Source organism: Pseudomonas sp. USHLN015 (genome assembly GCF_037153275.1).
In the GTDB taxonomy this organism is placed as follows: domain Bacteria; phylum Pseudomonadota; class Gammaproteobacteria; order Pseudomonadales; family Pseudomonadaceae; genus Metapseudomonas; species Metapseudomonas tohonis.
Genome location: NZ_JBBCKP010000002.1, coordinates 55,142 through 111,627, shown reverse-complemented (window position 1 = coordinate 111,627; position 56,486 = coordinate 55,142). Strand labels below are relative to the sequence as shown.

Genomic DNA, 56,486 nt, shown 5'->3' with positions numbered 1-56,486 from the left:
TCGGCCTGCTCGCGGTCGAGGTGGCGCAGCAGGCCGGCGGGGAAGGCTTCGGCGAGGCGCGCCTGGCGCTCGGCTTCCTTGGCTTCGAAGGCCAGTTGCAGCACGCCGCAGCCTTGCCAGTCCTGGTCCGGCTGCAGGTGCTGGAGCAGGCGGCGGGTGTGGCCGAAGCCGCTGACGATCAGCCGCGACAGTGCGGTGCCGTGGGCGGAAAGCTTGAGGTAGAGCACTCCCTGGGGGTTGCCGGAGGCTTCTTCGGCGACGCCGGCGTGGCGTTCCAGCAAGGTGACCTGCCAGCCACGTGCGGCCAGGCTGGCGGCACTGGCGCAGCCGGCGAGGCCGGCACCTATCACCAGTGCCTGGCGCTCGCCCACCTGCGGTGCGGGTCGTGCGAACCAGGGTTTGTCGGCGTGCGCGGGCTCGCCGATGAAGTGCCCCTTGCTCATGTGCCATTTGTTGCCGAAGCCTTTGGCGCGGCGAATCTGGAAGCCCGCTTCCTTGAGTGCACGACGCACGAAGCCGGCGCTGGTGAAGGTGGCGAGCGTGGCGCCCGGCGCGCTGAGCCGTGCCAGTTGGGCGAACAGTTCGGGGGACCACATGTGCGGGTTCTTCGCCGGGGCGAAGCCGTCGAGGAACCAGGCGTCGATGCGTGCGTCCAGTTCGGGCAGGCATTGCAGTGCGTCGCCCACCAGCAGCGTCAGCGTCACGCGGCCGCCGGCGAACGACAGGCGCTGGAAACCGGGGTTGATGGCGCGGTACTGGTCCAGCAGTGCGTCGGCGAACGGCGCCAGCTGCGGCCACAGCACCAGGGCGCGGGCCAGGTCGTCGCGGGCCAGGGGGAATTTCTCGACGCTGACGAAGTGCAGCCGCGCATCGGCCGGCGCGTGCGCCTCGAAGAGTTGCCAGGTGCAGAGGAAATTGAGCCCGGTGCCGAAGCCCGTCTCGCCCACCACCAGGCGCCCGTCGGCACCGAGTTCGGCGAAGCGGCGCGGCAGGTCGTTGCCGTCGAGGAACACGTGGCGGGTCTCGTCGATGCCCGAGGTGGGGGAGAAATAGACGTCGTCGAACTCGCGCGACAGCGGCTGGCCCTGCTCATCCCAGTCGAGCAGTGCGTGATGGAAATCGGACATGGAGGACCCCGGCGGAACGAAGCGCGAATAGTAGCCGATCGCGGTGCCGCGGCGCGTGCGACAGGGGGACGCTCGGGGCGGTGGGCGAGGAGTTGGAGGATTCGCGTGTAGTGCCCGATCCTCCGGGGCCGTTGTGGGGGCCGGCGTGGGAGTGCCTCGCGACTCTGTCGAATCTTTCACCCCGCAGCGCTGCGTCTTCCGCTATTTTTTCTCCACCAACCAGGGAGAGTCGCATGTTCGAATCTGCGGAAATCGGTCATTCCATCGACAAGGAAACCTACGACAAGGCCGTGCTGGAATTGCGCGAGGCGCTGCTGGAGGCGCAGTTCGAGCTCAAGCAGCAGGCGCGTTTCCCAGTGATCATCCTGATCAACGGCGTCGAAGGGGCCGGCAAGGGCGAGACGGTTAAGCTGCTCAACGAGTGGATGGACCCGCGCCTGATCCATGTCGAGAGCTTCCTCATGCCCACCGACGAGGAGCTGTCACGTCCGCCGCAGTGGCGCTTCTGGCGCAAGTTGCCGGCCAAGGGGCAGACCGGCATCTTCTTCGGCAACTGGTACAGCCAGATGCTCCATGCGCGCGTCGAGGGGGATATCAAGGACGCGCGCTTCGACCAGGCCATCGAGTCCGCCGAGCGCTTCGAACGCATGCTCTGCGACGAAGGCGCGTTGATCTTCAAGTTCTGGTTCCACCTGTCCAAGAAGCAGCTCAAGCAGCGCCTCAAGGACCTGGACAAGGACCCGCAGCGCAGTTGGAAGCTCAACCCGCTGGACTGGAAGCAGAGCGAGACCTACGACCGCTTCGTGCGTTTCGGTGAGCGCATGCTGCGCCGCACCAGCCGTGACTACGCGCCCTGGTACGTGATCGAGGGCATCGACGAGAACTACCGCAGCCTCAGTGTCGGCCGCATCATCCTCGAAGGCCTGCAAGCCGCGCTCAAGCGCAAGGATCGAGCGATCCCCCAGCCCCACGCGGCGCCGCTGATCTCCAGCCTGGATGACCGCAGCCTGCTCGACAGCCTCGACCTGAGCCTGAAGCTCGGCAAGGACGACTACAAGGAGCAACTGGCCACCGAGCAGGCACGCCTGGCCGGGCTGATGCGTGACAAGCGCTTCCGCGAGCACGCGCTGATGGCGGTGTTCGAGGGCAACGACGCGGCGGGCAAGGGGGGCGCCATCCGCCGCGTCACCGGCGCCCTCGACCCGCGCCAGTACCGCACCGTGCCCATCGCCGCACCCACCGAGGAGGAGCGCGCCCAGCCGTACCTGTGGCGCTTCTGGCGGCACGTTCCGCCGCGCCGGCAGTTCACCATCTTCGACCGCTCCTGGTACGGCCGCGTGCTGGTGGAGCGGGTCGAGGGCTTCTGCTCCGAGGCCGACTGGCTGCGCGCCTACAGCGAGATCAACGACTTCGAGGAACAACTGCACAACTACGGCATCGTCGTGGTGAAGTTCTGGCTGTCGATCGACAAGGACGAGCAGATGGCGCGTTTCAAGGAGCGTGAGGAAACCTCGTTCAAGCGCTACAAGATCACCGAGGAGGATTGGCGCAACCGGGACAAATGGGACCTCTACGTCGATGCGGTGGGCGACATGGTGGATCGCACCAGCACCGAGCTGGCGCCCTGGACCCTGGTCGAGGCCAATGACAAGCGCTTCGCACGGGTGAAGGTGCTGCGCACCATCAACGAGGCGCTGGAGAGGGCGTTCAAGAAGGGCTGAACCGGCGGGCGATGGCCGCGCATACGCAGGATGAATGATCGTCGCCCACGGACATTGGGTGGATTTATCCTCGCGCCATCGTCAATGGACACCCGTCCTCAAACCGACAAGAAGAGGTGCGTCATGCGTGAAGTGGTGATAGTCGACAGCGTTCGGACCGGCCTGGCCAAGTCCTTCCGTGGCAAGTTCAACATGACCCGGCCGGACGACATGGCCGCCCACTGCGTGAACGCCCTCCTGGCGCGCAACGACCTGGACCCGGCGCTGGTGGACGACTGCGTCGTCGGCGCCGGTTCCAACGAAGGCGCCCAGGGCCACAACATCGGCCGCAACGTGGCCGTGCTGTCCGGCCTGGGCATCGGCGTCGCCGGCATGACCCTGAACCGCTACTGCTCCTCGGGCCTCCAGGCCATCGCCATCGCCGCCAACCAGATCGCCTCCGGTTGCAGCGACGTGATGGTCGCCGGCGGCGTCGAGTCCATCACCCTGACGCTGAAAAGCATCAACCAGGACAACTTCGTCAACCCGCGCCTGAAGCTGGAACACCCCGGCATCTACTACCCGATGGGGCAGACCGCCGAGATCGTCGCGCGCCGCTACAACGTCAGCCGCGAGGCGCAGGACCTGTACGCCCTGCAGAGCCAGCAGCGCACCGCCCGCGCCCAGGCCGCCGGCCTGTTCGACGACGAGATCGTGCCGATGAACGTGAAGTACGGCGTCGAGGACAAGGCTACCGGCGAGAAGAAGATCCTCGAGGGCGTGGTCGACCGCGACGACTGCAACCGCGCCGACACCACCCTGGAAGGCCTGGCTTCGCTGAAGCCGGTGTTCTCCGAGGACGGTTCGGTCACCGCCGGCAACTCCTCGCAGCTGTCCGACGGCGCTTCCATGACCCTGCTGATGAGCCTGGACAAGGCCATCGAGCTGGGCCTCAAGCCGCGCGCCTTCTTCCGTGGCTTCACCGTGGCCGGCTGCGAGCCGGACGAGATGGGCATCGGCCCGGTGTACTCGGTGCCCAAGCTGCTCAAGGCACGTGGCCTGTCGGTGGACGACATCGACCTGTGGGAACTGAACGAAGCCTTCGCCTCGCAGTGCCTGTATGCCCGCGACCACCTGGGTATCGACAACGAGAAGTACAACGTCAACGGTGGCTCCATCTCCATCGGCCACCCCTTCGGCATGACCGGTTCGCGCCAGGTCGGCCACCTGGTGCGCGAGCTGCAGCGCCAGGGCAAGCGCTACGGCATCGTCACCATGTGCGTGGGCGGCGGCATGGGCGCCACCGGACTGTTCGAAGCGGTGCGCTGATCCGCATACCGCACGACGCTGGAATGGAAAACCCGCAACGGCCTGGCCGCTGCGGGTTTTCTTTTGGTCGCTGCGCACCCTGGGCGGGGGCGTGCTCTTCGTGGAATGGGGGCGCTGCGCGAAACCCATCGATGTGGCGCTGCGGGCAGCCTCGCCTGGTGGAGGTGAAAAGCGACCTCCACCCTACGCAGCGGTCATGTCCTCGCGCTGGCGCGGCGTTTTTGGGTAGGGGCGACTTCAGTCGCCAAGCGGCGCGCAGCGCTGCCCCCGTGGGAGCGAATTCATTCGCGATGAGCCGGGGCGAGGGCGTGCTTTTCGTGGGATGGGGAGCTGTGCGAAACCCATCGATGTGGCGTCACGCTCAACCTCGTCTGGTGGAGGTGAAAAGCGACCTCCACCCTACGCAACGGTCATCGTCCCAGCGCTGGAGCGGCATTTCCTGTAGGGGCGACTTCAGTCGCCAAGCGGCGCGCAGCGCTGCCCCCGTGGGAGCGAATTCATTCGCGATGAGCTGGGGCGAAGGCGTGCTTTCGTAGGATGGGTAGAGCTGCGCGACACCCATCGATGCGGCGCTGCGGGAAGCCTCGCCTGGTGGAGGTGAAAAGCGACCTCCACCCTGCGCAGCGGTCATGCTCGTGGCGCTCAGAGCCGGCTGGCGATGATGTCGTCGGCCTGCATCATGCGGCGGATGTAGAAGGCGATCTCGCGCTCGGCGTCGGCGCGGGTGAAGTAGGGGCCTTCCAGGGTGCCCTCGCGGGTGGCGAAGAAGTACTGCCCATTCACCGCGCTGACGCGGTCGCTGCGGTAATGGGTGCCGGCTGCGGCGTCCACGGTGCGTTGCCCGAACATGCTGATTACTCCGGGGTGAATGGGTCGGATGATGTTTGAGTCTAATCCGCGTCCCGGTGCCTGCGCGCTCAGGCGATGGACGGTACGAATCGGCGCCTGATCGCGACCGTTCGCGGCATTTACATAAAAATGACGCTGGAAAGCTGACGCGTGGCACCGCTCCGACCGGTACAGTTGAGCGCCGCTCGCGCCGGCAATTGTCGCTGTGTGCGTCGCAGGGCAGGTTCTAGAATGAGCGGCCCGCCGCCTTGCCGGCCGGGTCCCTTCCGCTTCGAGGTCTCCATGCACATTTCTTCCGGCCGTTGGCTCTACGGCCTGTTTCTCGCCCTCGTCACCGCCGTGCTCTGGGGCATCCTGCCGATCAAACTCAAGGAAGTGCTGAAGGTGATGGACCCGGTGACCGTCACCTGGTTTCGCCTGCTGGTTTCCGGCTCGCTGCTGTTCGTCTGGCTCGCCGCTACCCGCCGGCTGCCGCGCTTCAAGCCACTGGGGCGCAAGGGGGGCGCTCTGGTGGCGCTGGCCATCGCCGGGCTGCTGGGCAACTACGTGCTCTACCTGATCGGCCTGAAGATGCTCAGCCCCGGCACCACGCAACTGGTGATCCAGGTGGCGCCGATCCTGTTCCTGATCGGCAGCCTGTTCATCTTCAAGGAGAGCTTCAGCCTCGGCCAGGCGCTCGGGCTGGCGGTGCTGGTGCTGGGCTTCGGGCTGTTCTTCAACCAGCGCCTGGATGAGCTGCTCACCTCCCTCGGCACCTACACCACCGGGGTGCTCATCGTGCTGGCGGCGGCCTTCGTCTGGACCTTCTACGGGCTGGCGCAGAAGCAGCTGCTGACAGTGTGGAATTCCATGCAGGTGATGATGGTGATCTACCTCGGCTGCGCCGCGTTGCTGACGCCCTGGGTGGCGCCGCTGGAGGCGCTGCAGCTGTCGCCGCTGCAGGGCTGGCTGCTGCTGGCCTGCTGCCTGAACACCCTGGTGGCCTATGGCGCCTTCGCCGAGGCCCTGGCCCACTGGGAGGCTTCGCGGGTCAGCGCGACCCTGGCCATCACCCCGCTGGTGACCTTCGCCTCGGTGGCCCTGGCCGCCAGCCTCTGGCCCGACCACGTGGTGCCCGAGCAGCTCAATGGCATCGCCTACGGCGGCGCGCTGCTGGTGGTGCTGGGCTCCGCGCTGACCGCCCTCGCGCCCTCGCTGGTGCGCAGCTGGAAGGCGCGCCAGGCCCGCGCGCTGTAACGGCTCACAGGGGCACATGGGGGCGACCGCAGGGGCGACTTCAGTCGCCCAGCGGCGCTCCGCGTCGCCGCTTTACCGGGCTGTAGCCCGGGCTACGTTTGCATCCTGAAACGCCCATCGTTGGGCCTCGCTGCGCTCGGCGCCAACCTGCGCCGCGCTAGCTGCGGGTCCCCATGGTTTCCGCCTTGCGCAGCCAGGCCTGGCGCTGTTCCTCGGAGGAGGAGCGCACCGGGGCGAATTCGGCCAGGCGGCGGGTCTTGATGCCGCAGAAGCCGAGGATGGTGCGGGTCATCTGCCGGTGCCCGGGGGCGCCGTAGATCCAGCGGAAGTACCAAGGCGGCGTGTCCAGGGTCACCAGCAGGTCGGCGGTGCGGCCTTCCAGCAACTTTTCCCAGGAGCGCACGCCGCGGTAGCGGAAGGCGAAGCCGGGGAGGAACACGCGGTCGAAGAAGCCCTTGAGCAGGGCCGGCACGCCGCCCCACCAGACCGGGTAGACGAACACCAGGTGCTCGGCCCAGTGGATCTGCCGCTGGGCCTCCAGCAGGTCCGGCTCCAGGGCCTGGCTCTGGTCGTAGCCTTGGTGCAGCACCGGGTCGAACGCCATCTCGCCGAGCTTGAGCAGGCGCACCACGTGGCCTTCGCTGCGGGCGCCCTGGGCATAGGCTTCGCCAAGGGCGTTGCACAGGCTGTTGTCCTTGGGCGAGCCGAAGATCATGAGGATGCGCTTGCCGTCGCCTTCCAGGGGCGTGGCGCCGTGCTTGGTGGCTTCAACCATGCTGGCCGGCCTCCAGCATGGTTTCCGGGCGGACCCAGGCGTCGAAGTCCTCGGCGCTGACGAAGCCCAGCGCCAGCGCCGCCTCGCGCAGGGTGGTGCCCTCGCCGTAGGCCTTCTTGGCGATCTGCGCGGCCTTGTCGTAGCCGATGTGGGTGTTGAGTGCGGTGACCAGCATCAGCCCGCGCTCCAGGTGCTCGGCCATGCGCGCCGCGTCGGGCTCCATGCCGGCCACGCAGTGGCGCTGGAAGTTGCGCGAGCCGTCGGCCAGCAGGCGGATGGACTGCAGCAGGTTGTGGGCGATCACCGGCTTGAACACGTTGAGCTGCAGGTGGCCCTGGCTCGCGGCGAGGCTGATGGTGGTGTCGTTGCCGATCACCTGGCAGGCGAGCATCGACAGCGCCTCGCACTGGGTCGGGTTGACCTTGCCGGGCATGATCGAGCTGCCCGGCTCGTTGGCCGGCAGCCTCACTTCCGCCAGGCCGCCACGGGGGCCGGAGCCCAGCAGGCGCAGGTCGTTGGCGATCTTCATCAGCGCCACGGCGAGGGTCTTGAGCGCACCGGAGAGCGCCACCAGCGGCTCGTGCCCGGCGAGGGCGGCGAACTTGTTGGGGGCGGAGACGAAGGGCAGCCCGGCCAGCGCCGCCAGCTCGGCCGCCATGGCCTCGGCGAAACCGTGGGGCGCGTTGAGCCCGGTGCCGACGGCGGTACCGCCCTGGGCCAGTTGGTAGACCGCCGGCAGGGCGTTGCGGATGGCGCGCTCGGCGTAGTCGAGCTGGGCAACGAAGGCGGAGAGCTCCTGGCCGAAGGTGATGGGCGTGGCGTCCATCATGTGGGTGCGCCCGGTCTTCACCAGGTGGGCATGCCGCGCGGCCTGCTCGGCGAGGCCGCCGGTGAGTTCGGCGAGGGCCGGCAGCAGCTCGTCGTTCACCGCCCGGGCCACGGCGATGTGCATGGCGGTGGGGAAGCTGTCGTTGGAGCTCTGCGCGTGGTTGACGTGGTCGTTCGGGTGCACCGGGCTCTTGCCGCCGCGCTGGCCGCCGGCCAGTTCGTTGGCGCGACCGGCGATGACCTCGTTGACGTTCATGTTGCTCTGGGTGCCGCTGCCGGTCTGCCACACCACCAGGGGGAACTGGTCGTCGTGGCGGTGGGCGAGCACTTCGTCAGCCGCCTGTTCGATGAGCCGGGCGATGTCCGGGGAGACGGTGCCGTTGCGGCCGTTGACCCGCGCGGCGGCCTTCTTGATCAGGGCCAGGCCGTGCACCACCGCCAGCGGCATGCGTTCGACGCCGATGGCGAAGTTCTCCAGCGAGCGCTGGGTCTGGGCGCCCCAGTAGGCGTCTTCGGCGACTTCGACTGGCCCCAGGCTGTCTGTTTCGGTACGGCTCATTTGCACATGCTCCAGAAAGGATTTTCCGCAGTTTAGGCCGCGGATGGAGCATGGGGTTCCGCCGTGGCGCTATTACCAGCGTGCGTGGGTGGTGCCGAGCCAGCCCATGGCGTTGTCCACCGGCACGCGTTCGCCGGTGGGGCCGCGCAGCACGCCGTCGAAGCGGCCGAACCACTGGCGGGTGTCGGCGTAGAGCGGCCCGAGGCGGGGGTTGGCCTGGTGCAGCTGGCGCGGGGTGAAGGTGAGCTGCACGCGGTTGCATTCGGTGCCCAGCTGCCAGGGCGCGAGAGGGTTGCTCTGGGCCTGTTCGATGCGCACCGGGCGGTCCAGCTTGGACAGCTCGCCGCCGAACCACAGGGCGTTCTCGGTCAGGCCGCTGGCGTCGGTCCAGCCGGCTCCGAAGTTGCCGGCGATGCCGCCGCTGGTGGCAAAGGCGGCGCGGGTCCACTGGCTGTGCAGGGGCCAGACGCCACGGCCGAAGTCGAGGGCGGCGAAGCTCTGTCCGGCCTGGCAGTCGAAATGGCGGTTGCCCAGTTGCACGCTGCCGCTGGCGGGCAGGCCGAGCTGGCGGCTGCTGGCGTGGAAGCCGCGACCGGGGAAGGGGGCGACGAGGTTCACCGAATCCAGGTGCAGCGGGCGCAGCACGTCGAGCGCGGCCTGCAGCGGCTGGCCACCGATATCGGGCACGGCGACGGTGATGCGTGCCCGTCCGGGGTGCTCATCCACTTTCAGGTGCAGGCGCGGGTGCTGGAATTCGTAGCTCTCCAGGGGCGTGTCGGGCAGGCGGCAGCCTCGGCCGAGCAGGCGCAACTGGGAGTGATTCACCGCGAGGCCGGTTTCCATGTCGAGGAAGTAGGCGCCGCAATAGCCGATGTAGTCGAGGTCGGCGAGCGTCAGCGACAGCACCCACTGCGGGGTGGTGATGCACCAGTGGTTCCAGCGCTTGCGCCGGCCGACGTTGCCGGGCATCGCGCAGTCCAGGCGCGGGCGGTTCGACCAGCCGATGGCGGACGGGTCCAGCCGGCCCTGGGGGTCGCACAGCGTCGCCGACCCGTGCGGCACCAGTGCGGAGATGTGGCTAGTCATCGGACACGTCCATGTAGGGATGCAGCTTCCAATTTCGGGGGCGAGGGAACATTGCGCGCGACAGGTGGCCCAAAGGGGCGATGTGTCGGTGGGCTGACAGCGTTTTATTGACGCGCAAGGATGCCCAGAGGCCGCTAGCATGAGCAAGTGATGGCATTTTGACAATAGACCGTTGGAGTGCACCCATCCACAGTTCGGCCGTGATCCGGCACACGTCCTCGTCGCTTGAGCTCCCCATGGGCTCGGGCGCAGAATGATCCGCCCTCGGGTGACCCCCGTAACCGCTCAGACAAAGGAATACCGATGACCAAGCTTCGCGTACTTTGCACCGCCGTCCTGATCGCCTGCGCCAGTGGCCAGGCGCTGGCCGATGCCGCCAGTCATGCCGCCAACGCTGAGCGCTTCCTCAAGCTCGCCCACGCCGACAAGCTCACCGTGCCGGTCTACGGCCAGGTGCAGCAGATGTTCGCCCAGCGCTTCGAGCAGAGCGGCGCGCCGGCGGACAAGAAAGCCGCGCTGGAGAGCTACCAGGCCAAGGCCAACACCGCCCTCGACAAGGCCGTGGGCTGGGACAAGCTCAAGCCCGAGCTGGTGAAGATCTACACCACCAACTTCACCGAGCCGGAGCTGAAGGACCTGATCGCCTTCTACGAATCGCCCCTGGGCAAGAAGGTGCTGGAAAAGATGCCGACCCTCACCGCGCAGTCCGCCCAACTGACCCAGTCGCGCCTGGAAGCGGCCGTGCCGGAAGTGAACAAGCTGCTGGCCGACATGACCAGCGAACTGGCCCCCAAGGACCAGAAGAAGAAGTAAGCGGAGCCCTGCATGAGCATGCGTGATCGAATCCTCGCCGCGTTCGCGGCCCTCGAGCCCCAGCACCTGGAGGTGCTGGACGAGAGCCACATGCACAGCCGCGGCCTGGAGACCCACTACAAGGCGGTGATCGTCAGCCCGGTGTTCGCCGGGCTCAACGCGGTCAAGCGGCACCAGAAGGCCTATGGCTCGCTGGGTGAGCTGATGGGGCAGTTCCATGCCCTGGCCCTGCACACCTACACCCCCGAGGAGTGGGCCGCGCAAGGCGCCGCGCCGGATTCGCCCACCTGCAAGGGTGGCAGCAAGCACGATCATTGAGGCCGCAGGTGCCCTGATGCTCTTTGTGGGAGCGGTTTCAACCGCGAAGGCCGGCGTCGCGGTCATCGCCAATGAATTCGCTCCCACAGGGGCCTTGGCGCCAGCGCCGCAAGTCGCCTGAGACCTTTTCACGCAGCCGTCCGGTTGCGCTTTTTGCTAGAATCCGCACCCAGCGCCGGCCCAGCCGGCGCTGTCGTTTCTGTCACCCGGTCCGCCCTTTGCGTGGGCGACCACTGGAGGAAGTCCCCATGTCCCGGATCGTCGTCGCGGCGCTCTACAAGTTCGTCTCCCTGAAAGATTACGTCGCCCTGCGCGAACCCCTGCTCAAGACCCTGCTCGAGAACGACATCAAGGGCACCCTGCTGCTGGCGGAGGAGGGCATCAACGGCACCGTCTCCGGCACGCGCGAGGGCATCGATGCACTGCTGGCCTGGCTCAAGGTCGACCCGCGCTTCGCCGACCTCGACCACAAGGAGTCCTACTGCGACGAGCAGCCGTTCTACCGCACCAAGGTCAAGCTGAAGAAGGAGATCGTCACCCTGGGCGTGCCCGGCGTCGATCCCAACCAGCGCGTCGGCACCTATGTCGAGCCGCGGGACTGGAATGCCCTGATCAGCGACCCCGAGGTACTGCTGATCGACACCCGCAACGACTATGAAGTGGCCATCGGCACCTTCGAGGGCGCGGTCGATCCGAAGACCAAGTCCTTCCGTGAGTTCCCCGACTACATCCGCCAGCACTACGACCCGGCTGTGCACAAGAAGGTCGCGATGTTCTGCACCGGCGGCATCCGCTGCGAGAAGGCCTCGGCCTACATGCTGGGTGAAGGCTTCGAGGAGGTCTTCCACCTCAAGGGCGGCATCCTCAAGTACCTGGAAGAGGTGCCCGAGGCCGAGACCCGCTGGCGCGGCGACTGCTTCGTCTTCGACAACCGCGTCACCGTGCGCCACGATCTTTCCGAAGGCGACTTCGACCAGTGCCATGCCTGCCGCAACCCGATCTCGGTCGAGGATCGCCAGTCGCCCCATTACGCCCCCGGCATCAGTTGCCCGCATTGCTGGGACAGCCTGAGCGAGAAGACCCGCGCCGGTGCCCGTGAGCGGCAGAAGCAGATCGAACTGGCCAGGCAGCGCAACCTGCCGCACCCGATCGGTCGCAACCCGCGCCAGCCCATGGAGAGTTGAGAGAAACGATGGCCAGGACCCGCCTGCTCTACGTGATGGACCCGATGTGCTCCTGGTGCTGGGGGTTCGCCCCGGTCGCCGACGCCCTCGCCGAGCAGGCCCGCGCGGCCGGCGTGCCCATGCACCTGGTGGCCGGTGGCCTGCGTACCGGGCAGGGTGCCTCGCTCGATCCCAACACCCGGCGCTACATCCTCGAGCACTGGCACGCGGTGCGTGACGCCACCGGCCAGCCCTTCCGTTTCGACGGGGCGCTGCCGGACGGCTTCGTCTACGACACCGAGCCGGTGTGCCGTGCGCTGGTGGCCGCTCGCAGCCTGCACGAGGAGGCGACCTGGCCGCTGGTCAAGCTGATCCAGCACGCCTTCTACGCCGAGGGCCGCGACGTGACCCAGGCGGCGGTGCTGGTGGCGCTGGCCGAGACGGCCGGCATCCCGCGCATCGAGTTCGCCGAGGCCTTCGATGGCGCCGCCGCGCACCAGGCCACCGCCGAGGACTTCACCTGGGTGCAGGACCTGGGCATCGCCGGCTTCCCCACGCTGCTCGCCGAGCGCGACGGCCAGCTGGCGCTGCTGACCAACGGCTACCAGGGCCTGGAGGAGCTCGCGCCGCTGCTGGCCCGCTGGCTGGAGCGCGCGACCCATGCCTGACCGCCTGAGCTGGGCGGAGATCCGCCGCCTCGCCCTGCGCCATCGCAAGGCCCTGTGGCTGGCCAACCTGGTGGCGGTGCTGGCCACCCTCTGCAGCGTGCCGATCCCTTTGTTGCTGCCGCTCTTGGTGGACGAGGTGCTGCTCAGGCAGGGCGACGCCGCACTGAAGTTCATGGACCACTTCCTGCCCGACGGCTGGCAGGTGGCCGCCGGCTACATCGGCCTGATGCTGGTCACCACCCTGTTGCTGCGCAGCCTGGCGCTGGTGTTCAACGTGCTGCAGGCGCGGCTGTTCGCGCGGCTGTCGAAGGACATCGTCTACCGCCTGCGCATCCGCCTGATCGAACGCCTCAAGCGCATCTCCCTGGGCGAGTACGAGAGCCTGGGCGGCGGCACCGTCTCCGCCCACCTGGTCACCGACCTGGACACCCTCGACAAATTCATCGGCGAGACCCTGAGCCGCTTCCTGGTGGCCATGCTCACCCTCGCCGGCACCGCCGGCATCCTGGTGTGGATGCACTGGAAGCTGGCGCTGCTGATCCTGCTGTTCAACCCGCTGGTCATCTGGTCCACGGTGCAGCTGGGCAAGCGTGTGAAGCACCTGAAGAAGCTGGAGAACGACAGCACCTCGCGCTTCACCCAGGCGCTGACCGAGACCCTGGAAGCCATCCAGGAAGTGCGCGCCGGCAACCGCCAGGGCTTCTTCCTCGGTCGCCTCGGCCTGCGCGCGAAGGAGGTGCGTGACTACGCCGTCGCCTCGCAGTGGAAGAGCGATGCCGCCGGGCGCACCAGCGGCCTGCTGTTCCAGTTCGGCATCGACGTGTTCCGCGCCGCGGCCATGCTCACCGTGCTGTTCTCGGACCTGTCCATCGGCCAGATGCTGGCGGTGTTCAGCTACCTCTGGTTCATGATCGGCCCGGTGGAGCAGCTGCTCGGCCTGCAGTATTCCTACTACGCCGCCGGTGGTGCCCTGGCGCGCATCAACGAGCTGCTGGCGCGTGCCGACGAGCCGCAGTACGCCGGCCGTGTCGACCCCTTCGCCGGGCGCGACACGGTGGGCGTGCAGGTGGAAGGGCTGCGCTTCGGCTATGGCCGCGACGAGCCGGTGCTCGATGGCCTCGACCTGTCCATCGCCCCCGGCGAGAAGGTCGCCATCGTCGGCGCCAGCGGTGGCGGCAAGAGCACCCTGGTGCAACTGCTGCTGGGCCTCTACAGCCCCCAGGCCGGGACCATCCGCTTCGGCGGCGCCAGCCTGGAGGAGATCGGCCTGGAGCGCGTGCGCGAGAACGTCGCGGTGGTGCTGCAGCACCCGGCGCTGTTCAACGACAGCGTGCGCGCCAACCTCACCCTGGGCCGCGAGCGCAGCGACGAGGCCTGCTGGCGAGCGCTGGAGATCGCCCAGCTGGCCGACACCATCCGCGCGCTGCCGCAGGGGCTGGACAGCGTGGTCGGCCGTTCCGGCGTGCGCCTCTCCGGTGGCCAGCGCCAGCGCCTGGCGATCGCGCGCATGGTGCTTGCGGACCCGCGCGTGGTGATCCTCGACGAAGCCACCTCGGCCCTCGACGCCGCCACCGAGTACGCCCTGCACCAGGCCCTGGCGCGCTTCCTCGAGGGGCGCACCACGCTGATCATCGCCCACCGCCTGTCGGCGGTTAAGCAGGCGGACCGGGTGCTGGTGTTCGACGGCGGGCACATCGCCGAGGATGGCGACCACCAGCGCCTGATCGCCGACGGCGGGCTCTACGCCAAGCTCTACGGCCATCTGCAGCACTGAGCCCGGTGCCGCCGCGTCAAGCCGGCGCACCGCGCTGTCAACAATTCATGACGCCAACGCCCGCCGGGCCCGCGCCGGCCGCGGGGGCGCTGCAGGCGTAAGGAAAAGCTTCCGCCGCCCGGCTCGGCCCACACAGTTTCGGCACGCAACTGTGCCTTGTCTCGCGGCGCCCGGGCGGGTGTGATGGCCCCGCCACGCGTGCCGGCCATCGAGCACGCCCATGACAACAACACCCGGAGGTCCTCGATGACCCCAGCCTTGCAACCCGGCGCCCGTGCGCCCGGCCTCCCCGTATCCGCCACCGCCTGTGACCTGCCGGCCCCGGCGTGCATCCCTGTCAACGCGACGCGTCGTGCCCGTCCCCTCCGTTCCCCCGGGGAGGTGCCGCCCGACGCCCGCTGAAAGGTCCACCCGCCTTGCCATTCCGTCGCGCCACAAGCGCTGCGGGTCCGATTTCCGTCACGAAAACAACAAAAGGTGACGCCATGCACGACACGCAATCCCAGGGCACGCTCCAGCGCGGCCTGAAGAATCGCCACATCCAGCTGATCGCCCTCGGGGGCGCCATCGGCACCGGGCTCTTCCTCGGCTCGGCCGGGGTGCTCAAGTCCGCCGGCCCGTCGATGATCCTCGGCTACGCCATCTGCGGCTTCATCGCCTTCCTGATCATGCGCCAGCTCGGCGAGATGATCGTCGCCGAGCCGGTCGCCGGCTCCTTCAGCCATTTCGCCCACACGTACTGGGGCGGCTTCGCCGGCTTCCTCTCGGGCTGGAACTGCTGGGTGCTGTACATCCTGGTCGGCATGTCCGAACTCACCGCCGTGGGCAAGTACATCCACTTCTGGTGGCCCGAGGTGCCCACCTGGGCGACGGCGGCGGCCTTCTTCGTGCTGGTCAACGCCATCAACCTGGCCAACGTGAAGCTGTTCGGCGAGGCCGAGTTCTGGTTCGCCATGATCAAGGTGGTGGCCATCGTCGGCATGATCGTGCTCGGCTGCTGGCTGCTGTTCAGCGGCTCCGGCGGCGAGCAGGCGACCGTGTCCAACCTCTGGGCCCATGGCGGCTTCTTCCCCAACGGCGTCGGCGGGCTGGTGATGGCGATGGCCTTCATCATGTTCTCCTTCGGTGGGCTGGAGATGCTCGGCTTCACCGCCGCCGAGGCCGAGAAGCCCGGCCAGGTGATCCCCAAGGCGATCAACCAGGTGATCTGGCGCATCCTCATCTTCTACGTTGGCGCCCTGGTGGTGCTGCTCTCGCTGAGCCCCTGGGACGCGCTGCTGGCCAGCATCAACAGCGCCGGCGATCCCTACAGCGGCAGCCCGTTCGTGAAGATCTTCGCGCTGATCGGCAGCGACGCCGCCGCCCACCTGCTGAACTTCGTGGTGCTCACCGCGGCGCTCTCGGTCTACAACAGCGGCACCTACTGCAACGGCCGCATGCTGGTCGGCCTGGCGGAGCAGGGCGATGCGCCCAAGTCCCTGGCGCGGGTCGACAAGCGCGGCGTGCCGGTGCGTGCGCTGGTGGTCTCGGCGCTGGTGACCTTCCTCGCCGTGGTGGTGAACTACGTGGTGCCGCACAACGCGCTGGAGCTGTTGATGTCGCTGGTGGTGGCGGCGCTGGTGATCAACTGGGCGATGATCAGCTACTCGCACCTCAAGTTCCGCCAGCACATGGACCGTCAGGGCACCCGCACCGCCTTCCGCGCCCTCTGGTCGCCCTACGGCAACTGGCTGTGCCTGGCCTTCGTGGTCTTCATCCTCGGCGTGATGCTGCTGATCCCCGGTATCCAGGTGTCGGTCTACGCCATTCCGGTGTGGCTGCTGGTGATGGCGGGCTGCTACCGCCTGAAGCTGTCCAGCGCCGCGCGGGCCAAACAGGCCTACGCCGCCGGCTGACCTCGCCACGCATCACCCGGGCCCGGCCTTCGCGCCGGGCCTTTTCATGGGCGGCGCGCACCGGGCGTGGCGCGCTGCCGGGCGATCTGCGAGCATGTCGCGCCGCCTGTCCATGGAGGGTGCATCCGCAATGATCTTCGGCCCAGATCCCACGTTCATCCTGATCTTCGGCATCGCCGTGCTGCTGGCCGTGCTGGCCGTGCTGTCCGTGCCCGGCCTGCTGGGCCTGTCGCTGGCGCTGGCGTTGCCGCGCTCGCGTGGTCACGTCCTGGCACGGCCCTGGCGCTATGGCGTGCTGGGCGTGCTGCTGCTGTGTTTCGCCGCGCTGGGCGTGCTGATTCTCTGGCAGGAGCGGCAGATGGAGGCCGAGATGCAGGCCAGGCACGACGCCCTCAACCCGCGCCTCGTGCAGGACCTGCAACTGGGCGAGCTGCTGTTCCCCGCCGGCAGCCAGGTGCGCCTGGATACCTTCGAGCCCCTGGACTGGCAGGACCAGCCGCAGCCCCACGGCCTGGACAGCCTGATCGAGGCCTGGCTGCCCAGGCCGCAGCGCGTGCTGGGCCTGGAGGTGGACGCCATGGAGCTGCCGCTGCACCACTCGTTCTCGCGCATGCGCCTGGTGCAGGACAGCGTCGTCGAGGGCTGGCCCTGCGCGGGCAACGACTGGGTGGAGTACCGCCGCGAGATCGAGGAGCGTTTGCAGCCGTCGCGCTGGCGCTTCGACCGTTGCCCGCTGGTGCCCGGCAGCCGGCTGTTCGGGTTGGAGTGGCCGCTGGGCAGCCTGGTCTACGGCAACGGTTACGGCTGGACCCTGCGGGTTTCCGACAGCGCCGGGCCGCTGTCGCTGGAGGGCATGAGCCTGCTGGAGCTGAACCTGATGCTCGATGGCGACCGCCACCTGCTGCGCTGGGACGGGCGATTGGCCGCGCCGTACGCGCTGGGCGACTGGGACTACCCCGCCGGCACCCGCGTGCGCCACCTCGACCAGCAGCGCCTGTTGCTCAGCCCGACCCGCGACGCCCCGGCCCACAACCGCGTGAATGGCGAACAGGTTGAGTTCGGACAGTCGCTGGTGCAGGCACGCGATGGGCGTGAGCTGGGGCGTGAAGGCAACGAGCGGATGGGGGTGAACGACGTCTGGGAGTGATGGCCTACGACGATTGCCCCTATGGATGTCGGCGTTCTCCGAATCCCCCCTCGCATCCTGGGCATCCCCTGGCCTTGCCCTGCCGGGGACGGACGTTATGGTTGTCCGTCGCCCCGAGGAGGAAGCCAGAAGGAGTCCCCAGATGAAGCTTGCTCTGCAATTCGACGCATCCGTCGGTATCAACGTCCTGCGCCAGGTTATCCAGGCGGCGGGCGACAACACCACCATCGCCTTCAACGCCGCCCACGGCCTGGACATCGGTGACCTGCTCTCGGTGGTCAGCGCCGCCGGCAGCGACAAGCAACTGGTGCTGGGCTTCGATGGCGCCCGGCTGACCCCGCGCAACCTGCAACAGGCCACCAGCTTCGCTGGCGAGCGCACCGCCATCGAGATCGGCAAGGGCCAGAACGTCAACACCAGCGCACTGCTCGCGGTCATCAACGCCGCCGGCCACGGCAAGCAGGTGAAGGTCAGCTTCAATGGCGCGCAAGCCGATGACGAGGCTCTGCGCCAACTGGTCGACGCCGCCGGGCGGCAGGTCGGCATCGACATCAATGCGGGTCACGCGGTGCCCATCGGACGCCTGCTCGGCATCATCGATGCCGCGTCCCGGGAAGGTGGGCTGGGCGTGGAGTTCAACGGCGCGCAACTGCTGGAAGCGAACGTTCTCCAGGCCGTCGAGCGAGCCGCCGGCAGCACCGCCATCGGCATCAACTCGGCCCAGGCCGTCAAGGACGAAACCCTGCAGGCGGTCATGCAGGCCGCAGGCGATGGCACCCACCTGGCGCTGTCATTCCATGGCGGCCAGCTCGATGACAAGGGCCTGCTCGCCGCCATCGAGGCCGCTGGCACCAATACCCATATCAAGGTCAACACCGCACAGGCGATGGGCGCGGGGGCGTTGCTGCTGAGCATCAACGCGACCGCCAACACCAAGCGTTTCAGCGTCGAGTTCAACGGCGCCGAGCTGCCGTTCGGCAACTTGCAGCAGGCGGTAAATGCGGCCGGGATCAACACCGCCATCAGCGTCAACACCGCCCAGGCCATGGACCCGAAGGCGCTGCACTCGGCCATCGAGGCGGCGGGTGACCTGAAGCGGCTGGACGCCCAGTTCAACGCCATGCAGATGCCCGAGCAAAGCCTCGGCCAGTGGGTCGGTGCCGCCGGCAGTCGCGTGGCCCTGACCATCTCGGCCGCCCAGGCGCTGCCGCTGCCGACGCTGCTGGAGGCGGTGCAGGCCGCCGGTTGAGCCCCGGTGCTGTGCAGCACCATGAAACGACCAGGCCGCCTTCGGGCGGCCTGGTCGTTTTTCGTCTGGGGGCATGCAGCGTAGGTCGGGGACAACTCGACGGCAGGTCGCATCGAGGATCGCGGGTTTCACCCGGCCTATGGTCGCGCGATGGGGGGCGAATGGATTGGCTCTGTCTGCGTTTGCTGTTGTGAGCGTGATGCGGAGCCTCAAGCACGGTGCTTTCCGGGCATTCACGGCTCCCTGGCACACCCACCGCGTGGGTTTCGCTTCGCTCTACGCCAGCCTACGGATGCCGCTGCGCCCCGAGCGTGATGCGCACATCGATGAAGATGCTGGCGCAGAGGTGGGAGCAGCGGCCAAATGCCCCTTCAGTATCAGCAGGGCTCGGCAATCAGCTGGCCTCGGAATCTTCCAGCAACGCAGACCGAGCCACCAAGTTCGCTCCTACGGAGGCGCGCTCACACCTGGAAGCGCGCCACCGAGGACTGCATGGCCTCGGCCACGTTGTCGAGGCGTTGCGCGGCGTCGGCCAGCTCGTGCATCGCCTCGGTGTTCTGCCGCGACATGCGGGCGATGGTCTCCACCCGCTGGGCCACCTCGCTGCTGGCCCGCGATTGCTCGTCGATGGTCTGGGAAATCTCCTCGACCACCTCGGCAGCACGGTGGGCGCCGTTGCGGATCTCGCTGATGGAGGTGCCGGCCTGGGTCGCCAGGGAGACGCCGTCGTTCACCCGCGTCACCCCGGTCTGCATGCTGCTGACTGCCTGTTCGGTGCTTTCGCGGATGCGTTCGATCATGCCGGTGATTTCCTGGGTGGACTGCGCCGTGCGTGCCGCGAGGTTGCGCACTTCGTCGGCCACCACGGCGAAGCCGCGACCCGCCTCGCCGGCCCGCGCGGCTTCGATGGCGGCGTTGAGCGCCAGCAGGTTGGTCTGCTCGGCGATGCTCTTGATCACCTGGATGATGGAGTGGATCTCCTCCGAGGAGCGGCCCAGCGCGGTGATGGTGCTGGATGAGCTGTTCACCGCGTCGGCGATGCGGTTCATGCCGTCGACGACGCCGAGGATCACCTGGCCGCCATTGCTGGCCAGGCCTTCGGAGTGCGCGGAGATGCCCTGGGCGTTGCGCGCGTGCTCGGCGATCTGGGCGATGTTGGCGATCATTTCCTCCATCGCCGCGGCCATGCTGGTGGCGCTGTCGGCCTGCTCGCTGGCGCCGTCGACGATGCCGCGCGAAGTATCGCTGAGGGTGTGCGCCGTGCCCCGCAGTTCCTCGCTCTCCTGGCGGATGTCGGCGATCATCTGGCGCAGGTTGTTCTGCATGTCCGCCAGCGCCTGCTGCAACTGGCCGGCCTCGTCATTGCTGTCGACGCTGATGACGTTGCGCAGGTTGCCCTGCGCGATCGCGCGGGCAGCGGCGACGGTCTTCTCCAGCGGGCGCAGCACGGTGCGCATCAGTTGGCTGGTGGCCAGGCACAACGCCAGGCAGACGACGAGGATGCCGCCGACCAGCCACATGGCCGCCTGGCTCACCGCGGCCTCGCTGGCGTCGCGCGCTTCTTTAGCGTGCCTCTCGATCAGGCTGCTGAGGGCTTCGTTGCGTTCTTCCAGTTCGCCGAAGGTGGTATTGAAGGCCGGCAATTCGGCGCGGGCCGCGGCCGGGTCGCGCAAGGCGTGGTCGATGATCTTCTCGGCGGCGGTGATATAGGACTCCAGCGCCGGCTGCGAATCGCCGATGGCGCGCTTGATGTCCGCACTCAGGGGTAGGCTGGCGTTCTCGCTCATGGCCTTGCGGAACCAGTCGCTGTGCTCCTTGAGGTCCTGGCGCACCTGGTTGGCGGCAGCGCTGTCGCCCGGTTCGGCGACGAAGGCGGCAAGCACGTCGGCACGCAGGGCGTCGTGCATCATGTCGCCCTCCAGGTGGTTGCGCAGCGCGCTGACGCTCAGCTCGTTCTCGGCCAGCGCGTCGGCGAGGCGGGTCTGGCCCAAGAAGCCGATGCCGCCGAGCAGGGCGGCGGCGATGACGCTGATGGCTCCTGAAGCAACCATTTTCTGGCGAATGTTCATGCCGTTCCTCCCTAGGCACAGACTGGCTGCTAAAGCGTAGCCCAGCGGCGCAATAAGGCATCACGGGCATGCGTTGCAGCTCGGCGCCAGGGCAGTTCCAGCTACGATTCCCGCGAGTGATAACGATCCGCTCGTTACCACTCTTCGAGCGGCCGGCGTGTCACCAGAGCGCGATGCTGTAGCTGAGGATCAGGCGGTTTTCGTCCAGGTCATTGCCAAAGTGCGTGGACCTGACCGTTGCATTGCGCCATTTGACGCCGAGATTCTTCAGCGGCCCCTCCTGGAATACGTACGCGATGTCGGTGTCGCGTTCCCATTCGCGGCCCTCCGGCTTGCCGGCGCCCAGATCGATGCCGTCGCCGCTGAGGTAGCGGGTCATGAAGGTCAGGCCCGGAATGCCGAGCGCGGCGAAGTTGAAGTCGTAGCGGGCCTGCCAGGAGGTTTCATCCTTGCTGGCGAAGTCTCCGATCTGCACGAAGTTGACCAGGTACGCATCCGCGCCGTTGATGTAGGCAAACCCGGTATCGCCGCTCATGCGCTGATAGCCGACGCCAACTGCATGACCGCCGATACCGTAGGTGAACAGGGCGCCGAGCGCGCGGTTGTCGATGTTGCTCCCGCCATCGCCCGTGGAGCGGGCGAAGCGGATATCGCTCTTCAACGACTGGCCACCCTCGAGCGCCAGGACATGGTTGAGCGTCACGTAGTGCTGACGATAGATATTGTCCAGGGCGCCGTAGCTGTAGCCGGTGCTCAGGTTGTTGTTCCAGGCGTAAGTGAGGCTGGCGAAGTCGAACGCATCGCTCGTGCCATGGCGCGTGCGAATGCCCTTCACACCGACGGCCGTGGTGACGGCCATGTCTTCATGGTCGCTGGAGTCCCGTTGGTTGACCTGGGTGAGGCGCCCCGTGTCGAGGGTCAGCCCTTCGATCTCGCGCATGTTCAGCTGGCCCCCGCGAAAGGTCTGCGGCAGCAGGCGTGAGTCGTTGGGCATCAATACGGGCAGCTTGGGGGTCAGGGTGCCGATTTTCAGAACGCTCTGGGAGGCGCGCAATTTGGCCGTCAGCCCCAGGTCGGAGTAGGCGTCCTGGGCGCGCCGTGGCGCTTCTCGATCCCGCTGGAGCAGCCCGGTGCCCGCGCGTTCGGGGCTGGAGTCGAGCTTGACCCCGAGCAGGCCGATGGCATCGACCCCGACACCGACGGTGCCGTCGGTGAAACCGGATTCGTAGCGCAGCAGAAAGCCCTGCGCCCACTCTTCGGCCTTCGCTTGGGGGGCGCCTTCCTGGCGGAAGTCGCGGTTGAAGTAGAAGTTGCGCAGTTCCAGGCTGGCCTTGCTCTCTTCGAGGAAGGCGGCATGGGCCGGGGCACCGAGGCTCGTGATGCCCGCGGCCAGCAGCAGGCGAGGCAGTTGGCGTGGTCTGTGATGCATGGTGAAGTCCTTTTGTTTTTATTGGAGGAACGACGGTCCCGCACGCCCGGTGAGGGCCGGGCGCGAGGGGGTTGGTTTTGCTAGCCGCGCTGGACGGCGAGGGCGATGCCCTGGCCACCGCCGACACAGAGCGTGGCCAGGCCTTTGCGCGCGCCACTGCGCTGCATTTCGTGCAGCAGGGTGACCAGGATTCGGCAGCCGGAGGCGCCAATCGGGTGGCCCAGGGCGATGGCGCCGCCATTGACGTTGACCTTGGCGCTGTCCCAGCGCAGCTCGCGGGCAACGGCCAGGGCCTGGGCGGCGAAGGCTTCGTTGGCCTCGATGAGGTCTACGTCCTCGAGCTGCCAGCCGGCCTTTTCCAGCACCTTGCAGGTGGCGAAGACCGGGCCGACCCCCATGATCGCCGGGTCGACACCCGCCCCGGCGGCAGCGACGACACGGGCCATCGTCGGCAGGCCCAGCGCCGCGGCCTTGTCGGCGCTCATCAGCACCACGGCGGCGGCGCCGTCATTGAGCGTCGATGAGTTGCCTGCCGTGACGCTGCCATCGGCTTTGAAGACCGCGCGCAGCTTGCCCAGGCTGGCGTGTGTGGTGCCGTCGCGCGGCTGCTCGTCACGGGCGAAAACGATCGGCTCGCCCTTGGGCTGGGGAACCTGCACCGGGGTGATTTCCGCATCGAAGCGGCCGCTGTCGATGGCCGCGCTCGCACGTCGCTGCGAGGTGGCCGCGAAGATGTCCTGCTCGTCACGGCAGATCCCGTACTGTTCGGCCAGGTTTTCGGCCGTGATACCCATGTGGTAATCGTTGAACGCATCCCACAGGCCATCCTGGATCATCGTGTCGATCACCTGCTGGTGCCCCATGCGCAGCCCGGTACGCGCCTGGGGAATGACGTAGGGCGCCAGGCTCATGCTTTCCTGCCCACCGGCAATGATCACCTCGGCATCACCGCAGGCAATGGCCTGGTAGCCCAGCTGCACCGCCTTGAGGCCCGAGCCGCAGACCTTGTTCAGGGTCATCGCCGGCACGGTGTGCGGCAGGCCGGCCTTGAGCGCGGCCTGTCTCGCGGTGTTCTGCCCCGCACCGGCGGTGAGCACGTGCCCCATGATCACCTCGTCGACCACCTCACCGTCGAGAGCGGCCCGGGCGAGCAGGCTGCGTATGACCGTTGCCCCGAGTTCCACCGCAGGAACCCGTGCCAAGCTGCCCTGGAACGCGCCAATGGCGGTGCGGGTGGCAGCGACAATCACGACATCACGCATAAACACTCCTGTATTGCGATCCACCCTGTGGGCTGGATTGCGAAGAAAAAACGCGGACCCCAGAGGCGAGGCCGCGTAACGCTCAATCGTCAGAACTGGTCGGCGTCGAGGCCGAACAAGGGCTCACTACCGGCACGGATGGTGGCCTCCAGGCTCAGGATCCGTGGCAGCAGGCGGCGGAAATAGAAGTCCGCAGTCGCGAGTTTGGCGCCATAGAAGGCCTCGTCTTCGCCGCGCTTGCTCAGCGCCACCTGGGCCATGCGCGACCACAGCCAGGCATAGGCGACGTAGCCGAACAGGTGCAGGAACTCCACCGAGGCGGCACCGACTTCATTGGGGTTGTCCCTGGCCTGCTGAAGCAGCCAGGCGGCGGTGTCTTCCAGGCGCTGCACCGCATCGAGCAGGGCGTCGCGATGCGGTACGTCGGCCTGGGCGAAGGCGCGGATCTCGCGGGTGAACTGCAGCAGGGCCGCGCCCCCGTTGGCGACGACCTTGCGGCCGAGCAGATCGAGGGCCTGGATGCCGTTGGTGCCTTCGTAGATCTGGGCGATGCGCACGTCGCGTACGAGTTGCTCCTGCCCCCACTCACGGATGTAGCCGTGCCCGCCGAACACCTGCTGGCCGTGTACCGTGCTTTCCAGGCCGCTGTCGGTGAAGAAGGCCTTGGCCACGGGCGTGAGCAGCGCAACCAGGTTCTCGGCGGCCTGCTTCTCGGCCGCGTCGTCGCTGAATTTGCTGAGATCCAGTTGCTGGCCGACGTAGCAGGCGAAGGCGCGGCCGCCCTCGGTCATCGCCTTGATCGAGAGCAGCATGCGGCGCACATCCGGGTGCACGATGATCGGGTCGGCCAGTTTGTCCTGCTGCTGGGGGCCCCCGGGGGCGCGACCCTGGATGCGCTCCCGGGCGTAGCTGACGGCGCTCTGGTACGAAGCCTCCGCGCAACCGATACCCTGGATACCGATCGACAGCCGCTCGTAGTTCATCATGGTGAACATGGCAGCCAGGCCCTTGTTCTCCTCGCCGATCAGGTAGCCTTCGGCACCCTCGAAGTTCATCACGCAGGTGGCCGAGGCCTTGATGCCCATCTTGTGCTCGATGGAGCCGCAGCTCACGGCATTGGCCGCCCCCAGCGAACCGTCGGCGTCGACCTTGATCTTCGGCACGAGGAACAGCGAGATGCCTTTCGGCCCGGCGGGTGCATCCGGCAACTTGGCCAGCACCAGGTGGATGATGTTTTCGGTCAGGTCCTGCTCGCCGCCGGTGATGAAGATCTTGCTCCCGGTGATGGCGTAGCTGCCGTTGGCCTGGGGTTGCGCGCGGGTCCGGATGATGCCCAGGTCGGTGCCGGCATGCGCTTCGGTCAGGCACATGGAGCCTGCCCAGCGGCCTTCGTACATGGGCGGCAGGTAGGTGTTCTTCAGCGTTTCGCTGGCATGGGCGTCGATGGCCAGGCAGGCGCCGGAACTCAACGCCGAATACAGGGCAAAGCTGGAGCCGGCGGCGTAGAGCATTTCCTCGAACTGCACGGCGAGCATCTTGGGCATGCCCATGCCGCCGTACTGCGGGTTGCCCGACAGGCCGACCCAGCCGCCTTCGATGTAGGTGGCATAGGCCTGCTTGAAGCCGGCCGGCGTGCTGACGGCACCGTTGGCCCACTGTGCACCTTCCTCATCGCCGCTGCGGTTGAGCGGGGCGATCAGGCTGCCGGTGACCTTGGCGGCTTCTTCCAGGATGGCATCGGCAGTCTCGCCGTCGACCGTCTCGGCCAGGGCCGGCAGGCGTGCCCACAGGCGTGGGGCGTCGAACACCTCGTGGAGGACGAAGCGCAGGTCGCGCAGGGGGGCGTTGTACTCGGGCATCGGTAACCTCGTTCAGGCGCGGGGTGTAAAAAGGAGCCGCGCGTACGCGGCTCGTAAGGTCGGGTGGCCAACGAGCAACCACCCTCTGGAGTTTTCCTGTTCAGTGGCTGGCGGCGGCAGCGGCCCCCAGACCGGTCTGGGCGCGCACGAACTGGTCATCGAATGCAGCACGCTCACGGGCGGCCCGGGCGCTGCGATCCAGCTTGGAAACCACCACGATGACGAGAAACGCCAGCGGCATGGAGAACAGGGCAGGGTGGTCGTAGGGGTAGATCGCCGTGGCATTGCCCAGTACCGATACCCACACCGCAGGCGACAGGATCACCAGCACCAGGGCGGTCAGCAGCCCCACGAATCCGCCCGCCAAGGCGCCGCGCGTGGTCAGGTCCTTCCAGTACATGGCCATGATCAGGACGGGGAAATTGGTCGAGGCGGCGATACCGAAGGTCAGGCCGACGAGGAACGCGACGTTCTGCTTCTCGAAGAGGATGCCCAGGCCGATTGCGACGATGCCCAGGCAAACGGTCGCGATGCGGGTTACGCGCATCTCTTGCGCTTCCGTTGCGGCGCCTTTCTTCAGCACGGTGGCGTAGAGGTCATGGGAGATGGCCGAGGCGCCTGCCAGGGCGAGGCCCGAGACCACCGCCAGGATGGTGGCGAAGGCCACCGCAGAAAGGAAACCGAGGAACAGGTTGCCGCCTACGGCCTTCGCCAGGTGCATGGCAACCATGTTGCCGCCGCCGATCAGGGCGCCTTTGATATCTCCGCCGACGAAGAACTGCGGGTCGGTGCCGACGATGACGATGGCGCTGTACCCCAGCACCATGACGACCAGGAAGAAGAAGCCGATGAAGCCGGTGGCGTAGAACACCGACTTGCGGGCTTCCTTGGCGTTGGGCACGGTGAAGAAGCGCATCAGGATATGCGGCAGGCCGGCGATGCCGAACACCAGGCCAAGCGACAGGGAGGCCGCGTTGATCGGGTCGGCCAGCATGGAACCTGGCCCCATGATGTTCCAGCCCAGGGCGTGGGCGTCCACCGCTCGGGTGGCCAGGTTCTCCAGGCTGAACCCGAACTCGGACAGCGAAAGCCCGGCCAGGGTCGTGCCCCCGGCAAGCAGCAGGACCGCCTTGATGATCTGTACCCAGGTGGTGGCGATCATGCCGCCGAAGATCACGTAGACCAGCATGAGCACACCGACCACCATCACCGCGGTGGTGTATTCGAGGCCGAACAGCAGCTTGATCAACTGACCCGCGCCGACCATCTGCACCACCAGGTAACAGCACACCACGGTCAGCGAGCCCAGGGCTGCGAACGTTCGGATCCTTGACTGATCGAGGCGATAGGAAACGATGTCGGCGAAGGTGAAGCGACCGAGATTGCGCAGGCGTTCGGCCATGAGGAAGGTGATGATCGGCCATCCGACGAAGAACGCCACGGTATAGACGAAGCCGTCGTACCCCTTGGCGAACACCAGGCTCGACAAGCCCAGCAGCGTAGCGGCGGACATGTAGTCACCCGCGATCGCCAGGCCGTTCTGGAACCCGCTGATGCCGCCTCCTGCGGTGTAGAAGTCCGAGGTCGACCGGGTCTGCCGCGCGGCCCACCAGGTGATCGCCAGCGTGCCCATGACGAACACGAAGAACATGGCGATCGCGTGCAGGTTGATCGGTTGTTTCTCCGCAACCAGGGGGGCGGCGAAAGCGCTGATGGGGGCGAGGAACAGGCACGCCAGGCCAAAGGTGCGCGGCCGCATCATTTCAGCTCCTTCATGAACTCGGCGCTGAGGGCGTCGAACCGGGTGTTGGAGCGGTAGACGTACCAACCGGTGCACAGCCAGGACAGCACGATGATCGCGGTCGCCACGGGGATGCCCACGGTCAGTTGGCGACCTTCGCCCAGGGGGCTATGCAGCGTGGCCGGGTGGAAGGCGACCACCAGCATGAACAGGTAATAGGCACCCAGGACGGCGGCGCTCAGTGACCAGGCCAGGCGCGAGCGACTGCGCACCAGTTGCTGAAATCTCGGGTTCGCGCGAATACGTTCGCAATGCTGCGCATGGGAGGGTTCGGTGGGGGTCATGGTGTGGCTCCTTGTTTTTGTTGTTGCCCGTTTTTCAGGCGCAGGGCGCCAGGGCGACGGAAATCAATCCGTCGCCTTGTCAGAATCGCGAGTGTCTAGAGGGCCTTGGCGATGTCGCGAAGGACGTACTTCTGGATCTTCCCGGTCGAGGTTTTCGGGAGGTCGGTGAAGATCACGGTGCGGGGCACCTTGAAGCCGGCCAGGTGATCACGGCAGAAGCCGATGATGTCGCTCTCGCGCACGTTCGGGTGGGTGGCCTTGAGGGTGACGAACGCACAGGGCGTCTCGCCCCACTTCTCGTCCGGGCGGGCTACCACAGCCGCCTCCAGGACGGCGGGATGGCGGTAGATCACGCCTTCGAGTTCGATGGTGGAGATATTCTCGCCACCGGAAATGATGATGTCCTTCAGGCGATCCTTGATTTCCACATAGCCGTCCGGATGGCAGACGGCGAGGTCGCCGGTATGGAACCAGCCACCCTCGAACGCCTCTGCCGTGGCGCTGGGGTTCTTCAGGTAGCCCTTCATCACCGTGTTGCCACGCATGAATATCTCGCCGATGGTCTGTCCGTCGCGCGGGGTCGGTTCAAGCGTTTTCGGGTCACCGACCATCACCCCCTCGAGGGTCGGGTAGCGGACGCCCTGGCGGGCTTTGATCTCGGCACGCCGCTCCAGCGGCAGGGCGTCCCATTCCGCATGCCAGGCGCACAGCGTCACCGGGCCATACACCTCGGTGAGTCCATAGACGTGGGTGACGCGAATGCCCATTTCCTCCACGGCCCCTATCACTTTGGCCGGTGGCGCGGCCCCGGCGACCATCGCATTGACGGGGTGATCGATAGCGGCCTTGGCTTCGGCCGGCATGTTGACCAGGGCGTTGAGCACGATGGGCGCGCCGCACAGGTGGGTCACCTGCTCGTCACGGATCAGGGTCAGGATCTTCTGCGGGTCGACGCGACGCAGGAAGACGTGAACGCCGGCGAGCGCGGTGATCGTCCACGGGTAGCACCAGCCGTTGCAGTGAAACATCGGCAGCGTCCACAGGTAGACCGGGTGGTTGCCCATGGCCCAGGTCATCTGGTTGCCCAGGGCGTTCAGGTAGGCGCCGCGGTGGTGATAGACCACCCCCTTGGGGTTGCCGGTGGTGCCGGAGGTGTAGTTGAGGCTGATCGCCTGCCATTCGTCTTCCGGCCATTGCCAGGCGAAGTCGGGATCGCCCTCCGCGAGGAAGGCTTCGTAATCCAGGTCGCTCACGGCCTGGCTTTCACCGTACTCCGGGTCGTCGACATCGATGACCAGCGGCGGGTGATCGAGCATGCCGATGGCGGCGTGGATCACGTCGAAGAATTCGCGGTCGGCGATCACCACCTTGGCCTCGCCGTGCTGCAGCATGAAGGCGATGGCCTCCGCATCCAGGCGCACGTTGAGGGTGTTGAGCACCGCGCCAATCATCGGCACCCCGAAGTGCGCCTCGAGCATGGCGGGAATGTTCGGCAGCATCACCGCCACCGTGTCTCCCTTGCCGATACCGCGCCCGGCCAGGGCAGAGGCCAGGCGCCGGCAACGGCTGTAGGTTTCTGCCCATGTACGGCGGATCGAACCGTGGACCACGGCCGGGTAATCGGGATAGACGCTGGCGGTGCGCTCGATGAAGCTGAGCGGCGACAGGGCGATGTGGTTCACGGCAGCAGGGGCGAGACCCTGTTCGAAGATCGACATGCTGGGCATCCGGTGGCTGATTGTTAGCTCTGTTGGTCTGCATCATCCGCCTGTCAGGGGGCGGGCGGCAGATCATTGCCATATTTTATATAACAACTCGAATTGAATATGGAAGTAATACCTGAGTCGTATGGTATATATACTATAAGATTCCGGTTTATAGCCGAGACATCGAGCCTGATCGGGTGATTGGGATATATGCTGTCGCCGTTTTCGCCTGGAGTCCCTGATGAGCCCGAATCCGGTCCGCCTGCATACCTGGTTGCGCCTGCAGCGCGAAGGCGTGCCGTTGGCTGCTAGAGCCGATGCCTTGTGCCGTGCCTTGCGCGGCCGCCCCGAAGTGCAACAGGTCTACTACCTGAGCTGGCTGGAAAAGGTGGGTATCTACGGTCACGAAGGCAGTGGGCAGCACCTGCCTCCCGGCCTGGGCGACCCCATGCAGGCCAGTGACCAGCCACTCTTCGACGCATTGGCCCAGGCCGGCAGGCTGAGCCTGGATGAGGTGCGCGGGCTCGACTGCTGGCTGTCCGGGCGCCTGCGCCGTGCAGCGATCAGCCATGGGCAGGTGTTCGACCTGGCCCTGCAGCCTGGCCAGCCCGGCCTGCTGCTGGTGGAGGCGCGCGAAGGCGTCAGCCTGGATTGGCAGGGCTGGTTGCACGAGCTGCTCTCGACCCTGCTGGCGACCGCCAGCAGCCTGCTGCGGGCTTCGCCGCTGCTGGGGCATGACCCACAGCCGAGTCTGTTGCTGGCCTCCAACGGCGACCCGCTGGAGCTCAATGCGGCCTTGCTGGCGCTGCTGGCCGATCAGCCACCTGGTTCGGTCGTGCGCTTCCTGCCGGTCAACCATGTCTCGCTGGTGCGCGCATGCCTCGAGCAATGCCGAGCCATCGAGGATGTCGAGGCGCAGTTCGACGGGCGCATCCTGATCTGGACCTTCGTGCCGGACCCTCAGGAACAGCGCGTGCTGGCGCGCTGCCGCGAAGCCACGGAGCAGGTGCTGGCCGAGCGGGAAGCCGCCAGGGCAAGGCGCCTGTACCGCCTGATCACCGAGAACACCACCGACGTCATCTCCCGACACACCCCGGATGGCCGATTCCTCGACGCCTCGCCGGCCTCCTGGACATTGCTCGGCTACTGGCCGGAGGAGCTCCGGGGAACGTTCGCTCAAGGCCTGTTCCATGGCCACGATCTGGCCAGGTCGATCCAGCGCGCGCGTGATGCGCTGGAGGCCGATGGCTACCACACGATGACCTACCGTATCCGCCACCGTGACGGCCGTTACCTGTGGTTTGAAACGGCCAGTCGGGCCATCCGCGAGACCTACACCGGAGCGGTCGTGGAGGTGGTCAGCGTCTCGCGCGACATCACCGCGCGGGTGCAGGCCGAGGAGAACAAGCGTCGCCTGGCCGAAGTGGTTGAAGCCAATACGGACCCGGTGCTGTTCATCGACGCGGACGAGCGGGTCACCTACCTCAACCCGGCGGCGCGCCATACGCTGCAGCTGGATGAGCAGCAGCCCATGCCCTTGCTCAGCGAGCTGTTCGCCCCGGACGACCTCCTGCGCTTGCAGGCAGGGCGCGAGAAGGCCGAGCAGACAGGTGTCTGGAGTGCCGACTCCCGCCTGCAGCCGTCATCCGGCGGGGCGTCGGTGCCGGTGTCCCTCGTGCTGCTGGCTCATCGGGTGGCCGGCGGCGAGCGCTACTACTCGCTGGTGGCGCGGGACATGACCGAGCGTGAGCTGCGCGAGGCGCAGCAGCGTCGTCATCAGGACGAACTGGCGCACACGGCGCGGCTGGTCACGTTGGGCGAATTGGCATCCGGTATCGCCCACGAGATCAATCAGCCACTGGCGGCGGTGGTCAATTACGCCAGCGCCAGCCAGCGCTACCTGCATGCCCTGGACAGCAATCCCCAGGCAGCCGACCGGGTGGCGCAGGGGCTGGAGCGCATCACCGAGCATGCCAATCACGCCTCCGAGGTCATCAAGCGCCTTCGCGGCTTCCTCCGTAAGGGGCAGCGGCGCATGCAGGCTCTGGACGTGGCCGAGGTGGCGCGCGAATCCGTGCGCCTGTGCGCCTGGGAGGCCTCTGCCTGCCAGGTGGTGATCGAAGAGCAATTGCCGGACAATCTTCCGCCCGTCTACGCCGATCGAGTCCTGCTCGAACAGGTACTCCTGAATCTCTTGCGCAATGCCATCGATGCCAACCGGGATGCCCATCCGGGCCGTGCCTCGCGGATCGTGCTGCTGGCCGGCCAGGCAGGCGGCGGGGTGGAGGTCTGCGTTCGCGACCAGGGCCCCGGGCTCGGCGAAGACGAGCTGGAGCGCATCTTCACCCCGTTCTACACCAGCAAGCCGGATGGGCTCGGGCTGGGGCTGTCGATGAGCCGCAGCATCGTCGAAGGTTTTGGCGGCGCCCTGGTCGGCGAGCGGTTGGAGGGTGGCGGATTGCTGATGCGTTGCCGGCTACCCCAGCAGTGATAACAACAATGAGGAGCGATGTAATGACAACTGCCACCAAGCAGGTCGTGTATGTGGTGGACGATGATCAGGGGATGCTGGACTCGACCGTCTGGCTGCTGGAGTCGGTGGGCCTGCAGGCGCTGCCGTTCACCAGTGGCCGAGCGTTCCTCGAAGCCTGCGACGCCAGGCTCAATGCCTGTGTGCTGCTGGACGTGCGCATGCCCGGCATGGGGGGGTTGAACGTGCAGGAGGAAATGCGTGCCCGCGGGATCGAGCTGCCCGTCATTTTCGTCAGCGGGCATGCCGATGTGCCCATCGTGGTGAGGGCGTTCAAGGCCGGCGCTCGCGACTTCATCGAAAAGCCCTACAACGAACAACTGCTGCTCGATAGCGTGCAGCAGGCCTTGAGCAGCTCCGAACGCAAGCGCTCGCACGGCGATGGCCAGAGCGAGTTGCAGGAGCGCCTGGCCAGCCTGACGCCACGCGAACGCGATGTCTTCCTGCCGCTGGTCAGGGGCTACACCAATCGGGAGGTCGCCGAACAGCTGGATATCAGCATCAAGACGGTCGACCTCTATCGCGCCCGGGTGATGAAGCGCATGCAGGCTGAGCGTCTTGCTGATCTGGTTGGCATGGCCATCGTGGCCGACCTCGTCGACCCACTCTGCCTGAGGCCATCGTAAAGGTGCGGCCCGGGGCATGCCTTCTGTGGTCGGGGAGCTTTCACCGGGCTGCGGCGCTATCCTGTCGCTCTTTCCGCTATCCGGCCCGTGCCATGTTGCTGATCTCCAACAGCGTCCATCTGCCCGACGATGAAATCGAGCTGACCGCCATCCGCGCCCAGGGCGCCGGCGGGCAGAACGTCAACAAGGTGTCCAGCGCGATGCACCTGCGCTTCGACATCCAGGCCTCGTCGCTGCCGCCGTTCTACAAGGAGCGCCTGCTGGCGCTGCGCGACAGCCGCATCACCGGCGAGGGCGTGATCATCATCAAGGCCCAGCAGTACCGGACCCAGGAGCAGAACCGCGCCGATGCCCTGGAGCGCCTGGCGGAGCTGATCCGCAGCGCCGGCAAGGTGGAGAAGAAGCGCCGCCCGACGCGGCCGACCCTGGGCTCGAAGGCCCGGCGCCTGGATGGCAAGTCCAAGCGCGGGGCGATCAAGGCCGGTCGCGGCAAGGTCGACTACTAGCCGGCTGCGCTGCCGCTGCGGCCTGCCAGCCGCCGATGTCGAAGCCGGGCGATTATCGGCGGATTTCGCGTTCCAGCCGCCGTTCGCCCCGCGCCTTGCCGAGGCCCGCTGGCGGATACTGGCACCCACTCCAATGCCATCCCGCGAGGCCCCCGTTGCTCGACGTCATCACCCTCACCGCGCCCGTCTTCCTGATCATCGGCCTGGGCTACATCGCCTCGCGGGGCGGGCTGGTCAGCCGCGAGCAGGTGCGCGGCATCGGTGTCTTCGTGCTCAACTTCGCGCTGCCGGCGCTGGTGATCAAGGCGCTGGCCGAGCGGCCCATCGGCGAGGTGTTCAACCCCTGGTACCTGCTGGCCTACGGCCTGGGCTCGCTGGGTGTATTCGGCCTGGGGCTGGCGTATTTCCGTTTCGTGCGCGGGCGCGGTCTGGCGGATGCCGCCATCGCCGGGCTGGGCATGTCGGCCTCCAACAGCGGCTTCGTCGGCTACCCGGTGGTGGTGATGGTGGCGGGGCCCACGGCGGTGCTCGGCCTGGCCCTGAACATGGTGGTGGAGAACCTGCTGATGATCCCCTTGGCGCTGGCCCTGGCCGAGTCGGCGCAGCAGCGCGGGGGCGGGCTGTGGAACACCCTGCGCGGCACCCTCGGGCGCCTGGCGCGCAACCCATTGATCCTGGCGATGCTGGTGGGTGTCGGCCTGTCGCTGCTGGGGCTGCGCCTGCCAGCCGTGCCGGCGAAGGTGGTGGACATGCTGGCGATGGCCTCGGCGCCGGCCGCGCTCTTCGTCATCGGCGGCACCCTGCATGGCGTGCGCCTGGGCGGCCTGCTGCCGGACATGGCGGCCATCAGCCTGGGCAAGCTGGCCCTGCACCCGCTGGCGGTGGCGGCGTTGTTCTGGCTGCTGCCGCCGGTGGATCCGCTGCTGAGGGTGACGGGCATCCTGTTCGCCTGTGCGCCGATGATGAGCATCTACCCGCTGGTGGGCATGCGCTTCGGCCTGGAGGCGCGCTGTGCGGCGACCCTGGTGATGGCCACCGTGCTGTCGTTCTTCGGCCTCAGCCTGGCCATCGCGCTGTTGCAGCGCTGAGCGACCGATGCCAGGCCGCTCCGCCGCCCCCCGTCAGGGACGAGGGGCGGGGAGGGAGAGGCCTTTCAGCACACCCGTGCGATCGCCTGGGCCAGGTCGCCCAGGCGCGATGCGTCGAGGCCGGCGATGTTGGCGCGGCCGCTGCTGACCATGTACACGCTGGACTCGCTGCGCAGCCGGGTCACCTGATCGCTGCTGAGGCCGGTGTAGGAGAACATGCCGCGCTGGCGGGCGATGTGGGCGAAGCGCTCGGCCAGGCCGTGGGGCGTTAGGGCCTCCACCAGGCCGGCGCGCAGTTCGGCGACGCGGCGGCGCATGGCGTCCAGTTCTTCCAGCCACACGGCCTTCAGTTCGGCATCGCCGAGGATGGTGGCGACCACTGCCGCGCCATGGTCCGGCGGGGTGGACCAAAGGTTGCGGGCGATGAAGGCCAGTTGGCTGCGTACGTCGACGAGCTGGTCGGCTCTGGCGGCGCAGACGACCAGGGCGCCGGTGCGCTCGCAGTAGAGGCCGAAGTTCTTCGAGCAGGAACTGGTGATCAGCACTTCCGGCAGCGATTCGGCGAACAGGCGCACGGCCCAGGCGTCCTGTTCCAGGCCGTCGCCGAAGCCCTGGTAGGCGAAGTCCAGCAGCGGCAGCAGGCGGCGCGCGCGGACTATTTCCAGCACCCGCTGCCAGTCGTGGTGGCCCAGGTCGAAACCGGTGGGGTTGTGGCAGCAGGCGTGCAGCAACACCACGTCACCTTCCGGCACCTGTTCCAGGGCGGCGAGCATGCCGTCGAGGTCGAGGCGGTTGTCGGCGCCGACGTAGGGATAGTGGTGCACGGCCAGGCCGCTGGCGGCGAACAGGGTCTCGTGGATCGGCCAGGTCGGGTCGCTGACCCAGACGCCCCGGCCCGGCAGGCAGCGGGCGATGAACTCGGCCGCAAGGCGCAGGGCACCGGTGCCGCCCGGAGTCTGGGTCACGCCGGCACGCTGGCCGGTCAGCAGCGGCGAGCCCGCGCCCAGCACCAGCTCGCCCAGCAGGCGGCCGAAGGCGGCGTCACCGTGGCCGCCGATGTAGGTCTTGGTGCGCTGCACGTCCACCAGGCGCTGCTCGGCGAGCTTCACCGCACGGGGGATGGGGGTCAGGCCCTGGCTGTCCTTGTAGACGCCCACGCCGAGGTCGATCTTGGCCGGATTCGGGTCCGCGCGATGGGCCTCGATCAGGCCGAGGATGGGGTCGCCGGGCACGCGCCCGACCGGGGCGAAATGGCTCATTTGCGGCCCTCGGCGCGTTCGGCCACCTCGTCGGTGCGGGCGGACATGATGAAGTCGTTGCGGTGAAGGCCCTTGGCCTCGTGGCTCCACCAGGTGACGGTGACCTTGCCCCATTCGGTGAGCAGGCCCGGGTGGTGGCCTTCTTCCTCGGCGATGGCGCCCACCGCGTTGGTGAAGGCCAGGGCGTAGCGGAAGTTCTTGAAGCGGTAGACCTTCTCCAGCTGCATGATTCCGTCGCGGACTTCGATGTTCCAGTCGGGGATCTGCTTGAGCAGTTCGGCCAGTTCGGCCTCGGAGACCTTGGGCGCGTCGGCGCGACAGGCTTCGCAATGGGCTTGGGACAGTGCGGTCATGGGGTTCTCCAGGTAGAGGGCTGGCCGGTCGGTGCGGTTCGTGGCGCCAACCGGCGGGAAAGGGGTTCAGGCCGCCTTGGGCTTGGGCGGGAACTTCGGCGCGTGCAGGCCGAGGGCCATGGCCTGGTGCACTAGCGCCATGATGTCCTCGTGGGCCAGCTCGAACAGGCGCTTGAGCTCCGGCAGCACGAAGTAGAGCGGCTGCAGGATATCGATGCGGTACGGGGTGCGCATGCATTCCAGCGGGTCGAATGCCTGGTGCTCGGGCTCGCCGGAAAGACTGTAGACGGTCTCCTTCGGCGAGGAGAGGATGCCGCCGCCGTAGATGCGCCGGCCCTGTGCGGTTTCCACCAGGCCGAACTCGATGGTCATCCAGTAGAGGCGGGCGAGATAGACGCGCTCCTCCTTGGTGGCCTTGAGGCCGAGCTTGCCGTAGGTGTGGGTGAATTCGGCGAACCAGGGGTTGGTCAGCAGGGGGCAGTGGCCGAAGATCTCGTGGAAGATGTCCGGCTCCTGCAGGTAGTCCAGCTCTTCCGGCGTGCGGATGAAGGTGGCCACCGGGAATTGCTGGCTGGCCAGCAGCTCGAAGAAGGTCTGGAAGGGGATCAGTGCCGGGACGCGGGCGACGCGCCAGCCGGTGGCGGCCTGCAGCACCCGGTTGATCTCGCCCAGCTGGGGGATGCGGTCGTGGGGGAGGGCGAGGCGCTCGATGCCGTCCAGGTACTCCTGGCAGGCGCGCCCTTCGATCACCTTGAGCTGGCGGGTGATCAGGGTGTTCCACACCTGGTGCTCGCTGTCCGGGTAGTGGATGAAGTCGTTCTCGTCCGGCTCGCGGGCCACGTATTGCGTGGTTTTCATTCGGCCTCCTGGGGCGGGGCTTCGTTGTTGTGTTGGACCATGGATAACCCGGAACCCTGCAGCGCGCAGCCCGGTGGCGGCTGTAGCGGCCGGGGTGAGGGCGTAATTTTCGTAAAGAAATGTTTACGTATTGGTCGGAATCAGGCGGAGCCGCCTTGCTGGTGGGGTAAGTCGTCACATATTCTTGACGGAAAAATCGGGCAGGACGCTGATTTTCAGCCCCGCGCCCCAGACAAGAACCCGTTCCGGGGTGCCGCATGCGTATCAAAGTCCATTGCCAGAACCGCGTAGGCATCCTGCGCGACATCCTCAACCTGCTCGTCGACTACGGCATCAACGTCAACCGCGGCGAAGTCGGCGGCGACCAGGGCAACGCGATCTACCTGCTCTGCCCGAACCTGATCAACCTTCAACTGCAATCGCTGCGACCGAAGCTCGAGGGCATTCCCGGGGTCTTCGGCGTCAAGCGCGTGGGGCTGATGCCCAGCGAGCGTCGCCACCTGGAGCTGAACGCGCTGCTCGGGGCCCTGGAGTTCCCGGTGCTGTCCATCGACATGGGCGGCTCCATCGTCGCCGCCAACCGTGCCGCCGCGCAGCTGCTTGGCGTGCGCGTGGACGAGGTGCCGGGCATCCCGCTGTCGCGCTACACCGAGGATTTCGACCTGCCGGAGCTGGTGCGGGCCAACAAGGCGCGCATCAACGGCCTGCGGGTGAAGGTCAAGGGCGATGTGTTCCTCGCCGATATCGCGCCGCTGCAATCCGAGCACGACGAGAGCGAGGCGCTGGCCGGCGCGGTGCTCACCCTGCACCGCGCGGACCGCGTGGGCGAGCGCATCTACCACGTGCGCAAGCAGGAGCTGCGCGGCTTCGACAGCATCTTCCAGAGTTCGCGGGTGATGGCCGCCGTGGTGCGCGAGGCCCGGCGCATGGCGCCCCTGGACGCGCCGCTGCTGATCGAGGGCGAGACCGGCACCGGCAAGGAGCTGCTGGCCCGCGCCTGTCACCTGGCGAGCCCGCGCGGGCAATCGCCCTTCATGGCGCTGAACTGCGCCGGCCTGCCTGAGTCCATGGCCGAGACCGAGCTGTTCGGCTACGGCCCCGGCGCCTTCGAGGGCGCGCGCCCGGAAGGCAAGCTCGGCCTGCTGGAGCTGACCGCCGGCGGCACGCTGTTCCTCGATGGCGTCGGCGAGATGAGCCCGCGCCTGCAGGCCAAGTTGCTGCGCTTCCTCCAGGACGGCTGCTTCCGCCGCGTGGGCAGTGACGAGGAGGTGTACCTGGACGTGCGGGTGATCTGCGCGACCCAGGTGGATCTCTCCGAACTCTGCGCCCGGGGCGAGTTCCGCCAGGACCTCTATCACCGCCTCAACGTGCTGTCGCTGCACATCCCGCCGCTGCGCGAGTGCCTGGACGGGCTGGGGCCGCTGGTGGAGCACTTCCTCGACTCGGCCAGCCGGCAGATCGGCTGCGCCTTGCCCCGCCTGGCGCCCCAGGCCCTGGAGCGCCTTGGCCATTACCACTGGCCGGGCAACGTGCGGCAGTTGGAGAACGTGCTGTTCCAGGCCGTTTCCCTGTGCGAGGGGGGCACGGTGAAGGCCGAGCACATCCGCCTGCCGGACTACGGCGCGCCGCAGCCGCTGGGGGACTTCTCCCTGGATGGCGGGCTGGAGGCCATCCTCGGGCGTTTCGAGAAGGCGGTGCTCGAACGCCTGTTCGCCGACCATCCGAGCAGCCGCCAGCTGGGCAAGCGCCTGGGCGTGTCGCACACCACCATCGCCAACAAGCTGCGCCAGCACGGGCTGGGGCGCGAGGAGACCTAGCGGGTTGTTGAAACCCATTGCGTTGCCGCTGCGGCGTTGGAAGCGCCCGCAAGATGCCCGGTGATCTGCGCTCCCGGTCGGTTCGTCTCGGCTGCCGTTCAGGTTCCAACGGCCTGTTAGACCTTGGTGCAATGGCCCGGGGGCAGGCGGGCGGGTAAAAAGGGCGCTGTCTGAATCTTGCGTGATGCGGACACAAGCGTTTCTACATTCCTCTCCCGGAATGATTGAACGGGCGACCCGAGGGTCGCCCATTTTTTTGCCTGCGATTTGCCCCTTGGCAGAGGGACTGGTCACGCCAGTTTCAGCAGGCCCATTCCCAGCACCAGCATGACCAGGCCGAGCCAGCCCTTCCAGGCCAGGCGCTGGCCGAACAGTGCCCAGCCCATGGCGACCGTGGCGAGGATGCCGAAGCCGCCCCAGATGGCGTACGCCAGTGACAGGTCGATGCCGCGCACCGCCTGGGCCAGTGCGGTGAAGGCCGCCAGGATGCAGAGGATGGAGACGGCGCCGAGCACGCGGCGACGGAAGCCGTCGGAGTACTTGAGCAGGACGTTGGCCAGCACTTCCAGGGCGATGGCCACGCCCAGCCAGGCGAAATGGATCCAGGTTACGCCGTTCATGCTGCCACCTCCTGGTCGCGGGCCACGGGCTCGGTGCGGGTGCCGAACTTGATCAGCAGGATGCCGACGATCATCACGGCCAGGCCGAGCGCCTTCGCCAGGCCCAGGCTCTCGCCCAGCCAGGCGACGCTGACGGCGGTGATCAGGACGATGCCGATGCCTTCCCACAGCGCATAGGCGACGCCAACCGGGACGCGCTTCACCGCCAGGGCGAGGAAGAAGTAGGACAGGCCGATCAGCACGTACATCAACAGGTAGCCGAGCAGGGGTGCGTGTTGGGTGGCGAATTTCATTGAGGTGGTGCCGACGACTTCGAAGAAGATCGCCGTAAGCAGGTAGAACCAGGAACGCATGGTGCCCTCCCATGGGCATGCAGGGGCGTCGTCATGGGGACGGACGCCAGGGAGTCTCGGTGGTTGGCGAGCGCGGGGTCAATTTCGTGGAATCCCGGCGCGGCCAGCGGTGGTCGAGGGGGAGGGCGCTAGAGGTCGCCGGTCCAGTGTCCTTCGCGGGACACCAGGCGGGAGAAGTGCAGGGAGTAGGGCTTTGTGTTCGACATAATGAACACAAAATTACCATTTGGAATCGAATAAAGCCAATCGATAGATTTTGGCTAAATGTTTCGGCCTGTATTCGCGGTTTTTGGCAGGCGTGGTGGCGTGTGCATGAAAACGTCCGTTCGTTTTTATGTTCATTTTCATGCGTCCGGCCGCTGCCCGGCAACGCCGAAGGGGGCGTGCCGTCGACCCGTGCGCCCGCCTGGGCAGGGCCTGGCCGCGAGGGCTCTGCGACGGCCTTAGACCATAGTCCGTATGCGGTAAGACCATGGTCGAATGGCCCCACAGGGAGGCGGGGGATACAAAAGGCGGCATACAAAAACAACTACCCGTCGAGGTATGAGACATGAGTGCTGCTTCACTGTATCCGGTGCGTCCCGAGGTGGCTGAGAAGTCGCTGACCAACGAGGCGACCTACAAGGCCATGTACCAGCAGTCGGTGATCAACCCCGATGGCTTCTGGCGCGAGCAGGCTCAGCGCATCGACTGGATCAAGCCGTTCACCAAGGTCAAGCAGACCTCCTTCGACGACCACCACGTCGACATCAAGTGGTTCGCCGACGGCACCCTCAACCTCTCCGCCAACTGCCTGGACCGTCACCTCGCCGAGCGTGGCGACCAACTGGCGATCATCTGGGAAGGCGACGACCCGTCCGAGCACCGCAACATCACCTACCGCGAACTGCACGCCGAAGTGTGCAAGTTCGCCAACGCCCTGCGCGGCCAGGATGTGCACCGCGGTGACGTGGTCACCATCTACATGCCGATGATCCCCGAGGCGGTGGTGGCCATGCTGGCCTGTACCCGTATCGGCGCCATCCATTCCGTGGTCTTCGGCGGCTTCTCCCCCGAGGCCCTGGCCGGTCGCATCATCGACTGCAGGTCCAAGGTGGTGATCACCGCCGACGAAGGCCTGCGCGGCGGCAAGAAGACCGCCCTGAAAGCCAATGTCGACGACGCCCTGACCAACCCCGAGACCAACAGCGTGCAGAAGCTGATCGTGGTCAAGCGCACCGGTTCGGACATCAAGTGGAACCCGCACCGCGACGTCTGGTACGAGGACCTGATGAAGGTCGCCTCCAGCCAGTGCCTGCCGAAGGAAATGGGCGCCGAGGACCCGCTGTTCATCCTCTACACCTCCGGCTCCACCGGTAAGCCCAAGGGCGTGCTGCACACCACCGGCGGCTACCTGGTCTACGCCTCGCTGACCCACGAGCGCGTGTTCGACTACCGTCCGGGCGAAGTCTTCTGGTGCACCGCCGACATCGGCTGGGTCACCGGCCACACCTACCTGGTGTACGGGCCGCTGTCCAACGGCGCCACCACCCTGATGTTCGAGGGCGTGCCGAACTACCCGGACGTCAGCCGCGTCGCCAGGATCATCGACAAGCACAAGGTCAACATCCTCTACACCGCCCCCACCGCCATCCGCGCGATGATGGCCGAGGGCAAGGCCGCCGTGGCCGGTGCCGACGGCTCCAGCCTGCGCCTGCTGGGTTCGGTGGGCGAGCCGATCAACCCGGAAGCCTGGCACTGGTACTACGAGAACGTCGGCCAGTCCCGCTGCCCGATCGTCGACACCTGGTGGCAGACCGAGACCGGCGCCTGCCTGATGACCCCGCTGCCGGGGGCCCACGCCCTGAAGCCGGGCTCCGCCGCGCGGCCCTTCTTCGGCGTGCAGCCGGCCCTGGTGGACAACCTGGGCAACCTGATCGAGGGCGCCGCCGAAGGCAACCTGGTGATCATCGACTCCTGGCCGGGCCAGGCCCGTACCCTGTACGGCGATCACGACCGCTTCGTCGACACCTACTTCAAGACCTTCAAGGGCATGTACTTCACCGGTGACGGTGCCCGTCGCGACGAGGACGGCTACTACTGGATCACCGGCCGCGTCGACGATGTGCTCAACGTCTCCGGCCACCGCATGGGCACCGCCGAGATCGAGAGCGCGATGGTCGCCCACCCGAAAGTCGCCGAGGCTGCCGTGGTCGGCGTCCCCCACGACATCAAGGGGCAGGGCATCTACGTCTACGTCACCCTCAACGCGGGCGTGGAGTCCTCCGAAGCGCTGCGCCAGGAACTGAAGCAGTGGGTGCGCCGCGAGATCGGCCCCATCGCCACGCCGGACGTGATCCAGTGGGCACCCGGCCTGCCCAAGACCCGCTCCGGCAAGATCATGCGCCGCATCCTGCGCAAGATCGCCGTGGCCGAGTACGACACCCTCGGCGACATCTCCACGCTGGCCGATCCCGGCGTGGTGCAGCACCTCATCGACACCCACCGCACCATGCAGGCCGCCTGACCCGGCGCCCGCGCGCAACACCCACGCCCCGCCCCGGCCACAAGCCGCGGCGGGGCGTTTTCGTTCCTGCCGGGGAGGGCTTCGCAGGGTGACGGGGCGGGGTGTGTTTGCTGCTCGTCCGGCGCGTGCCTCGCACCGGGAATCCCGGTTCCGGAAGCGCCAAGCGACTGATTTATATCGGCGAAGCGACTTTGTGCGGAAAGGGGCGGGACCGACCGGTCAGGGTAACGCCGGGGTTGTTACGCGCCGCGCCGAAACGGGGCGAGTGGAAACACTCCGCCTCGAAACGGTGCGCGGAAATGGCTGTTCAGAAAATAAGAAAGAAGATGTAAGCCTTGTGCTACAAGGGTTAGCGAATTTATGGCGCGGTAATTGCTTTTTCAATCGGTTGATTGTCTTTCTGCTCCTTGCATATTCATGAGGAGCTGTCAACCTCCCTCCCCGGGCCGTCCTGGCCTTTTGTAATTTGTTGTCGCATTGAAGAAATATCGACTTTAGGGCTGTCGCTAGAATGCCGCTCACCCGGCCAAGGCCATTTTCCCTGAGATCGATCAAGGTAAACCCGGCGCCTCTTTCTACAATTCATCGCAAGGCCTGGGCATACCCTCACTCTGCCAGCAGAAGCCATACCCATTCGTAGGAGTCAAAAGATGAAGAAGATCGCACTTCTCGGCGCCATGGCGCTTTCCCTGTTGTCGCCGCTGGCTGCTGTGGCCGATGAAGCCAAACCCCTGCGCATCGGTATCGAGGCGGCCTACCCGCCCTTCGCCTACAAGACTCCGGACGGCAAGATCACCGGCTTCGACTACGACATCGGCAACGCCCTGTGCGCCGAGATGAAGGTCGAGTGCAAGTGGATCGAGCAGGAGTTCGATGGCCTGATCCCGGCCCTCAAGGTGCGCAAGTTCGACGCCATCCTGTCGTCGATGACCATCACCGATGAGCGCAAGAAGTCCGTGGACTTCACCGGCAAGTACTACCAGACCCCGATCAAGCTGGCGATGAAGGCCGGCACCGTGATCAACGACCCGCTGGTCGACCTGAAAGGCAAGAAGGTCGGTGTGCAGCGCGCCAGCACCTACGACCGCTTCGCCACCGAGGTGTATGCACCGGCTGGTATCGAAGTGGTGCGCTACAGCTCGCAGAACGAAGTGTTCCTCGACATGACCTCCGGCCGCCTCGACGCGACCCTGGCCGATGCCGTGAACATCGATGACGGTTTCCTCAAGACCGAGGCTGGCAAGGGCTTCGCCCTGGTGGGCCCGGACTACACCGATCCGAAGTACTTCGGTGAGGGCGCCGGCATCGCCGTGCGCAAGGGCGACAAGGCCCTGGCCGACAAGATCACCGCCGCCATTGCCGCCATCCGCGCCAACGGCAAGTACAAGGAAGTGCAGGACAAGTACTTCCAGTTCGACGTGTACGGCAACTGATCGAGACTCCGAGTCACTGAGGCCCTGCCCGGTTTCTCGGTGCCTTGATACGGGTTGCCATTCCCCGGAAGTGGCACAACCAGGACGTTGAGGTCGCCAGCGAGCGACCGCAGCGCCGCGACGCCAGGCTCCACGGTTCGCGGCTAACCTGCAGGTTGTGCCACTTTTTCGTTGCAGCGGTGCTGTCCGGTTCCATCCGGGGCGCTGCATGAGGACCTGAACATGCTCAACGGCTACGGCTCGACCATTCTCGATGGTGCCTGGCTCACCCTTCTGCTGGCCCTGTCGTCCATGTCCATGGCCATCGTCCTGGGCCTGGTCGGCGCGGCGTTCCGCCTGTCGCCGGTGCGCTGGCTGGCGCTGCTGGGCGAGACCTATGCCACGGTGATCCGCGGCATTCCCGACCTGGTGCTGATCCTGCTGATCTTCTACGGCGGCCAGCAGGTGGTGAACATGGTCGCGCCCATGGTCGGCTACGAGGACTACATCGACCTCGACCCGTTCTGGTCCGGGGTCTTCACCCTGGGCTTCATCTTCGGTGCCTACCTGTCCGAGACCTTCCGTGGCGCCTTCATGGCCATCCCCAAGGGCCAGGGCGAGGCCGGCTTCGCCTACGGCATGAATGGCCGCCAGGTGTTCTTCCGCGTACTGGTGCCGCAGATGATCCGCCTGGCCATCCCCGGCTTCACCAACAACTGGCTGGTGCTGACCAAGGCCACCGCGCTGGTCTCGGTGGTCGGCCTGCAGGACATGATGTTCAAGGCCAAGAGCGCCGCGGACGCGACCCGCGAGCCCTTCACCTTCTACCTGGCCGTGGCCGCGCTCTACCTGGTGCTGACCAGCGTTTCCCTGCTGGCCCTGCGCTTCCTGGAAAAACGCTATTCCGCCGGCATCAAGGCCGCCGAGCTGTGATCAAGAGGGCGCACGCGTGATCTTCGACTACAACGTCATCCTGGAAAACCTGCCGCTCTACTTCGGTGGTGTGCTGGTCACCCTCAAGCTCCTGGCGATCTCCCTTGCCCTGGGCCTGCTGGCGGCCGTGCCCCTGGCGCTGATGCGGGTCTCCAAGCAGCCGGCGATCAACTTCCCGGCCTGGCTCTACACCTACGTCATCCGCGGCACCCCGATGCTGGTGCAGCTGTTCCTCATCTACTACGGCCTGGCGCAGTTCGCCTGGGTGCGCGAGAGCGCCCTGTGGCCCTACCTGTCCAACGCGACCTTCTGCGCCTGCCTGGCCTTCGCCATCAACACCAGCGCCTATACGGCCGAGATCCTCGCCGGCAGCATCCGCGCCACGCCCCATGGCGAGATCGAGGCGGCCAAGGCCATCGGCATGTCGCGGGCCAAGCTGTACCGCCGCATCCTGCTGCCCTCGGCCCTGCGCCGTGCGCTGCCGCAGTACAGCAACGAGGTGATCATGATGCTGCACACCACCAGCCTCGCCTCCATCGTCACCCTGATCGACATCACCGGCGCGGCGCGCACCGTGAACTCGCAGTACTACCTGCCGTTCGAGGCGTTCATCACCGCCGGCCTGTTCTACCTGTGCCTGACCTTCATCCTGGTGCGCCTGTTCAAGCTGGCCGAGCGCCGCTGGCTGGCCTACCTGGCCCCTCGCAAGGCCTGACCCATGCAGCGCATCGACCACCTCCTGCCCTGGGGCATTCCCGGCACCCGCCGCGAGCTGACGGTCTTCCGTTTCGGCTCGGGCGAGCGCAAGGCCTATATCCAGGCCTCGTTGCACGCCGACGAGCTGCCGGGCATGCGCGTGGCGGTGGAGCTGAAGAAGCGCCTGGCCGAGCTGGAGGCCGAAGGGCGCCTGGCCGGTGTGATCGAGCTGGTGCCCGTGGCCAACCCCATCGGCCTCGGGCAGATGCTCCAGGCCAACCACCTGGGGCGTTTCGAGCTCGCCAGCGGCAAGAACTTCAACCGTGGCTTCGCCGACCTGGCCGAGCTGGTGGCACCGATGCTGGAGGGCCGCCTGGGCAGTGACGTGGCGGCCAACGTGCGGTCGATCCGCAACGCCATGCAGGTCGCCCTGGATGGCCTGGCGCCGGCCGCCTCCGAGCTCCAGGGCCTGCAGCGCCTGCTGCTGCGCCACGCCTGCGACGCCGACCTGGTGCTCGACCTGCATTGCGACTTCGATGCGGTGGTGCACCTCTACATGATTCCCCAGCAGGCGGAAGCCTTCCGCCCGCTGGCCGCGCGCCTGGGTGCCGGCGCCATGCTGGTGGCCGAGGATTCCGGCGGCAGTTCGTTCGACGAGGCCTGCTCCATGGCCTGGCTGCGCCTGCAGCGTCGCTTCCCCGATTGCGCCATTCCGCTGGCTGGCGTGGCGGCGACCGTGGAGCTGGGCGGCATGGCCGACACCGAGCGTGAGCGCGCCGAAGCCAGTTGCGAGGCCATCCTCGCTTTCCTCGCCGGGCAGGGACTGATCGGCGGCGACTGGCCGCCGGCCCCTGCGCCCGGTTGCGAGGTGACGCCCTTCGAGGGCGCCGAATACGCCTGTGCCCCCCATGCCGGGGTGGTGAGTTTCCTGCAGCCGGTGGGGGCGCTGGTCGAGGCGGGTGATCCGCTGTTCGAGGTGATCGACCCCTTGAGCGACCGCCACAGCGTGGTGCGTGCCTCCACCCGCGGCGTGCTGTACGTGCGCGAACGCCTGCGTTTCGCGCAGCCCGGACTGTGGCTGGCCAAGGTGGCCGGCCATGTACCCATTCGTCAGGGACGCTTGTTGAGCGACTGATCCATTCGCATCGAGACCGAGACCATGTACAAACTGGAAGTCCAAGACCTGCACAAGCGCTATGGCAGCCATGAAGTCCTCAAGGGCGTGTCCCTGGCGGCCAAGGCGGGCGATGTGATCAGCATCATCGGCTCGAGCGGCTCGGGCAAGAGCACCTTCCTGCGCTGCATCAACATGCTCGAGCAGCCCCATGGCGGCAAGATCCTGCTCAACGGCGAGGAGCTGAAGCTGGTGGCCAATCGCGATGGCGGCCTCAAGGCGGCCGAGCCCAAGCAGCTGCAGCGCATGCGCTCGCGCCTGGCGATGGTGTTCCAGCACTTCAACCTGTGGTCGCACATGAGCGCCCTGGAGAACGTCATCGAGGCGCCCGTGCATGTGCTCGGCGTGCCGAAGAAGGAAGCCATCGAGAAGGCCGAGCACTACCTGGCCAAGGTGGGCGTCGCCCATCGCAAGGACGCCTACCCGGCGCACATGTCCGGCGGCGAGCAGCAGCGTGTGGCCATCGCCCGTGCGCTGGCGGTGGAGCCCGAGGTGATGCTGTTCGACGAGCCCACGTCCGCGCTCGACCCCGAGCTGGTGGGTGAGGTGCTCAAGGTGATGAAGGACCTGGCCACCGAAGGCCGCACCATGGTGGTGGTGACCCACGAGATGGGCTTCGCCCGCGAGGTCTCCAACCAGCTGATCTTCCTGCACAAGGGTGTGGTCGAGGAGACCGGTTGCCCGCGCGAAGTGTTGGCCAATCCGCAATCCGAGCGCCTCAAGCAGTTCCTCTCGGGGAGCCTGAAGTAATTCATGCCAACTGCGGCTAAGCTGCCTGCCATGACTGCCCATCGAATCGGTTTTCTCCTCTGGCCCGGCACCAAGGCCATGACCCTGGCGCTGGCCGAGGAAGCACTTCGTGTCGCCCAGAAGCTGCACCCCGAAGTGGTCTACGAGCTGCATTTCCTCCAGGCCGAGGTGCCCTCCGAGGGTGCCTGGCGCCTGCCCGGCGAGGCCTGGACCGGTCGGCTCGAAGGGCTCACTCGCCTGTTCCTGCTGGCTGACGAGCCGCCCGCGCCGATGTCCGCCGCGCTGTCGGCGGCGATCAAGCAGCTGGTGCGTGCCGGCTGCGTGATCGGCGGCCTGTCGGCGGGGGTCTATCCGCTGGCCCAGCTCGGCCTGCTCGACGGTTACCGCGCGGCGGTGCACTGGCGCTGGCAGGACGACTTCACCGAGCGCTTCCCCAAGGTCATCGCCACCAGCCACCTGTTCGACTGGGACCGTGATCGCCTTAGCGCCTGTGGCGGCCTTTCGGTCCTCGACCTGCTGCTGGCGGTGCTGGCTCGCGATCATGGCGCCGAGCTGGCGGGCGCGGTCTCCGAGGAGCTGGTGGTGGAGCGCATCCGCGAGGGCGGCGAGCGCCAGCGCATCCCGCTGCAGAACCGCCTCGGCTCCAGCCACCCGAAGCTCACCCAGGCGGTGTTGCTGATGGAGGCCAACATCGAGGAGCCGCTGACCACCGACGAGATCGCCCAGCACGTATGCGTGTCGCGTCGCCAGCTGGAGCGCATCTTCAAGCAGTACCTCAACCGGGTGCCCAGCCAGTACTACCTGGAGCTGCGCCTGAACAAGGCCCGGCAGATGCTGATGCAGACCAGCAAGTCGATCATCCAGATCGGCCTGTCCTGCGGCTTTTCCTCCGGCCCGCACTTCTCCAGCGCCTACCGCAACTTCTTCGGCGTCACGCCCCGCGAAGACCGCAACCAGCGGCGCAGCGGCGGCCCCTTCGACAACCAGCCGGCACTCGCCGAGCGCGGTTGAGCACGAGCACCGGGTGGGCGTCGTGCCTGCCTGGTGTTCTTCCTTTCTCCTTTCTTCGCTCACCCTGATGCATCGGCCTGTTGGGCCGCGCTGCGCTTGGCGCCAACCTACGAGAACTCAGGTGCGGCGGCGGGGGAGCAGGCAGCGTTCCAGCGTGGTGACCGCGCGCTTGAGTTCTTCCGGGGTGTAGGCCGCGAAGCCCATGAGGAAGCCCGGCTGCGCCGGGCGTTCGACATAGAGCCCGCTCAGCCCCAGCAGGTCGATGCCCGCGTGGCGCGCAGCGGCGACGGCGGTGGCTTCGGGCAGGTCCCCGGTGAGCAGGCAGGGCATTTGCAGCCCTCCGGCCGGAACGCGGGGTTCGATCACCGCGCTCAGTCTCTTTTCCAGCAGCTCCGCGAGGAGGGCCAGGCGCTCAGCATAGAGGGTGCGCATGCCGCGGACGTAGGCGCCGAAGTGCCCGCCGCTGATGAAGCGCGCCAGTGTCAGCTGGGCGATGGAGGCGGTATGGCCGTCCTGCAGGGAGCGGGCGGTGGTCATGGGTTCCACCAGGGCCGGCGGCAGCACCAGGTAGCCGATGCGCAGCCCCGGGAACAACGACTTGGTGAAGGTGCCGATGTAAAGCGTCCGCTCGTGCGCGTCCAGGCCCTGGACGCAGGCGGTGGGCCGGCCCGCGTAGTGGAACTCGCTGTCGTAGTCGTCCTCGATGATCCAGGCCCGTTCCCGCTTGGCCCATTCGATCAGTGCCAGCCGTCGCTCCAGGGACAGGGTCGCGCCGGACGGAAACTGGTGGGAGGGCGTCAGGTACACCGCCCTAGCGGGGTGCGAGTGGGTCAGGAGCCGGTCGACCTGCAGGCCGTCCGCGTCGACGGGGATGGCTTGGCAAACCAGACCCGCCGCCTCGAAGGCCTTGCGCGCGCCGTAGTACACCGGGTCTTCGACGAAGATCCGCTCGCCCGCATCCAGCAGCACGTTGGCGCACAGCCCCAGCGCCTGCTGCGAGCTGGTGAGCACCAGCACCTGGTCCGCCGTGGTGCGGGCGCCGCGCTCCAGGTTGACGTAGTCGGCAATGGCACGACGCAAGGCTTCCTGCCCCTGCGGATCGCCATGCAGCAGGGCCTTCGAGCCGTATTCCTTGAGCGCCTGGCGTTGCAGGCGCTCCCATGTCTGCAGGGGGAATGTGCGCGTCTCGGGCACGCCGTGGGCGAACGGACGGGGGGCGAGGTGTTCGCGCACGCCGCCCTGGCGCGCCATGGCCTGGCCGCGCTGGCTCAGGCCGGCCCCATCCTCCGACGCCTTGCGCGTACGGCGGGCAGGCCTGCCGGGTGACAGCCGGGTGGCCTCGGCGACGAAGCTGCCGCTGCCGACGCGGCGCTCGATGAAGCCTTCGGCATGCAGCTGGCCGTAGGCGGCCTCGATGGTGTCGCGGGAAACGCCGAGGGAGCTGGCCAGCTGGCGTGAGGCGGGCAGCGGCGTGCCCGACGCCAGGGCGCCGTCCAGTATCAGTTGGCGGAGGGTGCGCTGGATCCGCGCGTGCAGGGGCAGGGGGCTGAGTTCCGGATGGGCCAGGCGGGCCTTGACCGATTCCAGCAGGGCGTTCTTGAACAATTGGTCTGCTCTTGATGCATTCATTGGTGGGGATAATCCGGCCAATGGGGCGCTATAAAACCGTCCTGGTCAAGCCTGGCAGGGCCGGCGCAGAGGGCGCCGGCTCCGGTGGTTGACCTGCGGTTCCGGGGGAGAGGCCCGCCGGATCAAGACAGGAGCATTTCCATGACAGCTGTGCAGCAACTCATATCGGTACGCCCCGTGGTGGCGGAGGACTTCGAGAAATGGGCCGGGTACTGGGACAAGTACCAGGCGTTCTATGCCGTGGACCTGGGCGCGGAGACCACCCGGGCGACCTGGGCGCGGTTCTTCGATGGCGACGAGCCGGTCCATTGCGCCGTCGCCACGGACGGTGAGCGCATCCATGGCTTCGTCCATTTCGTCTTCCACCGCTCGACCTGGGCGTTGAACGACTTCTGCTACCTGGAGGATCTCTACGTATCGCCCAGCGTGCGTGGCCAGAAGATCGGCAAGGCGCTCATCGAGTACGTGCAGGGGCAGGCCCGGGAAAAGCAGTGCGACAGGCTGTACTGGCACACCCAGGAAACCAACACGACCGCCCAGCGGCTGTATGACTGGATCGCCGAGCGGCCGGGCGTGATCGAGTACCGGATGGCGCTCTAGCGGCCGGAAGGTCCCCGTCGCGGAGCCCGCTCGGGCTCCGCGCCACGGGTCTGCGCAAGCAGCCCTTGCGAGTGAGCCGGAACCGTCCGGTTCCGGCAGTTGCCGATCGCCATTCGCGTCGCCCTCCAAGCCCCGCCGGTCATCCGCTGACCGATGCGCTGCGCCTCGTGCGTCCCGTGGCGATCCGCGTTTAAACTGCGCCTTCCCGAAGCTTTCTGTCGCATTTCCGAAAGCCTCGGATTTTCGCGGGTTGGCGCTGTAAGAAGTTGTCGCTTGGCGGCAATGCCAACCCCGAATCTGTCCCTACAATCCTTTCATCACTAGCCGTCCATGGCAGGAGAAACTGATGTCCGTTGAGCATGCGCAGGTCGAGCGCGCCGATTTCGATCAGGTGATGGTTCCCAACTACGCACCCGCCGCCTTCATTCCCGTCCGTGGCGAGGGTTCGCGAGTCTGGGACCAGAGTGGCCGCGAACTGATCGATTTCGCCGGCGGTATCGCCGTGAACTCCCTCGGCCATGCTCACCCGGCGCTGGTCAAGGCGCTGACCGACCAGGCCAACAAGATCTGGCACGTCTCCAACGTCTTCACCAACGAGCCGGCCCTGCGCCTGGCCAAGAAGCTGGTGGCCGCCACCTTCGCCGAGCGCGTGTTCCTCGCCAACTCCGGCGCCGAGGCCAACGAGGCCGCGTTCAAGCTGGCCCGTCGCTACGCCCATGACGTCTATGGCCCGCAGAAGCACGAGATCATCTCGGCCACCAACAGCTTCCACGGCCGCACCCTGTTCACCGTGACCGTCGGTGGCCAGCCCAAGTATTCCGACGGCTTCGGCCCCAAGGTGGAGGGCATCACCCATGTGCCCTTCAATGACCTGGACGCGCTGAAGGCCGCCATCTCCGACAAGACCTGCGCCGTGGTGCTCGAGCCCGTGCAGGGCGAAGGCGGCGTGCTGCCGGCCACCCAGGCCTACCTGGAAGGCGCGCGCAAGCTCTGCGACGAGCACAGCGCGCTGCTGGTGTTCGACGAAGTGCAGAGCGGCATGGGCCGCAGCGGCAAGCTGTTCGCCTACCAGAACTACGGCGTCACCCCGGACATCCTCTCCAGCGCCAAGAGCCTGGGCGGCGGCTTCCCCATCGGCGCCATGCTGACCACCACCGAGATCGCCAAGCACCTGGTGGTGGGCACCCACGGCACCACCTACGGCGGCAACCCGCTGGCCAGTGCCGTGGCCGAGGCCGTGCTCGACGTGATCAACACCCCGGAAGTGCTCAGCGGCATCAACGCCAAGCACGACCGCTTCAAGACCCGTCTCGAGGCGATCGGCCGGAAGTACGGCATCTTCACCGAAGTGCGTGGCCTCGGCCTGTTGATCGGTGCGGCCCTGTCCGATGCCTGGAAGGGCAAGGCCAAGGACGTGCTCAACGCCGCCGAGAAGGAAGCGGTGATGGTGCTGCAGGCCGGCCCGGACGTGGTGCGTTTCGCGCCCAGCCTGGTGATCCCGGATGCCGACATCGACGAGGGCCTGGATCGCTTCGAGCGCGCCGTGGCCAAGCTGACCCAGGCCTGAGGCCAGGGCGATACGCGGCACAGGGCTGTGCCGCGGTTCCGATTCCAGGGATGAACGTTTTTCATGCGTGATCGGCGGCCATTGGCCGCCGTTTTCTCCGGCCGACCGTGCATGGGTTGTCCGGAGCCTTTATTGAAGGAGTGACACCATGCTGGTGATGCGCCCCGCGCAAATGGCCGACCTTGCCGATGTTCAGCGCCTGGCTGCGGACAGCCCCGTTGGTGTCACTTCGCTGCCGGACGACGCCGAGCGCCTCGGCGAGAAGATCGCCGCCTCGGAAGCCTCGTTCGCCGCCGAAGTCAGCTTCAACGGCGAGGAGAGCTATTTCTTCGTCCTCGAAGACACCGAGACCGGCCGCCTGGTCGGCTGCTCGGCCATCGTCGCCTCGGCGGGCTTCTCCGAGCCCTTCTACAGCTTCCGCAACGAGACCTTCGTCCACGCCTCGCGCGAGCTGAAGATCCACAACAAGATCCACGTCCTCTCGCTGTGCCACGACCTCACCGGCAACAGCCTGCTGACCAGCTTCTACGTGCAGCGCGAGCTGGTGGGCACCGCCAGCGCCGAGCTCAACTCCCGGGCGCGCCTGATGTTCATGGCCAGCCACCCGGAGCGCTTCGCCGATGCGGTGGTGGTGGAGATCGTCGGCTACAGCGACGACGAGGGCGAGTCGCCGTTCTGGAACGCCGTGGGCCGCAACTTCTTCGACCTGAACTACGTCGAGGCGGAGCGCCTGTCGGGCCTGAAGAGCCGCACCTTCCTCGCCGAGCTGATGCCCAACTACCCCATCTACGTGCCGCTGCTGCCGGACGAGGCCCAGGAATCCATGGGCCAGGTGCACCCGCGCGCGCAGATCACCTTCGACATCCTGATGCGCGAAGGCTTCGAGACCGACAACTACATCGACATCTTCGATGGCGGCCCGACCCTGCACGCACGCACCTCCGGCATCCGCTCCATCGCCCAGAGCCGCGTCGTGCCGGTGCGCATCGGCGAGCAGCAGAAGGGGGGCCGCCAGTACCTGGTGAGCAACGGCCTGCTGCAGGACTTCCGTGCCCTGGTGGCCGACCTCGACTGGGTGCCCGGCAAGCCGGTGGAACTCAGCCTGGAGATTGCCGAAGCCCTCGGTGTGGGTGAAGGCGCCAGCGTGCGCCTGGTAGCGATTTAAACCGAAGCGCCAAGCGGGGGCCCCTGCCGCCCGACTTGCAGCTTGCCGCTTGAAGCTTGCAGCTCTAACGGAGTCTCTATGATCGTTCGTCCCGTACGCAGCGCCGACCTGCCTGCCCTGATCGACCTGGCGCGCAGCACCGGTGCCGGCCTCACCACCCTCCCGGCCAACGAGGAGCGCCTGGCGCATCGCGTGGGCTGGGCGGAGAAGGCCTTCACCGGCCAAGCCGAGCGGGGCGATGCGGACTACCTGTTCGTACTCGAGGACGACGACGGCAAGGTGGTGGGCATCTCCGCCGTGGCCGGCGCCGTCGGCCTGCGCGAGCCCTGGTACAACTACCGCGTCGGGCTCACCGTCAGCGCCTCGCAGGAGCTGAACATCCACCGGCAGATCCCCACCCTGTTCCTGGCCAACGACCTGACCGGCAACTCCGAGCTGTGCTCGCTGTTCCTGCACGCCGGCTACCGCACCGGCCTCAACGGCCGCCTGCTGTCCAAGGCACGCTTCCTGTTCATCGCCGAGTTCCCCGAGCTGTTCGGCGACAAGGTGATCGCCGAAATGCGCGGCATGTCCGACGAGCACGGTGTCTCGCCGTTCTGGGAGAGCCTGGGCCGGCATTTCTTCAAGATGGAATTCTCCCGCGCGGACTACCTCACCGGCGTCGGCAACAAGGCCTTCATCGCCGAGCTGATGCCCAAGTTCCCGCTCTACACCTGCTTCCTCTCCGAGGCGGCGCGCGATGTCATCGGCCGCGTGCACGCCGACACCGAGCCGGCGCTGGCCATGCTCAAGGGCGAGGGCTTCAGCTTCCAGGGCTACGTCGACATCTTCGACGCCGGCCCGGCCATCGAGTGCCAGACCGCGAAGATCCGCGCCGTGCAGGACAGCCAGGCGCTGGTGCTGGCCGTGGGCACGCCGGGCGACGATGCCACGCCGTACCTGATCCACAACCGCAAGCGCGAGGATTGCCGCATCACCGCCGCCCCGGCCCGCCTGGCCGCCGGCACCCTGGTGGTCGATGCCGATACCGCCAAGCGCCTGAAACTCTCGGCTGGCGCTTCGGTCCGCGCCGTGCCGCTGTCGGCCAAGGAGTCCGTCAAATGAGCACCCATTACATCGCAGGCGCCTGGCAGCCCGGGCAGGGCGAGGCCTTCGACTCGCTGAACCCGGTCACCCAGGAATCCGTATGGAGCGGCCAGGGCGCCAGCGCCGAGCAGGTCGAAGCCGCCGTGGCCGCCGCCCGTGCCGCCTTCCCGGCCTGGGCCCGACTGAGCCTGGATGCGCGCATCGCCGTTCTCGAGCGCTTCGCCGCCACCCTCAAGACCCGCGCCGACGAGCTGGCCCGCTGCATCGGCGAGGAGACCGGCAAGCCCTTGTGGGAGTCGGCCACCGAGGTGACCACCATGGTCAACAAGGTCGCCATCTCCATCCAGAGCTACCGCGAGCGCACCGGCGAGAAGAGCGGCCCGCTGGCCGACGCCACGGCCGTGCTGCGCCACAAGCCCCACGGCGTGGTCGCCGTGTTCGGCCCCTACAACTTCCCCGGCCACCTGCCCAACGGCCACATCGTGCCCGCGCTGCTGGCCGGCAATGCCGTGGTGTTCAAGCCCAGCGAGCTGACCCCCAAGGTGGCCGAGCTGACGGTCCAGTGCTGGATCGAGGCGGGCCTGCCTGCCGGCGTGCTCAACCTGGTGCAGGGTGCCCGCGAGACCGGCATCGCCCTGGCCGCGAGCGCCGGCATCGACGGCCTGTTCTTCACCGGCTCCAGCCGCACCGGCAACCTGCTGCACCAGCAGTTCGCCGGCCGCCCGGACAAGATCCTGGCGCTGGAGATGGGTGGCAACAACCCGCTGGTGGTGGACGAGGTGGCCGATGTCGACGCGGCCGTCTACACCATCATCCAGTCCGCCTTCATCTCCGCCGGCCAGCGCTGCACCTGTGCCCGCCGCCTGCTGGTGCCGGTCGGCGCCTGGGGCGACGCGCTGCTGGCGCGCCTGGTGGCGGTGGCGGCGAGCATCCAGGTCGGCGCCTTCGACGCCCAGCCGGCACCCTTCATGGGCTCGGTGATCTCCCTGGACGCCGCGCGCCACCTGCTCAAGGCCCAGGAGCACCTGATCGCCCAGGGCGCCACGGCGCTGCTGGCCATGTCCCAGCCGCTGGAGACCGCCGCGCTGCTGACCCCCGGCATCCTCGACGTCACCGCCGTGGCCGAGCGCCCTGACGAAGAGTTCTTCGGCCCGCTGCTGCAGGTGATCCGCTACGCCGATTTCGACGCTGCCGTGGCCGAGGCCAACGCCACCCAGTACGGCCTGGCCGCCGGCCTGCTCTCGGACTCCCGCGAGCTGTACCAGCGCTTCTTCATCGAGAGCCGCGCCGGCATCGTCAACTGGAACAAACAACTGACCGGGGCCGCGAGCAGCGCACCCTTCGGGGGCATCGGCGCGTCGGGCAACCACCGCGCCAGCGCCTACTACGCCGCTGACTACTGCGCCTACCCGGTCGCCTCGCTGGAAAGCGAAACCCTTGCCCTGCCTGCAACCCTGACGCCTGGAGTCAGCCTATGAGCGCCCATGAAGTGAACTTCGACGGTCTAGTCGGCCCGACCCACAACTACGGTGGCCTGTCCTACGGCAACGTGGCGTCGCAGAGCAACAGCCAGGCCGTCTCCAGCCCGAAGGAAGCCGCCCTGCAGGGCCTGGCGAAGATGAAGGCGCTGATGGAGATGGGCTTCAAGCAGGGCGTGCTCGCCCCGCAGGAGCGCCCCAACGTCGCCGCGCTGCGCAGCCTCGGCTTCGCCGGGACCGACGCCCAGGTGATCGAGAAGGCCGCCCGTGACGCCATGCCGCTGCTGGCCGCCTGCAGCTCGGCATCGAGCATGTGGACCGCCAACGCCTGCACCGTCAGCCCCAGCGCCGACACTTCGGACGGCCGCGTGCACTTCACCGCTGCCAACCTCAATTGCAAGTTCCACCGCAGCATCGAGCACCCCACCACCAGCCGCGTGCTGGGGGCGATGTTCGCCGACGAGCGCCACTTCGCCCACCACGCCGCGCTGCCGGCGGTGGCGCAGTTCGGTGACGAAGGCGCGGCCAACCACACCCGTTTCTGCAAGGGCTATGGCGAGGCCGGCGTGGAGTTCTTCGTGTTCGGCCGCAGCGCCTTCGACAGCCGCTTCCCGGCACCCTCGCGCTACCCGGCGCGGCAGACCCTGGAGGCCAGCCAGGCCGTCGCGCGCCTGCACGGGCTGAGCGAGGCCGGTGTGGTCTACGCCCAGCAGAACCCGGCGGTGATCGACCAGGGTGTGTTTCACAATGACGTGATCGCGGTGGGCAATGGCGAGGTGCTGTTCCACCACGAGGACGCCTTCCTCGACACCGACAAGGTGCTGGCCGAGTTGCACGACAAGCTGGGCCGCGTCGGTGGCCGCTTCCAGGCCGTGTGCGTACCGCGTGCGGCGGTGACGGTGGAGGACGCCGTGCGTTCCTACCTGTTCAACAGCCAGCTGCTCAGCCGCGCCGATGGCAGCATGCTGCTGATCGTCCCGGAGGAGTGCCGCAACAACGCACGGGTGTGGAACTACCTGCAGACCCTCACCGCCGAGGACGGCCCGGTCCGCGAGGTGAAGGTCTTCGACCTCAAGCAGAGCATGCAGAACGGCGGCGGCCCGGCATGCCTGCGCCTGCGCGTGGCGCTCAAGGACAACGAACTGGCAGCGGTCAACCAGGGCGTCATCCTCACCCCCTCGCTCTACGACACCCTGACCGCCTGGGTGGAGAAGCACTACCGCGACCGCCTGAGCGAAACCGACCTGGCTGATCCACAATTGCTCACCGAATGCCGCACGGCATTGGATGAGCTGACGCAGATCCTTAAACTGGGCGCCGTTTATCCGTTTCAACTGAATTGAGCGGCAAGCGCCAAGCGACAAGCTTCAAGTAGAAGCCGCCGCCTACACTTGCCGCTTGTCGCTTACGACTTGGAGCTTTATTAAATGTCCGACGCCCTGCAACTCATCCTCGAAGACACCGACGGTACCCAGCTCGAAACCTCCTGCACCCGCTTCGCGGTGATGTGGCAGGGCAAGGAGGTCTGGATCCAGACCGCCGG

At 67.1% G+C, this 56,486-nt stretch carries 48 protein-coding genes and 1 pseudogene (2 of these 49 running past the window's edge); 30 read left to right on the top strand and 19 right to left on the bottom strand.

All coding sequences use genetic code 11. From position 1 onward, the window contains the following. Positions 1 to 1,127, bottom strand: the 5' portion of a protein-coding gene (gene mnmC / locus WFQ67_RS03530; RefSeq protein ID WP_337056185.1) for a bifunctional tRNA (5-methylaminomethyl-2-thiouridine)(34)-methyltransferase MnmD/FAD-dependent 5-carboxymethylaminomethyl-2-thiouridine(34) oxidoreductase MnmC. 835 nt of this gene lie to the left of the window's left edge; 1,127 of the gene's 1,962 nt are visible here — the first part of the coding sequence; its start codon is at positions 1,125 to 1,127; its stop codon lies beyond the left edge, outside the window. Between the two features lie 233 nt (positions 1,128 to 1,360). Between mnmC and pap the strand changes: the two genes are divergently transcribed. Continuing rightward, positions 1,361 to 2,848: a polyphosphate:AMP phosphotransferase gene (pap, locus tag WFQ67_RS03525; protein WP_213625702.1), complete on the top strand. Its 1,488-nt coding sequence runs from the start codon at positions 1,361 to 1,363 to the stop codon at positions 2,846 to 2,848. 123 nt (positions 2,849 to 2,971) lie between these two features. Further along, on the top strand, positions 2,972 to 4,156 hold the full coding sequence (locus WFQ67_RS03520) for a thiolase family protein (protein WP_043247020.1): 1,185 nt from the start codon (positions 2,972 to 2,974) through the stop codon (positions 4,154 to 4,156). A 642-nt stretch (positions 4,157 to 4,798) separates the two neighbouring features. Here the strand turns inward: WFQ67_RS03520 and WFQ67_RS03515 are convergent. Next, entirely contained in the window at positions 4,799 to 5,005 is a 207-nt protein-coding gene (locus tag WFQ67_RS03515; RefSeq protein WP_173172254.1) for a DUF6316 family protein, read from the bottom strand. 282 nt (positions 5,006 to 5,287) lie between these two features. On the opposite strand from WFQ67_RS03515, the gene WFQ67_RS03510 reads away from it, so the two are divergent. After that, the gene (locus WFQ67_RS03510) at positions 5,288 to 6,241 is read left to right on the top strand and encodes a DMT family transporter (RefSeq protein WP_337056184.1); all 954 of its coding nucleotides are present in this window, start codon (positions 5,288 to 5,290) and stop codon (positions 6,239 to 6,241) included. 157 nt (positions 6,242 to 6,398) lie between these two features. On the opposite strand, the gene WFQ67_RS03505 is transcribed toward WFQ67_RS03510, so the two are convergent. The 3 genes from WFQ67_RS03505 to WFQ67_RS03495 all read right to left on the bottom strand — a co-directional run bounded on the left by WFQ67_RS03505 (position 6,399) and on the right by WFQ67_RS03495 (position 9,489). Continuing rightward, complete coding sequence (locus WFQ67_RS03505) at positions 6,399 to 7,016, bottom strand: NAD(P)H-dependent oxidoreductase (protein WP_337056183.1); 618 nt, start codon at positions 7,014 to 7,016, stop codon at positions 6,399 to 6,401. Next, complete coding sequence (locus WFQ67_RS03500; RefSeq protein WP_043247029.1) at positions 7,009 to 8,403, bottom strand: class II fumarate hydratase; 1,395 nt, start codon at positions 8,401 to 8,403, stop codon at positions 7,009 to 7,011. The genes WFQ67_RS03505 and WFQ67_RS03500 overlap by 8 nt, the downstream gene beginning before the upstream one ends. Positions 8,404 to 8,475: 72 nt before the next feature. Beyond that, positions 8,476 to 9,489 (bottom strand): DUF2804 domain-containing protein, encoded by a 1,014-nt coding sequence (locus tag WFQ67_RS03495; protein WP_213625701.1) that lies wholly within the window; start codon positions 9,487 to 9,489, stop codon positions 8,476 to 8,478. A 303-nt stretch (positions 9,490 to 9,792) separates the two neighbouring features. Here WFQ67_RS03495 and WFQ67_RS03490 point away from each other — a divergent pair, with 303 nt between their 5' ends. From WFQ67_RS03490 to WFQ67_RS03455, 8 genes are all read left to right on the top strand, one after another. Then, positions 9,793 to 10,302, top strand: a complete 510-nt coding sequence (locus tag WFQ67_RS03490; protein ID WP_043247034.1) for a DUF2059 domain-containing protein — start codon at positions 9,793 to 9,795, stop codon at positions 10,300 to 10,302. 12 nt (positions 10,303 to 10,314) lie between these two features. Then, positions 10,315 to 10,620: a BolA family protein gene (locus WFQ67_RS03485; RefSeq protein ID WP_173172264.1), complete on the top strand. Its 306-nt coding sequence runs from the start codon at positions 10,315 to 10,317 to the stop codon at positions 10,618 to 10,620. A gap of 248 nt (positions 10,621 to 10,868) precedes the next feature. Continuing rightward, positions 10,869 to 11,804: an oxygen-dependent tRNA uridine(34) hydroxylase TrhO gene (gene trhO, locus WFQ67_RS03480; protein WP_337056182.1), complete on the top strand. Its 936-nt coding sequence runs from the start codon at positions 10,869 to 10,871 to the stop codon at positions 11,802 to 11,804. A gap of 44 nt (positions 11,805 to 11,848) precedes the next feature. Then, positions 11,849 to 12,451, top strand: a complete 603-nt coding sequence (locus WFQ67_RS03475) for a DsbA family protein (RefSeq protein ID WP_213630640.1) — start codon at positions 11,849 to 11,851, stop codon at positions 12,449 to 12,451. Next, complete coding sequence (locus tag WFQ67_RS03470) at positions 12,444 to 14,225, top strand: ABC transporter ATP-binding protein (RefSeq protein ID WP_213625699.1); 1,782 nt, start codon at positions 12,444 to 12,446, stop codon at positions 14,223 to 14,225. Before WFQ67_RS03475 ends, WFQ67_RS03470 begins: the two co-directional genes overlap by 8 nt. 485 nt (positions 14,226 to 14,710) lie before the next feature. Continuing rightward, on the top strand, positions 14,711 to 16,120 hold the full coding sequence (locus WFQ67_RS03465; protein WP_271103560.1) for an amino acid permease: 1,410 nt from the start codon (positions 14,711 to 14,713) through the stop codon (positions 16,118 to 16,120). A 130-nt stretch (positions 16,121 to 16,250) separates the two neighbouring features. After that, positions 16,251 to 17,267 carry a hypothetical protein gene (locus WFQ67_RS03460; RefSeq protein ID WP_337056181.1) on the top strand — a complete coding sequence of 339 codons (1,017 nt, stop codon included), beginning with the start codon at positions 16,251 to 16,253 and terminating at the stop codon, positions 17,265 to 17,267. A 142-nt stretch (positions 17,268 to 17,409) separates the two neighbouring features. Then, on the top strand, positions 17,410 to 18,516 hold the full coding sequence (locus WFQ67_RS03455) for a hypothetical protein (RefSeq protein WP_337056180.1): 1,107 nt from the start codon (positions 17,410 to 17,412) through the stop codon (positions 18,514 to 18,516). A gap of 461 nt (positions 18,517 to 18,977) precedes the next feature. On the opposite strand, the gene WFQ67_RS30320 is transcribed toward WFQ67_RS03455, so the two are convergent. The 8 genes and pseudogenes from WFQ67_RS30320 to WFQ67_RS03420 form a co-directional block, all read right to left on the bottom strand. Then, positions 18,978 to 19,691 carry a methyl-accepting chemotaxis protein gene (locus WFQ67_RS30320; protein WP_442969573.1) on the bottom strand — a complete coding sequence of 238 codons (714 nt, stop codon included), beginning with the start codon at positions 19,689 to 19,691 and terminating at the stop codon, positions 18,978 to 18,980. Positions 19,692 to 19,832: 141 nt separating this feature from the next. Beyond that, positions 19,833 to 19,973 (bottom strand): annotated as a pseudogene (locus WFQ67_RS30315) (HAMP domain-containing protein); the annotation flags it as partial. Between the two features lie 772 nt (positions 19,974 to 20,745). Beyond that, positions 20,746 to 22,014, bottom strand: a complete 1,269-nt coding sequence (locus WFQ67_RS03445) for an OprD family porin (protein WP_337056179.1) — start codon at positions 22,012 to 22,014, stop codon at positions 20,746 to 20,748. An 80-nt stretch (positions 22,015 to 22,094) separates the two neighbouring features. Then, entirely contained in the window at positions 22,095 to 23,276 is a 1,182-nt protein-coding gene (locus WFQ67_RS03440) for an acetyl-CoA C-acetyltransferase (protein WP_337056178.1), read from the bottom strand. An 89-nt stretch (positions 23,277 to 23,365) separates the two neighbouring features. Beyond that, positions 23,366 to 25,135, bottom strand: a complete 1,770-nt coding sequence (locus WFQ67_RS03435) for an acyl-CoA dehydrogenase C-terminal domain-containing protein (RefSeq protein WP_337056177.1) — start codon at positions 25,133 to 25,135, stop codon at positions 23,366 to 23,368. Positions 25,136 to 25,235: 100 nt separating this feature from the next. Continuing rightward, positions 25,236 to 26,894 (bottom strand): cation acetate symporter, encoded by a 1,659-nt coding sequence (locus WFQ67_RS03430; protein ID WP_337056397.1) that lies wholly within the window; start codon positions 26,892 to 26,894, stop codon positions 25,236 to 25,238. Beyond that, positions 26,894 to 27,220: a DUF485 domain-containing protein gene (locus WFQ67_RS03425; protein WP_337056176.1), complete on the bottom strand. Its 327-nt coding sequence runs from the start codon at positions 27,218 to 27,220 to the stop codon at positions 26,894 to 26,896. Before WFQ67_RS03425 ends, WFQ67_RS03430 begins: the two co-directional genes overlap by 1 nt. A gap of 95 nt (positions 27,221 to 27,315) precedes the next feature. Beyond that, positions 27,316 to 28,938: an acyl-CoA synthetase gene (locus WFQ67_RS03420; protein ID WP_213625690.1), complete on the bottom strand. Its 1,623-nt coding sequence runs from the start codon at positions 28,936 to 28,938 to the stop codon at positions 27,316 to 27,318. Between the two features lie 229 nt (positions 28,939 to 29,167). Between WFQ67_RS03420 and WFQ67_RS03415 the strand changes: the two genes are divergently transcribed. The 4 genes from WFQ67_RS03415 (at position 29,168) to WFQ67_RS03400 (ending at position 33,676) form a co-directional block, all read left to right on the top strand. After that, positions 29,168 to 31,417: a PAS domain-containing sensor histidine kinase gene (locus tag WFQ67_RS03415; RefSeq protein ID WP_337056175.1), complete on the top strand. Its 2,250-nt coding sequence runs from the start codon at positions 29,168 to 29,170 to the stop codon at positions 31,415 to 31,417. A gap of 23 nt (positions 31,418 to 31,440) precedes the next feature. Then, complete coding sequence (locus WFQ67_RS03410; RefSeq protein WP_213625688.1) at positions 31,441 to 32,082, top strand: response regulator transcription factor; 642 nt, start codon at positions 31,441 to 31,443, stop codon at positions 32,080 to 32,082. A gap of 92 nt (positions 32,083 to 32,174) precedes the next feature. After that, positions 32,175 to 32,588, top strand: coding sequence for an alternative ribosome rescue aminoacyl-tRNA hydrolase ArfB (gene arfB, locus WFQ67_RS03405; RefSeq protein WP_213625687.1), 414 nt, complete (start codon positions 32,175 to 32,177; stop codon positions 32,586 to 32,588). A gap of 155 nt (positions 32,589 to 32,743) precedes the next feature. Then, positions 32,744 to 33,676, top strand: a complete 933-nt coding sequence (locus tag WFQ67_RS03400) for an AEC family transporter (protein WP_213625686.1) — start codon at positions 32,744 to 32,746, stop codon at positions 33,674 to 33,676. Positions 33,677 to 33,741: 65 nt separating this feature from the next. Here the strand turns inward: WFQ67_RS03400 and WFQ67_RS03395 are convergent, their stop codons facing one another. The 3 genes from WFQ67_RS03395 to phhA form a co-directional block, all read right to left on the bottom strand. Beyond that, a complete protein-coding gene (locus WFQ67_RS03395; protein ID WP_337056174.1) occupies positions 33,742 to 34,935 on the bottom strand; it encodes an amino acid aminotransferase in 1,194 nt (397 codons plus the stop codon). Continuing rightward, positions 34,932 to 35,288 carry a 4a-hydroxytetrahydrobiopterin dehydratase gene (locus WFQ67_RS03390; protein WP_213625684.1) on the bottom strand — a complete coding sequence of 119 codons (357 nt, stop codon included), beginning with the start codon at positions 35,286 to 35,288 and terminating at the stop codon, positions 34,932 to 34,934. The genes WFQ67_RS03395 and WFQ67_RS03390 overlap by 4 nt, the downstream gene beginning before the upstream one ends. Positions 35,289 to 35,354: 66 nt before the next feature. Further along, a complete protein-coding gene (gene phhA / locus WFQ67_RS03385) occupies positions 35,355 to 36,146 on the bottom strand; it encodes a phenylalanine 4-monooxygenase (RefSeq protein WP_111261866.1) in 792 nt (263 codons plus the stop codon). A gap of 257 nt (positions 36,147 to 36,403) precedes the next feature. On the opposite strand from phhA, the gene WFQ67_RS03380 reads away from it, so the two are divergent. Continuing rightward, complete coding sequence (locus WFQ67_RS03380) at positions 36,404 to 37,963, top strand: sigma-54-dependent transcriptional regulator (RefSeq protein ID WP_213625683.1); 1,560 nt, start codon at positions 36,404 to 36,406, stop codon at positions 37,961 to 37,963. A 290-nt stretch (positions 37,964 to 38,253) separates the two neighbouring features. Here the strand turns inward: WFQ67_RS03380 and mdtI are convergent, their stop codons facing one another. After that, positions 38,254 to 38,583 carry a multidrug/spermidine efflux SMR transporter subunit MdtI gene (gene mdtI / locus WFQ67_RS03375; RefSeq protein ID WP_213625682.1) on the bottom strand — a complete coding sequence of 110 codons (330 nt, stop codon included), beginning with the start codon at positions 38,581 to 38,583 and terminating at the stop codon, positions 38,254 to 38,256. Next, complete coding sequence (locus tag WFQ67_RS03370) at positions 38,580 to 38,936, bottom strand: multidrug efflux SMR transporter (RefSeq protein WP_337056173.1); 357 nt, start codon at positions 38,934 to 38,936, stop codon at positions 38,580 to 38,582. The genes mdtI and WFQ67_RS03370 overlap by 4 nt, the downstream gene beginning before the upstream one ends. Before the next feature lie 550 nt (positions 38,937 to 39,486). Here WFQ67_RS03370 and acs point away from each other — a divergent pair. The 7 genes from acs (at position 39,487) to argR (ending at position 47,418) form a co-directional block, all read left to right on the top strand. Beyond that, complete coding sequence (gene acs / locus WFQ67_RS03365; protein ID WP_337056172.1) at positions 39,487 to 41,442, top strand: acetate--CoA ligase; 1,956 nt, start codon at positions 39,487 to 39,489, stop codon at positions 41,440 to 41,442. A gap of 650 nt (positions 41,443 to 42,092) precedes the next feature. Beyond that, a complete protein-coding gene (locus WFQ67_RS03360) occupies positions 42,093 to 42,875 on the top strand; it encodes an ABC transporter substrate-binding protein (RefSeq protein WP_021218460.1) in 783 nt (260 codons plus the stop codon). Between the two features lie 222 nt (positions 42,876 to 43,097). Next, positions 43,098 to 43,787 carry an ABC transporter permease gene (locus WFQ67_RS03355; protein WP_173172296.1) on the top strand — a complete coding sequence of 230 codons (690 nt, stop codon included), beginning with the start codon at positions 43,098 to 43,100 and terminating at the stop codon, positions 43,785 to 43,787. Between the two features lie 16 nt (positions 43,788 to 43,803). Next, a complete protein-coding gene (locus tag WFQ67_RS03350; RefSeq protein WP_111261873.1) occupies positions 43,804 to 44,502 on the top strand; it encodes an ABC transporter permease in 699 nt (232 codons plus the stop codon). A gap of 3 nt (positions 44,503 to 44,505) precedes the next feature. Next, positions 44,506 to 45,618 carry a succinylglutamate desuccinylase/aspartoacylase family protein gene (locus WFQ67_RS03345; RefSeq protein ID WP_337056171.1) on the top strand — a complete coding sequence of 371 codons (1,113 nt, stop codon included), beginning with the start codon at positions 44,506 to 44,508 and terminating at the stop codon, positions 45,616 to 45,618. Positions 45,619 to 45,642: 24 nt separating this feature from the next. Further along, positions 45,643 to 46,407: an ABC transporter ATP-binding protein gene (locus WFQ67_RS03340; RefSeq protein ID WP_021218464.1), complete on the top strand. Its 765-nt coding sequence runs from the start codon at positions 45,643 to 45,645 to the stop codon at positions 46,405 to 46,407. 30 nt (positions 46,408 to 46,437) lie between these two features. Next, a complete protein-coding gene (gene argR, locus WFQ67_RS03335) occupies positions 46,438 to 47,418 on the top strand; it encodes a transcriptional regulator ArgR (RefSeq protein WP_337056170.1) in 981 nt (326 codons plus the stop codon). A gap of 117 nt (positions 47,419 to 47,535) precedes the next feature. Here the strand turns inward: argR and pdxR are convergent, their stop codons facing one another. Further along, positions 47,536 to 49,023, bottom strand: a complete 1,488-nt coding sequence (gene pdxR / locus WFQ67_RS03330) for a MocR-like pyridoxine biosynthesis transcription factor PdxR (RefSeq protein WP_337056169.1) — start codon at positions 49,021 to 49,023, stop codon at positions 47,536 to 47,538. A 165-nt stretch (positions 49,024 to 49,188) separates the two neighbouring features. On the opposite strand from pdxR, the gene WFQ67_RS03325 reads away from it, so the two are divergent. From WFQ67_RS03325 to WFQ67_RS03295, 7 genes are all read left to right on the top strand, one after another. After that, complete coding sequence (locus WFQ67_RS03325) at positions 49,189 to 49,647, top strand: GNAT family N-acetyltransferase (protein WP_213625676.1); 459 nt, start codon at positions 49,189 to 49,191, stop codon at positions 49,645 to 49,647. Positions 49,648 to 49,993: 346 nt separating this feature from the next. Next, complete coding sequence (locus WFQ67_RS03320) at positions 49,994 to 51,214, top strand: aspartate aminotransferase family protein (RefSeq protein ID WP_337056168.1); 1,221 nt, start codon at positions 49,994 to 49,996, stop codon at positions 51,212 to 51,214. Positions 51,215 to 51,362: 148 nt separating this feature from the next. Next, on the top strand, positions 51,363 to 52,379 hold the full coding sequence (aruF, locus tag WFQ67_RS03315) for an arginine/ornithine succinyltransferase subunit alpha (protein WP_337056167.1): 1,017 nt from the start codon (positions 51,363 to 51,365) through the stop codon (positions 52,377 to 52,379). A gap of 78 nt (positions 52,380 to 52,457) precedes the next feature. After that, complete coding sequence (astA, locus tag WFQ67_RS03310; RefSeq protein WP_111261880.1) at positions 52,458 to 53,483, top strand: arginine N-succinyltransferase; 1,026 nt, start codon at positions 52,458 to 52,460, stop codon at positions 53,481 to 53,483. Continuing rightward, a complete protein-coding gene (gene astD / locus WFQ67_RS03305) occupies positions 53,480 to 54,943 on the top strand; it encodes a succinylglutamate-semialdehyde dehydrogenase (protein ID WP_337056166.1) in 1,464 nt (487 codons plus the stop codon). Before astA ends, astD begins: the two co-directional genes overlap by 4 nt. Beyond that, a complete protein-coding gene (gene astB, locus WFQ67_RS03300; protein ID WP_337056165.1) occupies positions 54,940 to 56,286 on the top strand; it encodes an N-succinylarginine dihydrolase in 1,347 nt (448 codons plus the stop codon). The genes astD and astB overlap by 4 nt, the downstream gene beginning before the upstream one ends. Positions 56,287 to 56,370: 84 nt before the next feature. Continuing rightward, positions 56,371 to 56,486 carry the beginning of a hypothetical protein gene (locus WFQ67_RS03295; RefSeq protein WP_021218473.1) on the top strand. The gene runs 181 nt beyond the window's last position, so only the first 116 of its 297 coding nucleotides appear in the window; it begins with the start codon at positions 56,371 to 56,373; its stop codon lies off the right edge, out of view.

Excerpts from the sequence above, each read along its gene's own strand:
- aruF (WP_337056167.1), top strand. The coding sequence starts at position 51,363 with ATGCTGGTGATGCGCCCCGCGCAAATGGCCGACCTTGCCGATGTTCAG.
- WFQ67_RS03515 (WP_173172254.1), bottom strand. The coding sequence starts at position 5,005 with ATGTTCGGGCAACGCACCGTGGACGCCGCAGCCGGCACCCATTACCGC.
- WFQ67_RS03470 (WP_213625699.1), top strand. The coding sequence starts at position 12,444 with ATGCCTGACCGCCTGAGCTGGGCGGAGATCCGCCGCCTCGCCCTGCGC.
- astD (WP_337056166.1), top strand. The coding sequence starts at position 53,480 with ATGAGCACCCATTACATCGCAGGCGCCTGGCAGCCCGGGCAGGGCGAG.
- WFQ67_RS03320 (WP_337056168.1), top strand. The coding sequence starts at position 49,994 with ATGTCCGTTGAGCATGCGCAGGTCGAGCGCGCCGATTTCGATCAGGTG.
- WFQ67_RS03360 (WP_021218460.1), top strand. The coding sequence starts at position 42,093 with ATGAAGAAGATCGCACTTCTCGGCGCCATGGCGCTTTCCCTGTTGTCG.
- phhA (WP_111261866.1), bottom strand. The coding sequence starts at position 36,146 with ATGAAAACCACGCAATACGTGGCCCGCGAGCCGGACGAGAACGACTTC.
- WFQ67_RS03415 (WP_337056175.1), top strand. The coding sequence starts at position 29,168 with ATGAGCCCGAATCCGGTCCGCCTGCATACCTGGTTGCGCCTGCAGCGC.
- trhO (WP_337056182.1), top strand. The coding sequence starts at position 10,869 with ATGTCCCGGATCGTCGTCGCGGCGCTCTACAAGTTCGTCTCCCTGAAA.
- WFQ67_RS03430 (WP_337056397.1), bottom strand. The coding sequence starts at position 26,894 with ATGCGGCCGCGCACCTTTGGCCTGGCGTGCCTGTTCCTCGCCCCCATC.
- WFQ67_RS03390 (WP_213625684.1), bottom strand. The coding sequence starts at position 35,288 with ATGACCGCACTGTCCCAAGCCCATTGCGAAGCCTGTCGCGCCGACGCG.
- WFQ67_RS03435 (WP_337056177.1), bottom strand. The coding sequence starts at position 25,135 with ATGCCCGAGTACAACGCCCCCCTGCGCGACCTGCGCTTCGTCCTCCAC.
- WFQ67_RS03420 (WP_213625690.1), bottom strand. The coding sequence starts at position 28,938 with ATGTCGATCTTCGAACAGGGTCTCGCCCCTGCTGCCGTGAACCACATC.
- WFQ67_RS03520 (WP_043247020.1), top strand. The coding sequence starts at position 2,972 with ATGCGTGAAGTGGTGATAGTCGACAGCGTTCGGACCGGCCTGGCCAAG.
- WFQ67_RS03505 (WP_337056183.1), bottom strand. The coding sequence starts at position 7,016 with ATGGTTGAAGCCACCAAGCACGGCGCCACGCCCCTGGAAGGCGACGGC.
- WFQ67_RS03380 (WP_213625683.1), top strand. The coding sequence starts at position 36,404 with ATGCGTATCAAAGTCCATTGCCAGAACCGCGTAGGCATCCTGCGCGAC.
- pap (WP_213625702.1), top strand. The coding sequence starts at position 1,361 with ATGTTCGAATCTGCGGAAATCGGTCATTCCATCGACAAGGAAACCTAC.
- WFQ67_RS03440 (WP_337056178.1), bottom strand. The coding sequence starts at position 23,276 with ATGCGTGATGTCGTGATTGTCGCTGCCACCCGCACCGCCATTGGCGCG.
- WFQ67_RS03340 (WP_021218464.1), top strand. The coding sequence starts at position 45,643 with ATGTACAAACTGGAAGTCCAAGACCTGCACAAGCGCTATGGCAGCCAT.
- WFQ67_RS03345 (WP_337056171.1), top strand. The coding sequence starts at position 44,506 with ATGCAGCGCATCGACCACCTCCTGCCCTGGGGCATTCCCGGCACCCGC.
- WFQ67_RS03325 (WP_213625676.1), top strand. The coding sequence starts at position 49,189 with ATGACAGCTGTGCAGCAACTCATATCGGTACGCCCCGTGGTGGCGGAG.
- WFQ67_RS03410 (WP_213625688.1), top strand. The coding sequence starts at position 31,441 with ATGACAACTGCCACCAAGCAGGTCGTGTATGTGGTGGACGATGATCAG.
- WFQ67_RS03425 (WP_337056176.1), bottom strand. The coding sequence starts at position 27,220 with ATGACCCCCACCGAACCCTCCCATGCGCAGCATTGCGAACGTATTCGC.
- mdtI (WP_213625682.1), bottom strand. The coding sequence starts at position 38,583 with ATGAACGGCGTAACCTGGATCCATTTCGCCTGGCTGGGCGTGGCCATC.
- arfB (WP_213625687.1), top strand. The coding sequence starts at position 32,175 with ATGTTGCTGATCTCCAACAGCGTCCATCTGCCCGACGATGAAATCGAG.
- WFQ67_RS03500 (WP_043247029.1), bottom strand. The coding sequence starts at position 8,403 with ATGAGCCGTACCGAAACAGACAGCCTGGGGCCAGTCGAAGTCGCCGAA.
- astA (WP_111261880.1), top strand. The coding sequence starts at position 52,458 with ATGATCGTTCGTCCCGTACGCAGCGCCGACCTGCCTGCCCTGATCGAC.
- WFQ67_RS03460 (WP_337056181.1), top strand. The coding sequence starts at position 16,251 with ATGATCTTCGGCCCAGATCCCACGTTCATCCTGATCTTCGGCATCGCC.
- acs (WP_337056172.1), top strand. The coding sequence starts at position 39,487 with ATGAGTGCTGCTTCACTGTATCCGGTGCGTCCCGAGGTGGCTGAGAAG.
- WFQ67_RS03475 (WP_213630640.1), top strand. The coding sequence starts at position 11,849 with ATGTGCTCCTGGTGCTGGGGGTTCGCCCCGGTCGCCGACGCCCTCGCC.
- WFQ67_RS03455 (WP_337056180.1), top strand. The coding sequence starts at position 17,410 with ATGAAGCTTGCTCTGCAATTCGACGCATCCGTCGGTATCAACGTCCTG.
- WFQ67_RS03490 (WP_043247034.1), top strand. The coding sequence starts at position 9,793 with ATGACCAAGCTTCGCGTACTTTGCACCGCCGTCCTGATCGCCTGCGCC.
- WFQ67_RS03510 (WP_337056184.1), top strand. The coding sequence starts at position 5,288 with ATGCACATTTCTTCCGGCCGTTGGCTCTACGGCCTGTTTCTCGCCCTC.
- WFQ67_RS03465 (WP_271103560.1), top strand. The coding sequence starts at position 14,711 with ATGCACGACACGCAATCCCAGGGCACGCTCCAGCGCGGCCTGAAGAAT.
- argR (WP_337056170.1), top strand. The coding sequence starts at position 46,438 with ATGACTGCCCATCGAATCGGTTTTCTCCTCTGGCCCGGCACCAAGGCC.
- astB (WP_337056165.1), top strand. The coding sequence starts at position 54,940 with ATGAGCGCCCATGAAGTGAACTTCGACGGTCTAGTCGGCCCGACCCAC.
- WFQ67_RS03485 (WP_173172264.1), top strand. The coding sequence starts at position 10,315 with ATGAGCATGCGTGATCGAATCCTCGCCGCGTTCGCGGCCCTCGAGCCC.
- WFQ67_RS03395 (WP_337056174.1), bottom strand. The coding sequence starts at position 34,935 with ATGAGCCATTTCGCCCCGGTCGGGCGCGTGCCCGGCGACCCCATCCTC.
- WFQ67_RS03445 (WP_337056179.1), bottom strand. The coding sequence starts at position 22,014 with ATGCATCACAGACCACGCCAACTGCCTCGCCTGCTGCTGGCCGCGGGC.
- WFQ67_RS03355 (WP_173172296.1), top strand. The coding sequence starts at position 43,098 with ATGCTCAACGGCTACGGCTCGACCATTCTCGATGGTGCCTGGCTCACC.
- WFQ67_RS30320 (WP_442969573.1), bottom strand. The coding sequence starts at position 19,691 with ATGGAGGAAATGATCGCCAACATCGCCCAGATCGCCGAGCACGCGCGC.
- WFQ67_RS03495 (WP_213625701.1), bottom strand. The coding sequence starts at position 9,489 with ATGACTAGCCACATCTCCGCACTGGTGCCGCACGGGTCGGCGACGCTG.
- WFQ67_RS03370 (WP_337056173.1), bottom strand. The coding sequence starts at position 38,936 with ATGCGTTCCTGGTTCTACCTGCTTACGGCGATCTTCTTCGAAGTCGTC.